This window comes from Mesorhizobium sp. M0598, assembly GCF_040320865.1.
In the GTDB taxonomy this organism is placed as follows: domain Bacteria; phylum Pseudomonadota; class Alphaproteobacteria; order Rhizobiales; family Rhizobiaceae; genus Mesorhizobium.
This window is the reverse complement of the sequence record NZ_JAMYQL010000020.1, coordinates 56,341-114,011: the sequence shown is the minus strand read 5'-3', so window position 1 is coordinate 114,011 and position 57,671 is coordinate 56,341. Positions and strand designations below refer to the sequence as shown.

The following is a 57,671-nucleotide window of genomic DNA, read 5'->3' as shown; positions in this document are numbered from 1 at the left end:
CGATGCACCAACGCCCCCTCGGATGCCTCCGTGATCGGGACGACGCCGCTGCTGCCCGAACTCATCCTGGCGTTTCTCGAAGTACCCGTGCGGAGGCCGGCATCGCCCGCGCCGAACGACTGGTCGCTGTCATTCTCGACCAGCTCCGGGCGAGCCCGGTCGCGCCGTTGTCTCTTCCCTCGCCGATATCCGAACGCCTCCGGGCCCTCGCCGAAGACATCCGGAACGACCCGGGTGCAGACTGGCCGCTCGATGAGATTGCGTCATGCGCCGCCATGTCCCCGCGCAGCCTCCAGCGTCACTTCCAGTCGGAGACTGGCATGAGTTTTCGCGCCTGGCGGCAGCAGGCGAAACTCCTCAAAGCGGTGGAGTGGCTCGCCGCCGGCCGAAGCGTCGGCGACATCGCCTTCATCGCGGTGTTTCGCGCGGCCTTCGGTGCCTCTCCTGGAAAGTATTTTCAAGAGCCATCTCCGGAAGCGTAACGCGCCGGACGCGCGGCGGCTTGTCGCTCATTCTCCAGCCTTATCACCTCAGCCGAAGATGAGATTGGCACCCGGTTTCAGTTTGCAATTATATGCGACTTTCGAAGCACATATCATGAACATCCGTTGGGCCTTAACTTGCTAACTCAACGTCGGCTTTGCGCCCCCTTTCAGACGCTGAGGCAAACTTTGCCGTCGCCCAGAAGCAGACGTTGCGACGGGGCAGCCCCGGCGGCCGCTTCGCCGGGACGGCGCCTTCTAGGCCGTCCGCCGTCTGTCGCCGGTTGCTGCCTACGACCGCGTTTGCATACGCGGCTTACCGACGAAATAGGCGTCTGCCGCGGTGCGGCGCTATGACGATGATGCTGGGATATGACCGCATGCGCGATCAGGCCCAGGCGTGAAAGGATAGGCCAGCACTGCCCGAGCGGCAGCAAGTAAGTGGGTAGGTGGCTGAAATCTTGCGGCGGGAAAGGAAGCGCCGGCGACGGATTTTTATCCGGCGCCGTCGGCTTCACTGTCAAGAAAGCAGCAGTATTCATTGTGGCCGCAGCCTTGATGGTTTTCGTCCCGGCAGGGTTGCGCCCTCAATCGCTGCCTGACTGGCGAAGCCCGGTGGCAGAGCGGCAAACTCAGGGATCAAGTTCTCCAATTTTGATGACACTAACCAACCCGTTGACGTAAGATCCGCGTTTCGGGAATCACGTTGTAATCTTTAGCGGAGTTTACTCTGGTCGATCTCAGACGCCCCTCGAAACAGCCTGCGAATGTTCGCACCCAGATAATCTTTGTGCATGGGATAACCGGGCATTTCGAGACGACCTGGCAGTCGAGTGGCAAATCAAAGGAATTCTGGCCGGACTGGCTTAATGACGACCTTCCGGAAGGCATTGCCATCTGGAGCCTCGGTTATCCGGCCCGCGGAACTGACTGGATGCCTGGCAATTCGCTTGCGCTCCCGGACAGGGCGCGCAATCTGCTGCAGTGTCTGCTTGCCGAACCCGACCTGCAACAGGGCAACATCGTGTTTGTCGCCCATAGCCTGGGTGGTCTTGTCGTTGAGCAGATCATACGTAGCGCCGATGGCCTGGCCAGACATCAGGAAGAGGTCGCTGCTCTGCTGAACCGTATTCGAGGAGTGGCATTCATTGGCACCCCTCACCGCGGATCAGGGATTGCATCAGCTATAAACCGATGGAGAATTCTCAAGTCATCGGCGGCCTTGCTTGGCCTTGGGAGGAATGACCCTCATCTGCGTGATCTTAATCTCTGGTTCCGCGAATTTAGTCACGGAGGACGGATAAAGGCCACTGTGCTTCAGGAGACAAAATCTCTGAAGGGGCTTCTTTTTATTGTAGGGCAGGACAGCTCTGATCCGGGACTGGAGCCTTCCGCTTCCGTAATTCCGATCGATGCCGACCATATTTCCATCGTGAAGCCAAAGGACCGCACCGCGGATACGTACATCCATCTACGGAAGTTTTTGTCTGGGGACTTCACGGCTCCGCAAACGGCGATCGTCCCGAAGAGCGAACTTGCCGATGTCAAAGCGGAGGCTGAAGCCACCCGGAAGACGGCTGACAGAATACTGGAAGCTGTAAGAAATGCCCCGCCCGCCCGACCGGTGGGAACGGTGAATGTCGTCGATGAAGCCGCCCGCAATTCGATCATGAGGCTGAGGCGACGGCGTTTTTTCGGGCGCTGCAACTCAAAAGATGACGTCCTCCTTTTGACGACTGAGCTTCTGACCGGCGATCTTTCTCTCGCATCTGCTCAGACGCGGTGCGCCGGCCTGAGCTGGTGTTCGCGGCTGCTTGTCGGAATGGTCCTCTCCACTGATCCGGAAGCATCATCAGCGAGGGACGAGCTGATCGGTGAAGCCCGTCGTATTCACAGCGAAGCTGCGCGGCTGGGCACCGAGGACGAACTGGTCATCGCTGAAGCGTTTCTGATCAAGGAAGAAGTGGGGGTGGCAGAAGCACTAGCAGTGCTGACCTCGTTGACTTCAGCCGCAGCACACACAGCCAGATTCCTGATCGCAACCAGAGGAAGCGATGGGGCGGCGGCGCTCAAGTGGATGGAAGCTGCCGGCATAAGCTTTGCCGATCTGGATGCCGACGGAAAGCTGCTTTTCATTGGCAGGAAGCTGGAAAACTCCGAGTGGGAAGCGGCACTCGATGCAGCTGGCGCTCTTAGGGAAGATGATTTCACACACACACCAATGCTGCTAATGCAGGCCGCAGCGTGTCACCTGCTTCAGGCTGTCACCGAACCATTCAGGGCTCACCTCGCTGAAAATCCGCCGTTTGACTGGGCAGACTTCCCGCTGGCGACCGTTGGCGAGGCGCCACAACACAGACGGAGTGCGCGAGAACTCTACCTCAAGGCAGAGAAGGCGGCGCGAGACCTAGGATGCCCGCCTACTGCCGAACATGCCCGCGAACGGTCGGTCTGGCTCGATCTACGCGATCCGGATCGTCATCAGGAAGGCAGAAAGGCCCTTCTGGAACTGCTGGCTTCGGAGCAGTCACTCCGGTACGTGCCAATGGCTCTTCAGTTTGGGATCGCGCTCGACCACAGCGCCATAGACCGGGAAATTGCCCGGCAGGAAGCTCTTGGGCTGGAGAATTCCTATGAGGTCGTCTTAGCCCGATTCTCACTGACGAGCGCGTCCGGAAGTGCGGGTGAAGTTGCCAGCTACATCCAGCAGAACCGTGAAAGGCTCAATAAGTATTTCAGCGCGGACTTCATGACGGGAATGGAGATTGAGGCGCTGGCGCGTTCTGATCAGCTGGCTGAGGCTCAATCAAGGCTTGAGGAATTCGCAAAAGGTGGTGCTGATGCGGAGATGGTCCGCAAGTTTTCCGCCTTAATCGAGGAAGTGCGGGGAGGCGATACAATCAGTGACAGGGAGGCACGTTACGAGCAGTCAAGGGCCATTGAAGACCTCGCTCCCCTGGTGGAGCTGCTTGACAGGAAGTCGGACTGGCAAAGACTGGCCGTCAGGTCTCTGGAACTCTTCGAACACACGCAGGGACTCCAGGAAGCGCTCCGGCATGTGAAAGCGCTGTCACGCCTGCAGGCAGATACCGAACTTCTTGGCTTTCTGGGCAGGTATCCCGAACTGCGGGACCAGTCGGATGACATTGCAGGTGCACAGGCATGGGCACTTTTTCGAAGCGGCGATCTTAAGGAAGCACAGGGAGAGCTCACCAGACTCCACGGTCGCCGCAACCATCCGAATGACCGGATTCTTCAGTTCAATATTCTGATTACGGGTGGACAGTGGGAAGCACTGGCAACGCTTCTCGACACAGAGTGGGCCGAGCGCGATGAAAGATCGGCAGCGGACCTGCTGCGTGCAGGGCAGCTCGCGGGCCGCTTCGCCCTGCCCCGGTCTCGGGAGTTTATCTGTGCCGCAGCGCAGAAAGGTAGCGACGATCCCGGCATCCTTATCGGCTGCTACGCAGCCGCCGTAAGTGGAGGCTGGGAGAACGATCCGGAGACCGCCGGCTGGCTGATGGCCGCCGCGTCACTGTCCGGTAAAGACGGACCGGTCAGAACCATGTCGCTGGAAGAAATCGTCAGCCGCAAACCTGACTGGGACGATCAGGAGTCCAGCGTCACGCGTCAATTCGTGTCAGGCGAGCTTCCGATGTTCGCTGTCACACAGCTTCTGCGTCGGCCACTCATCGCACTGACATTGTACACGGCGATGATGAACCTCGACCAACGGGATCCCCGTCAGCGGGGCATGATTTTCGGTTACAGCGGGGCAAGGACGAAACGCCCGGTGAGCCCCCGGTCGATCGCGATCGAGGTGACGGGTCTGTACACGCTCGGATTCCTCGGTCTGGCCGACAAGGCGCTGCGCAGCTTCGATCAGGTTTATATACCCCATTCGACCCTTACGTGGATGGCACAGGACGGTCAGGACGGGCCGTTCCATCAGCCCAGTCAGGTAGCAGATGCCAGACGTCTTCGTCAGCAGCTGAGCGAAGGCAAAATGATCAGGCTGGAGAAGACTACAGAGGCCGACCCTGTGCTCTCGAAAGAGGTCGGAGATGATCTTGCAACTCTCATCGCACACGCGGGCGTGACCGGGCCAGAAGCACCGTCACAGCAACTGGTTGTACGGCCGTATCCGGTTCATCGCCTGGGCTCACTGCTGAAGGAGCCTGCCGACCTGAGCGCTCACGCAGAACATCTCTGCGCGTGCGGCGACCTCGTCGAATTTCTCAAGAATAACGGCCGGCTTACCACCAGCCAAGCTGAGAAGGCATCGACTTACCTGGATGCTCACGAAAAGAGATGGCCGCATCAGGTCACCATCGAACCAGGTGCAACACTGTATCTCGATCCGCTGGCGGAAACCTATCTCTCTCTCCTGGAGCTTATACTACCGCTTCACGATGCGGGGTTCACTCTGATCCTGACCGACAGCGTCATCCGGGAGGCTGATGCACTCATCAGCCACGACAGCTATTCCACTGCCGTTATCGGGATACATGAAGAAATCCGCAAAGTTGTGGCCGCGGGTATTTCTGTTGGCAGGATCATCCTCGGACCGGTCATTGATGAAAGGGAAGATGATCCTTCGTCCGTGGGCGCTCACCCGACCGCGTCGATCCTGAGCATTCAGCCAGACGTTGACGCCTATGTGATCGACGACCGTTTCATCAACCAGCATATGCACGTTGAAAACAGAGGTACGTCGCGCCCGTTAATGACAACGCTTGATCTCCTCGACCTGATCGAAGAGGCGAACACAATCTCCGCGGCCGAAAAGCTTGAACTGCGAACGAAGCTTCGCCGCGGGGGTTACGCACTGATCCCGGTGGAGACGGACGAACTCAGGAAGGCTCTCGAAGGTACCACCGTGCGGGAGGGGGTTCTGACAGAAACAGCCGAACTCAAGGCGATCCGTGAAAGCGTGCTCCGGATCAAAATGAGCGACGCACTGCAGCTTCCGAAAGAGCATCCCTGGATTGAGGAGCTTCGCAAGAACGCCCAACTGCTTCTTGAAGAACAGTGGCGGGACGGTGTGCCCGACGACATTGCGAGGGCGCGCAGCGACTGGCTGCTTGATCTGGGCAATCTGAACGGATGGGATCACCGGCTGCCCGGCATTGACAGTGATGCAAAACGGGCGCAGCGCGACTTGGCTCAGGCGTGGGCGATTCTGGGAACAAGCATCCGGCATCGTGATGCCATGCAGCGTTTTCTTGCCTGGGCCGATGAGCGCGTCTTCCTGCCTGTCCGGGAGAGCGACCCGGCAGTTTTTGAAGGAATCATGGAGCGGGTCAAGGCGCTGATCATCGACATTTCCAGCGCGGAACCATCGGAGCCGCAGGAATGAAGCAGACGATACCCCAGGCAGTCATTGCGCGCGACGCGCTCGCCCAGTTCCCTGAAAGCATACGGGACGCAGCGTTCAGGAACACTGATTTTTTGCGGTCGATGGGACTGAGCATTTCATCAAGCGCGACCCTCGGTGAAGGCGGATCGTTTCCCATCCGGATTCTTTATGATGCGCTGGGCCGCGTCATTTCGGGATTGGGTCCGCAGCAGGTTACCGCAAAAGACGGGTCTGTTTGGACAGCGGTTTCCGGCACCTCAGAAGGTGAAGAAGGCATCAGGCTGTCATCCGGGGAACGCCAGCATCGCATTGCGGAACCCTGGTTCATTCACCCATCAGCCGAGATCCGACTGGCCGGTCTTGAGCGCCTCACAAGGGAAGCGAACGTTGCGGGGCCAGAAATGGAAACATGGAAGGCGAAACTCTCTCAGGGCCCACTCGACTACGGATTCATCCCGCAATTACAGGAGGAGATAGCACTTTTCCCTGTCAACAATGCTGAAGCATTGCAGCTGGGTGTGAGCCGTGGAGAATTTTCAAACTCGACACTCGTCCCGGAAGAGGCCCGGTATTATCACCGCCTTGCCGGTAATCCGGCAGGTTCTGCCAGCGCGCTCGAATATCTGCAGGGTGCCTGCAGACAGCACATCAGGAATCTGCTGAACTGGGACAGGATTCAGGGTCTGCATCTTTCCCTCCTGCTATCTTCGCATTCTCAAGTTGCGAAATGCATCGATCTGGAAGGTTTCGAAGCGACGGAACTCACCCAGGTGTATGAGTGGCTTTTAGCGCACGGCGACCGGCTTTCTCAGGTCGGCGGCTTCGAACTCGGGGTGCGGCACGTCGACCGGTTTCCCGGTATTGAACCACATCTTGCAGACATCGCAGTGCAGATTTCGCAGGATGATCCCAACAAGACATCAGGTCGCCTTTACGGGAGCGCTCATCTGTTTATTTTTGTTGAAGGTTCGCTCGCCAGAAGAGGCACCCTGCGCAGCTTCCCGCCGTTCTGGCGGCGGCAGGCAAGCTTTGCCCAGGCGTCCCTCATCGAAAGGCAGCTCGTTGCACACAATGTTCAGACTGAAGACATAGGCGAATGGCTGAACGCCGGGCGAGGTCAATATTTCTATCTTCAGACGATAACAGATATGCGCCGCGAACCCCGGTGGATACCTGATTTCATCGAGCCCCACCAGCTCAGGCATGAATTCGTCGGTCGGATTGTTGCTGCGGCACGTGAAAATGCCGAAAAGCTGCCGCCAGCCATTCGCGCCCTCATGCTGGACGGGGAGAAGCCACTCGCGGCCCATCTGACTTTTCCCCAATCCTACAATCCAGGCCCTATGGAGGGCGGTTCCTCAGCTCCAAAGGAACCGCCTGATGAGATTTTCGCCGAAATCCGGAAGAATCTCGAAGGTGCCGCTGGTGATGTTACGACTTTCGCAGCGTTGGTAAACTGCTCGCTTGTATTCACGATCGGTCCGGAACTGGTAGGTCTGGCGGCAAAGACCATCCGGGACCTCAGATACCTCCTCAACACGGGAAGGACGGAGTCGGTTTTCCCTGTCCTAAGCGGCTTGGCGATGGTCGCGGCAGCGACGCGTAGTCCGGAGCTTGCCCGGGAAGTACGCGTTCTGGTCAGGGCGGCCTTCAGACGTTCGCCAGATGTCATTGATGCAACCAATGCCATGCGGATTGGCCTCTTCGCTGCAGCAGCCCATGAAGGTCGGGATGAGTGGCAGGAGTTTGTCGGTGAGTGGATCACAGAAATAGCATTCAGCGAACTTTCGGATGATGATGCCCGGCAGGTGCTGTCGCATATTAGGACCCTGGTGCAGATTGAACCAGGTCTGGGATCGACGCTGAGCAAAGCGCAGGCTGCGCTGCAGGCCTTGCTTTCAAGGTAGATGAGCACACGACCCATTATTGGACCGTCTCTTTGCAGAAAGCGGCATAGTTTCGCCCCCTCATTCGCTACCCAAAATATTCAGACTGATCGGCTGAATGGCAGCTTTTTGGCAAAGGACGTTTGCATTGCAAATAGGCCAAATGGGGTTGAAGCCCGAAGGTCAGCTTTCTCAGTTACTCGGCCAGAACCAGACAGTCAGCAACCGGCCCCAAAGCTGCCAGGCGGGAACGCGCCTAATGTCAGACGTTCAGCCGACACACTGCTTGTCCTGAAACCGGTCATTGATTCAGGATCGCTTTGGCACCAAGCGGGAGGTCTGCAACAGGGACTTTCGTGCTGTTTGCAGGTGTCGCCGCGAACTAGCGATGTCGTCAGTAGAAGACATAGTTCGACGGTCTGTCGAGTGGCCATCGCCTTCGCGGTGCCGCCGCTGGAGTGGCTGCTGCCATGGGTGCGACCATGGAAGTGGCGTTCGGAGCGCAGGCACGGTGCCGATGGGGCGCAGTCCACCAATCGGACGTGGTGGCAAGCGCGATCAACCGCCAAAACCAACCACATGGGTCGCGACGCCCACACCACCTCCGGCTCCGCCCCATCCCGCGCAGACGATCTGCACAGCGTGTGGCGCGTGCGATCGGTCCAAGCCGGTTCGAACCGCCAGAAATCGCTTGCCTAGAAATAGCTGCGTGCTTTGATGCGAGCAGGGGGATTTCTAAGATGCCGTCGCTAGACTTCGAAGCCGAGAAGGCCACTTTCCGTGAATACTACAACGACAACGCCCAGCGTCTCGATCAGGCGAAGGAGGCGTTCCTGACCTTGCTCGGCTCGCTCCTCGCGCACGCTGAGCTAGACGTGGCGGGCGCGAGCGGACGCATCAAGGACCGCGAGGAATCGATCAAGAAGTTCATGCGGAAGTATCAGGGCGACCTGGAGGAGAGCGGCACGCCCTATGAGATCAAGGACCACATCACCGACCTGATCGGGCTTCGGCTCGTCTGTCTCTACGAGGACGAGATCGAGCCGATCGGCCAGCTCATCCGCGAGCACCTCGACGTAATCGACGTAACGGACAAGACGGCCGAGATCGAGGGCACCGAGAACGCGTTCGGCTACAAGGGGCTCCACCTCGACCTGCGGCTGGACGGGGTGCGTGCCGCGATGCCAGATTATGCTCTGTTCGCGCCATACAGCTTCGAGCTGCAGATACGCACCGTAGTCCAGGATTCCTGGAGCACGCTCGACCACAAGATCAAATACAAGAAGTCGATCCCCGCCGCGCTGAAGCGCCGCATCAACACCCTCGCTGCGCTGTTCGAGCTGGCCGATCGCGAATTCCGGCAGGTGCGCGAGGAGACCGAGCTTCAGATCGTGAAGGCGGAAGCCGAGCCGGACGCCGAAGCCGAGGCCCAGGAGATCGCGCAGGGGGTCGAGGCGCCGGGGCCTGCAGTCGATGCCGACATCGAGCGGGGACAATACGCGCCGCTGGATGCCTTTAGGCTTCTCCGCATCGCGCGCCACTTCTTCCCCGGTGTCGAATTTGAGGCCAAAAAGGTCGACGGTTTCACCGCCGACATCGTCGAGCGCGATCCCGGGATCAGCCGCGGGAAGTTCAACTTCTACCTGCGTTCGACGATAGGGCTCGTACGGCAATACAAGGCATGGTTCCTCGACAGCGGGCGCGGTGAGAAGTTCAACGCGTTCACCGAGATACGCCACGCGCTCTACGCGGCGAACCCGGCGGCCTTCGCGGGCATGCTGACCAATGTCGCGCGCGAGACCTTCGACGAATGGCGCGCGGACAATGCGAATCAGCAGGCCTAAACCGTCGCCAGCCGAATCGGCGTCGGCGATCGTGGTCACCGCGTCCAGCAGCACCTTCCCTCGACGAGCATCCCGCATTCGAGGATCGTCGACGTCGACCGCTTCAGCAGATTCGCCGATCCGACATAGGCTGCGACGCCGTCGGCCAGCACGATCTTCCCGTGGAAGGTTTCGTTGGCCAAGTTCGCGTCACCATAGTCGATGATCCGTGTCGCGCTGGCCTCGACACGCGGCCCTCCGGCCCCGCAGCTCAGAAGTTGGGACGCGTCGCGCAACACGAGCGGCGCTCGGCAGCCTTAGTCGCCTCGAACAGCTAGGCAGCCCATTCGGCGCCGACGCTATCGATAAATGGGATCATGATGCTGAACCGCTCGCGCGCGAGGCTGGCCAGATGCCTGAACGCGTCCGTGGTGCGCGTAAGCGAGACATACTCGCTGGCGACGTCGGCGGCGAGCGCATCGGCTCGGCGGCTAGGTTCCGGCGGCATGGTCACGACCAGCCTAGCAGTCGCCTTGGGCGAAAAGAGGATTTCGCCGCTCATCAGGCGAGCGAGGAATCGAAGAAGCCGATCAGGTTCGGGGCAGATTTCGGTTCCCACTCGGGTCCTTTTCCGCCCTTCAGCACGGCTCGCGACAGGAGCAGGTTCGATGCGATGCAGCTGACCTCCGACACCATCACGCAGGCCGGGCAGGCGCCGCCGCGGGCATCGCAAAGGCTGCCCGATCCGCACCGCAGCGTGCGCGGGTCCAGCGCGGGCTTCGGGAATGCCTCGGCGTCGGTAGATGACGAACGACAGGTCGGCGGGGAAGATGTGTTCGCCTATGCCGTCGCGATCGACGCCGGACGTGTCCGCGAGCGAGTGCATCATCTGGTGCGAGAGCGTGTGAAGCAGGAGATAGACGTATGCCGGCAGCGTGCAGGGGTAGCCGCCCATACCTTCCCTGTCCTTGAACACCTCCAGGAACGGTCCGAAGTCGTCGTAGCGCTCCAGATAGGCGCGACCGACATGGTCGCCTAGCACGTCGACGATCTGGTTTGCCGCCAGCCAGCGGAGCACCCGGTCCTCGTCGAGCTTGAAATATAGCGCCTCGTTAAGTTGCTGCGTGACGTATATCGGTCGCTTGTTGTCGGCGATCGGCAGTGGATCGAACGCCTTCAGCCGGACCGGCATTTCGACGCTGTTCCGTTGTGCTCGCGTTTGTAGATCGGCGTCGCCGACACCCGCGTGTAGCCGAAGCTGAACTCGCAGATCGGCAGGCCGCGGACCAGGACGAGCCGCTCGACGCCGATGTGGCGAAGCAGCGGGCCGACCGTATCCTGATACTTAGCCTTTCGCGCCGGATCGTTGACGACGTCCGTCAGGGTGATGTCGGGGTTCATGACGTCGACCGCCACGTTAACCTTCATCGCCTTCTCGATGTGCTCGCGCAAAAACGCGTCGTGCTGGATCGTCAGGCGGATGGGGTCGTAGCGGCGCGTCCAGTCCTCGCGTATTGCGATCGCCTGGAGGACGGCGGGGCTACCCAGCCGTCCTCGTTCTACGACCCCGTCGGCGAACCACGCCTCGCGTTGGTCGTGCGCGTTGTCGCGGTGCCGGCGCGCCGCCGCGGCCCGGCCACCTTCCTCGGCCTTCCTCGCCATGTCGAGATAGGTCTCATACTCGCGCCACTCGCCGGCGCGGGCGGGATCCGCCTCGACCCGGTCCCGGATCTCGTCGTCGGAAGGTTCGGAGAAGGGTATGTCGTGAATTTGGGCTAGGCGGGTGACAAGCGCGTCGCGGCGTGTCGGGGTCATCAGCTCGACGACGGCGCTGTCCTCGAAGACGATGAAGCTGGTCCGCTGGACGGAGCAGGTCGAGTTCGCCCGGTAGGAGACGGGTAGCATGTTGACCTCGATCCACTGGAACGTCCGGCCGCCGTCGTTCTGCTGGATCTGGAGGCGCGAAAGCACCTCGGGGTTGGCCTTCTTGAGCGGCCGGGTCTCACCGCAGCCCTCGCAGACGTATCGCCATTCCGAGAAGACGGGTGCGTCGTTGCGCAGCCTGAAGCTGGCGGAGCCGCAGGTGCACATGCGGATCTGGCGTGTGCCGCCGGTCTGGGGATCGAAGTTGTAGTTGAAGGGGCTGAGGGGTTCGATGTCGCCGGACCAGTGGACGTAGACGACATCGATCTGGGTCCAGCGTGCCTCGTGGCCATTGCACTTCCTCGGCAGCGGCTGCCGCGCCTGGTCGCCGACGCTTCCGAACTCGCGGGTGGATCCGCAGATGCCGCATCGGTAGAGCAGCGGATAGGGGACGTAGCCGACCTTGTCCGGGCTGGTCATCTGGAAATGGGTGCGCTCGACCCGCGCTTCGCCGGTCTTGGAATCGCGGAACGGCGTGTCGAGGACGAGTTCGGGTAGGGCGTCGGGTAGCGCCTTGATCGCGCGGTCACGCCAGTTCGTGACGGAATCGCGCAGGTTCTCGAAGATCAGCGCGATGGTTGTCGGCTTCAGGTCCTTCGCCTCGTTGGCCAGCGGGGCCGAGCGGCAGATCCCCTTGCCGCCCTCCCATGTCATGAGCACGCCGGGCGCGTAGGAGCCGGCGATCTGGACGCGCGATCGCGACATGGTCGGTGGCTCGAGCGGATCGGGTTCCGATCGGGCGGCGCCGAAGGCGGCGGGTCGTCGCGTCGAGGCGGTGCGCCAGTCTTTTCCCTTATCGTCAGCCATTGCTGCCCCCATCTGCATCCATTTCCGAGGAGCTGCCACGCTGCGTCCTGATGGCGCGCATCACCTTGGCCAGGTCGCGCCTGTCGACATCCGTCGTCTTCCCCTTCGCAAGGGGATCGCGCGCGGCGGCGACGATGTATCCTGCCTCGTCGACGTCGCGTAGCGATGTCATAGGTGGCTTGAACGCGGGCAGGTCCTTCCAATAGTCGCGCAGGCTCGAGATCGTTCCCCTGCTCGAGATGTCACGCGCGAAGTTCTCGACCTGCTTGTCGACGAGGCCGTGGTAGAATTCCTCGTAATGCGGCGCGCCGAGGTGCGCCGTACCCTTCCCGGCGAAACCGCTGGCGCGCAACATGAACTCGACCAGAGCCTTGGTGAAGGCGAGATGATCACGCTGCTCCATGGCGGCTAGCCGGTTGACTTGGTCCATGTGCGCGACCTCGAATTTGCGGGCATCGTCCTTCGCGATGAAGTCGCGCGCCTCTCTCAGCATCGCCCAGGCCTGCACATAAGACGCCATCGTCCGCTTGATCGCGTTCTCGGCCCAGCGCTCGACGGCAGGCGGCGCGATCATGCGCTCGAGGAAGCGGTGAAAGATGTCGTGGGTTTCGACGACATAGCGATCCCGTCGGTTCTGCGGCGTTGGCAGCAGCATGACGAAGCCGACGTGCGTGCGCCCGACGCGGCTCGACGTCTGGATGTATTCGGCGATGTCCGACGGAAGGCCGGCGAAAAACATGCTGTTGAAGCGGTCAACCCGCCGTGGCTGATGGCGGACGTCGCCACGATGTTGCGCACGGTCTGGGTGACGTCGGGATAATCGGTGCCGGCGAACGGCGACTCGGCGGCCTCCATCACCGCCTGGATGTCCTTCATGTCGATGCCGCCGGAGATCAGCCGGCTATCGAACGCGGCATGCGCCCGTTTGATGTGGCGATGCTCGTGTTCCACCGCCGCGCTCAGCGCGTCAATGATCTGGTCGCCGCCCTTCTTGTTGGTGACATAGGCGAGTGCGATCCGGTGGAGGTCGACGAGGGCCAAGATGTCGGCTTCGCGGCCCTCGGCCACGGCGCGGTCGATGGCGGCGAGATGCCAGTCGCCGGTCCTGCCTTGCGACACCGCGTCGCGGAGACCGGCAATAGTGTCTGCCCGGCGGGCATCGTCCAGCAAGCCATCCCACAGTGCGGTGATGATGCCGTGGAAAGCGGCGAGCACTCCAACCGTCGTTACCGTGTGCGTTGCGTCGTTGGTCATGAGCGACACGTACAGGCGCATCCACGGTGCGGTGGCCTCGGGCGCCTGAGCGAACGGCAGCGCGGCCGCGAGGCTTACGCCGTCCGGGTTTGCAGCAGGCGGCGCGGCCGGTTCGGCGAAGAAGGAATGGTAGAGATCGGGTCCGGGATAGGGGAAGCGGAGTGGGATGCGCTGATAGAGCGTCTCGAGTTGCCGCTCTGGCGCCGAGATGGTGGCGGTCGCCGCGATGACCTTGGGCATGCGTGCCGCGCCCCAGCCGGCGCCCGTCCATCGCCGTGCAACCTCCAGTTCGTCGCCGGCCATGTCGGCGATGTCCTCGAGGATGGTGTCTAACAGCGTGTCGAACAGGCCGCTGAAAGTGCCGAGGCTCTCCTCCAGCAGATGAGCCTCGTCGCTGGATGATCAGCGAGGGGGATGGGTCGCGGAATACGCGCTCCCCGTCCGAATAGGCGGGGAAGACGTTGGCGCAGTGGTCGGCCGCAGGGTCACGCTTCAGGTCGGCTTCGCTGCGTGGGTTGTCCAGGTTGCCGCGCTCGTCGATCCGGCGCGCGAGGCCGAACATGCCGAGCACCTTGCTGATGGTGCCGGTGTTCTGGCCGAGCATCGCCAGCTTATCGACGATACCGAGCACGATGGCCGGGGCGCGCGCGTAGATCGCGTCGTCGGTAAGCAGGAAGGGTAGTGGGTGGCGCCCGCCATGCTCGCGGTTCCAGTCGCACCGGTCGTTGAAGCACAGGATCGCTACGCGGCGGCCATAATTCCCGTCGCTCTCGTCGCGCCGAAGGCCGGTGGGCTCACCACAGATGGGGCAGTCCGGAATCTTGTTGTAGGCCTCGCGCGCCTCGACGTAGCGGCGGCCGCGATCGCGTTCCTGGCCGTCACCGGTCTCGCCGTCGAGGCCCTCGTCGTCGGGATGGTCGGGATCGGCGGCCAGCGGGATGTCTCCCCTGAAGTCGCGGTAGTGGTTCGGCGTGTTCTGGCTGCCAACCCAGAAGCCCATCTCGAACGGCCAGTTCCCGACGCCATGCCGCTTGCGGACCAGCTCGGCGCGCACGATCAGCTTCAGGAGCCGTTGCGCCTGTTGGAGCGTAAGGAGGCGCAAGGGGTAGCGGATCATCGCGGTGATGCCGCGGTCCTTCCCGCGCAGGCGGTCGAGGAACATCGCGAACAGCAGCGTGCCGTAGAACGCCTCCGACTTGCCGCCGCCCGTCAGGAAGTAGAGCAGGCTGATGCCGTCCTCGTCGAGAAGAAGGTCGTGGTGCTCTCGCCACTCGTCCACCCAGTCCCACCCAAGCCGGTTGCGTGCGTTGCGGGTCAGATCGAGGATCAGCAAGTCTGGGACACGCGTGATCGCGCGGAGGTCGACGCCGAGGCGCTCACCGGCGCGGACCGTGTAGAGGAAGAACGACGCCTTCGCTGGATCGTCGCCCTCGCCCGAGCGCCGCTGCTTGGCGATGTCGGTCTTGGTGCGAGTCCGCCACAGGAGAGTGCTGTTTGATGAGCGCTCGCCCCTCGGCGGCCCGTCGGCACGATCTCGGTCGAGTATCGGATGCTCGAACTCCGCGTAGTCTCGCCCGTCCGTGGCCCGGCCGGTTAGGTTTCTCACACGTGCGAGGACCTGATGGAAGTCCTTAGCCGCATCACTGGCTGCGTTGATGTAGCGCTTCAGGTGCTCGAAGTTGACTGCACCGAGTGCATGCCATCGGCATCGCTTTCATCGGCGACGAGGTGGCAGACACGCAAAGGACAATCGTGGAATTCAGCGGCGTGCCGCAACTCGGCAGGCTGCCGCACCTCGATCCGCTGACGAGCAAGACCCTGAGTGAGGCGATGGTTGCCGGATTCGACCTCGCCCTGATTGCGGGAGGCGAGTGATGTCGCAGTCTAAAGTCTGGCATCCGTTCACCCAGCATGCGCTCGAGCCGGCGATCCCTGAAATCGTCCGGACGGAAGGCGCCTACCTCCACAAGGCCGACGGCTCCCGCATCCTGGACGCCATTTCCTCCTGGTGGGTCGTCACCCACGGCCACCGCCATCCCCGCATCATGAAGGCCATCGAGACGACCGCGTCGAGCCTCGATCAGATCATCTTTGCGGGCTTCACGCACGAACCGGCCGAACGCCTGGCCAAGGCGCTTGTCGGTCTCGCTCCCTCCGGACTCGACTGGGTGTTCTATTCCGACAGCGGCTCGACCTCTGTCGAAGTCGCGCTGAAGATGGCGCTCGGCTATTTCCGCAACATCGGCGCGCCGCGCTCGCGCATCGTCGTCATGGAGCACAGCTATCATGGCGACACGATCGGCACGATGAGCGTCGGTGCTCGTGGCGTGTTCAACGCCGCCTACGGACCCTTGCTGTTCGAGGTCGACACCATTCCCTTCCCGGCCGCCGGCCGCGAGCAGGCAACGCTGGATAGATTCGAGGCCGTCAGCCGCGACCGGCGCGCCGCCGCGCTGATCGTCGAACCGCTCGTGCTTGGCGCCGGCGGCATGCGGATGTATCCGGCCTCGGTTCTGACCGGATTGAAGAAGATTGCCGAAGCCTCCGGCACGCTGCTGATTGCCGACGAGGTGATGACCGGCTGGGGCCGCACCGGGAGCATGTTCGCCTGCGAGCAGGCATCGGTTTCTCCAGATATCCTGTGCACCTCCAAAGGCTTAACTGGCGGCGTGATCCCGCTGGCGGCCACGCTTGCCACCGATGCGATCTTCCAGGCTCATTATTCGGCGGATCGCAAGAAGACGTTTTTCCACTCGAGTTCCTACATGGCCAATCCGATTGCCTGCGCGGCAGCACTCGCCAATGTCGAGATCTGGCGTGACGAGCCGGTGGCCAAGCGGATCGCGGCCTTGAGCGAGAGACAGGCCGCCGGCCTTCGGCGCTTTCGCGATAATGCCAACTTCACCGACAGCCGGGCGACCGGCACGATCCTGGCTCTCGACCTGCGCGCCGGCTCTGCCGGCTATCTGGCCGAGATCGGGCCTAAGCTGCGGGCATTTTTCCTCGAGCTCGGCCTGCTTGTGCGCCCGCTCGGCAATGTCCTTTATCTCCTGCCGCCCTATTGCGTCACCGGCGACGAGCTCGATCGGCTCCATGACGCGATCAAGGAGGCCGGCGAACGCTTTGGTTCGAGGCCATGAGCAGGTCGTCGCGCATTCTCGGGTTTGGCCATCATGCGCCCGCGCGAAGAGTGATGAATGCGGAGATCGAGAGCAATCTCGGCCTCGAACCCGGCTGGATCGAGCAGCGCACCGGAATTCGTTCGCGCTTCTGGGCAACGGACGAAGACACGCTGTCTGGCTTGGCCACGCATGCCGGCGACATGGCGCTGATGAGCGCCGGCATCGACCGCAGCGACGTCGGCCTGCTGTTGCTTGCCACCTCAACACCCGACCACCTACTGCCGCCAAGTGCGCCTCTGGTCGCGCACAAGCTCGGCCTTGGCCGCGCAGGCGCGGTCGACCTCGCTGGCGCCTGCGCCGGCTTCATCTATGCGCTGATGTTCGCGGATGGATTCACCCGCCTGCACGGCAAACCAGCACTGGTCATCGCCGCCAACATCCTCAGCCGCCGCATCAATCCAGCCGAGCGCGCAAGCTCGGTCCTTTTCGCCGATGCCGCGGGCGCCCTGGTGATTGGTCCCGGCGAGGAGCCCGATCAAGGCATTCTCGGCGCTTCGGTGGATTCGGACGGTTCGCGCTACGCGCTGATCCAGATCCCGGCGGGCGGAAGCAGCACGCCATTCCATCGCGACCTTGACATCGGACAGACCCGGATGACGATGACCGACGGCCGCGAAGTGTTCGCCAAGGCTGTCGAGATGATGACTGCCTGCTCGCAGGACGCACTCGCCGCGGCCGGGATACGGCCGCAGGACATCGGTCGGTTTGTGCCGCATCAGGCCAATGCCCGCATTTTGATGCGGTCGGGAGGAGCCTCGGCATTGCTGATGGTGCGGTCGTCAAGACGATCGCCGACTACGGCAATTCCTCCGCCGCGACCATCCCGCTCTCCCTGTCGCTGGCCCATCAGATGCAGCCTTTCCGACAGGGCGAAAAGATTCTGCTTGCGGCGGCGGGCGCAGGCCTTAGCGGCGGTGCGCTCGTGGTCGGAATTTAGTGAAGGGAGCAAGACCGGTCGTGCAATTTAGCCAAACTATCGGCTGCGCGAGTCCGCTTCAACAGGTCGCTCAAAATATTGGCTTAGCCGTCGATCCAAGGATACTTCATTGTGGCAGAAAGTGCCGCTAGTATTGCCAACTGACTTCACGAAACGGGGGGCGACATGCGAGCAACACAGTCAAGCGGCGGTCTGAAAGTCAATGCCATCGCCGGGACCTACGTGGTGACGTTCGGTCTCGATCTCCCGCAGGACCAGTGCGACAACTTGATGGGATTTTCGTTCCATCGACGGGATCACAATGAGGATGAGGCCTACTTCCTCGAGGCGATGAAATGCTTCGCCGAGACCGATCCCGGGTTTCCTGCTGGCGCGCAGTACCCGACGAACGAACAACCGATCCAGAGCTTTCAATGGGCGGATTACTCCGCCAAACCTGGCTATCGCTACACCTATACGATTACGGCCCTCAAAGGATCGCCCACCGCTCTTGCGCCACACGCTGCCGTTGCGATCGAGGTCGAGACCGAGAGCCCCGAAGGCGGCGACCACGATGTTTACTTCAATCGCGGCGTTGCCGCCTCGCAGGCGTATGTCGCACGCTTCGGCAATCGTCTGCCCAAAGATGTCCAGAACAATCAGGGCTGGATCTGGCTATCGCGCGGCCTCTACGAGGCGATGGAAGCCTTCGTCAACGATGCCCAGCCGGGCACGCATTCCCTGCGCATCGCATCCTACGAATTCCACTACCTGCCCTTTCTCAAGGTCGTGAGGGCTGCCATCGAACGCGGCGTCGATGTGGAAGTGATCTATGACGGCCGCGAGGCAAAGCCCGGCGACGCGAACCGGGCGGCGGTGATCGAGGTCGACGCGGCCGGCGGCGCCTTGCTCGGCGACCACTGCAAGCAGCGCAAGTCGAATCCCTCCTACATCTCGCACAACAAATTCATCGTGAAACTCGAGAACGGACAACCCAAATCTGTCTGGACCGGCGGCACCAATTTCTCGGACGGCGGCATCTTCGGTCATTCCAACGTCGCTCACGTCGTCGAGGATCCCGACGTCGCGCAACTCTATCTCGACTATTGGAGCGCACTACACGACGATCCAACGAACGCCGACCTCGCGCCAGTGACCGAGGAGCTCACGCCGCTGCCTGCCATGCCGCCGCCGACGGGAACCAGTGTCGTGTTCAGCCCACGCTCGAATCTCGATGCGTTGCACTGGTACGCCGAACTCGCCATGACCGCCCAGGAAGGCCTCTTCATGACCTTCGCCTTCGGCATGCACGACCTGTTCAAGGATGTGTACCGCACGAGCCCGGCGCCATTTCGCCTCGCGTTGCTTGAGAAAGCAACGCGCCCGCTCAAGACGGGCAGCCCAGAACGCATCTCCGAGGAGCAAGCGATCCAGGACCTGCGCAACATGCCGGAAAACACCTTCGCGATCGGTTCGCTCATCGCGACCAACAAGATCGACGGATGGGTGAAGGAGACCCTGAGCGGTCTCAACAGTAACGTGAAATACGTGCACAACAAATTCATGATCATCGACCCGATGTCGGACAATCCCGTGGTCGTTGGCGGCTCCGCCAATTTCAGCGACGCGTCGACCAACCAAAACGACGAGAACATGATCATCGTCGTTGGCAACAAGCGGGTGGCCGACATCTATCTCGGCGAATTCATGCGTCTCTACAGTCACCATGCGTTTCGCGAGTCCCTGAAGTGGCGGGAGGCGGACGACCCACCCAAGCCGCTCCGGACAGATGATTGGTGGTCGGACTATTTCGGCGACACCGAGCGCTCCGCCCGTCGCCAGTTCTTCGCGCGCCAACTCTCGGAGTGACCATGACCGCCTGACAGCGACTACCACCGTTGCGGCATTCGTCCTCGCCGCGTCTCGGGGCGATGTTTTGTAGAACTGCCAAGCGACCAAACCATCTGGGCGAGCTACGTTTCCGCAAATTCCAAGGGGGTAATCATGAACAAAGTTCTGTCCGCTCTTCTAGTCGCGATCTCAACACTCGCCGTTCCCGCATCTGCTGCTGAGCTCAAACTCGGCAACTGGAACGTGCAGACGCTTCTCTATGCGGGCGACCCAGTAACGGTGTTCCCTGGCGACTACATACGGCAGCCGCAGGACTATGCCGACTTGAAGGCTTGGCGAGACAAAGTCGGAGCCTCGGTCTTTTTTCTCCAAGAGGTGAGCAGCCCCGCGGCGATCAATGAGGTGTTCCCGGTTAGCGATGGATGGGCTCATTGCATCAGCGGCCAGTTTGCCGCCAATGAAGGACTGGCGACACCGGGTCCGATATGCACCAGGGCAGGTGATACACCGGTAAAGCCCGCTGCGTCTGAACGTCACCAGTATACAGCGGTAGCCTGGAGGGTCGATGCCGGGATCACGGCGACGGCTGCTGACCTACCGCAGCTCAATGTCAAATCGGACGATGGCGGGATCATCCGGGACGTGCGCTGGGGTCTGGACGTTACAGTAACGGCAGGCGCGACGTCGGTGCGGGCGCTCGTGGTCCATATGAAGTCGGGGTGCTTCGACGACCTGATTGACTTCAGGCTGTTCATGGTTGACCCGTCAACCACCCCACCCACCAAGAACGCTTGCGACACGCTTGGTCGACAGATGTTCCCGCTGCGAGCTTGGGTCGAAGCGCGACAGAACGCCGGCGATGCCTGGATGGTGGTCGGCGACTTCAATCGGCGCCTCGATGCCGGCGCCGGCCGCTTCCAGGACGAGGTCTGGCAGGCCGTCTCTGGATACTCGCCGGCCGTTGATATGCATGACCGCGACAACCGTCCGGACATTGCGCTGTTCCGCGCGCCCTACAAGAAGGCGTCGCTCTGCTGGGCAGACACGTCCAACCCTTATCCGACCTCGCTTCCGACCGCCGACGACTACAACATGCTGCCGATAGAGTTCTTCGTGTTCGGGGCCAAGGTCCGTGATCTCGCCGTGGCCAACTCGGACGGGCAGGTTCCCTGGACACCTTCGGTTGCTGCAGACCATCAGCGGCTGTCGGACCATTGCCCGAGCACCCTTTCGATCACCGGCCAATGAGGTTCGTTGCCGTTGCCGCGCTGAGAGCAATGGCGATCCGAGCCTGGGAAGCCGGAAGGCGTAGGCTCGTCAAAGTCTGGGAAGAGCTCCCCAGTTGGGGTCGGATCACGGTCTTGTCCTCGGCCCTAGGCATGCGCGCGCGGCCGACGGATGGCGGCAGCGGTAAGCGGCTCAGCGTACGGGGCGAGTTGCGGACGGTTGATGCGGGAACGAATAGTGAGCGGCTGTCAAGGGGCTTGGCCGGAGAACCTGGGCGATCCCGCATCCCTGGCCAAGCTATATTTACTCGAACTAATGAAGTTTGGGACACACTGCTTCAGATGAGCTATTTCTCCGCGTAGCGCGTATTTTGCTGGCTCAGGCAAGCGCGCAAGGGGGGAATTGTTGGCCTTATCGCCGCTTGAGCTAATATCTGCCCATCCATGGGATCGTGCCGTCTTCACGACATACGCGTTGAGCCTGTCCTTCTTCGAGGCTGTGCTGCTCGACGCTCTCGTGCGCGGCGGTGGCCGGGAGGCGGTCATCCTTGCCGATGTCGAGGGAGTCAGGGCAGCGCTCAGCGAGCAAGGAGCACGGCGCGTGGGGCGGGACTACGAGCTCGAACCGATCTCGGTCGACACGGGCGTTTTCCATTCCAAGCTTTCCGCCTTGGTCGCCGACGACGAATGCCACCTGTTGGTTGGATCAGGGAACCTGACCTTCAACGGGTGGGGCGGGAACCTCGAGGTCGTCGAGCATCTGCATCCGGGCTTCGCGGCCGACGCGATCGATGACGCTGCGGGCTTCTTCGAATTGCTGACTCTCGCCGACAACATCCGCCACGGCGCCGCCCATCATTGCGAGCTTGTCGCCAACGATCTTCGGAAGTCGACGCTCGGACGGTCCCACAACGGGGACATCCGCCTCTTCCACAGCCTGGACGGGGCGATATCGGACAAAATCGCCGATGCCGTCGAGGTCCTTGGCGGAGCGACAAGGATGGTTGCGGCGGCACCGTTCTGGGATAGCGGGAAAGCGATCGGCCGCCTTTGTGAAACCGTCGGCCTTGATCATGTTTTCATTCATGCACACAGCGGCGGCACGGTCCAGGGAAAGATCGGTTCAAACTGGCCATCCGAGACCACCGTCGAAGTACGCGCGATCGAACTCGACGTGCTCAAGGAAGAAAAGCCACGCAAGCTCCACGCGAAGGCTTTCGAAATAATATGTAGACGCGGCCGGCTGCTTGTTTCCGGCAGCCCCAACGCCTCGACCGCCGCCTTGGGCGCGGGACGCAACGTCGAAGCCTGCATAGCCCGGATTCAACGGGATCGCATGGTTGGCTGGACATATGTTCCCTCGTCGCCGCCTCAGCTGATCAACGCGGGCGACGAGGCTGACGACGGAAGCGAACCGATCGGCATCCTGCGCGCGGTGCTCGAAGGCGACCACATCTCCGGCCAAGTGCTTTCGCCCGCAATGACGGGGGCGGCCTCGGTCTTCCAGATCACCACTGAAGGGCCTCGCAAGCTAGACGACGTCGACCTTGCAGCCGACGGTTCGTTCACCGCCAGCGCGCCAGACTTGGAGGTTCAGTCATGGAAGGGCCGACGGCTGGTGGTGCGCGTCGAAGCTGCCGATGGATCGGTCGCTGAAGGCTTCGTTTCGCTTGCCGCGTTCACGGAGATGACACGGGGTGCCGGACCGCTCGGACCACGCCTGCTGGCTATCCTGGCGGGGACTGAGACGCCTGCTGACGTTGCAGCCATGATGAGTTGGTTCCACGAGGACCCCCGCAGAATGACGCAGACCGCAATGCCGATCGGCGGCGGCGGCGCCGGAGTGCGCGCGTCGCCGGAGGATCAGACGGTCGCGGTTTCTGACCTGCGCCTCGTTCGCGCCTCGGTGCCGGGAACGGACCGGCCGAGTGCTGGCGGAGCTGGCTGGGTCCGCTTTATGGGATATGTCTTCGCCGCGCTGCGGGAGAAACGCGGGCCTCTGGAACAAGTCGGGGCAGTACGAAATGCCGACAGCGAAGACGAAGGCGACGCCATCACGGAAGAGGTCCAGGCCGTCGATCGGGCCGTGGACCATTCATTGGCCGTGTTCGAGCAGTTCCTCGACAAGATGCTTTCTCCTGGATTGGTCGAGCTTCATGCTTTCCAGGCATTGGACCTGACGCAGTACATCTGCGAACGGCTGCAGCCGGACCCGCAACGGGCAAAGGGGTGGCTCCAGCGGCTGCTCGACGGCTTGATCAGGATTGAAGTTCCCGATGACAGGCGCGAACTGGTTTCTGCAGTCGTCCTTACTCTCCTCGGGACGCGGATCGACGAGAACGACCTGCGCGCCGCCCGATCGAGGCTCGTTGGGATCGGAACTGATCTGCAAGGCGACTGCCCGTTGCCCGAACTCGCGCGCGGCTTTCATTCCGTGCTGAATCAGAATGCGACTTTCCCCGAGCTTTGGGACCGGGTGCGCGGAATCCGCACTTATCGGGAGCAGGCCAGATCCTACCTCGACGCTCTCGCGGCGGGACATCCCGCAGACGGATATGGGGAGCTCGCCCTCGCTGCAAAGGACGAGTTCGCCATCATGACCGACGCGTTCAAGTCCGAGCGGTCGAGAAAGAAGATCGAAGTCATGAAGCAATGGTCGGAGGCATGCCCGAAATGCCATCGCACGCTGCCGAAGATCGAGGTAGGCAAATTGCGCTCGACAGCGGTGGCGACAGCCAGGAACTGCTGCGGTCACGTCCTGATCTGGCCGGAGAAGGTTGAAAATGGCTGAAGCTTCCCTTGCCGAATTGGCATCGGCCGCCAGCGCAGCCGAAGGTCCCGTCTTCGTACCTCCGACCACCCCCAGACTGGGCGGCGTCGATCCTTTGGGGCTGCGCCAGACCAACTTCGACCTGATGGACCAGATTCTCCCGGGCCTGAACAATGTCGCCCGTCACATCCGGCCCTTCGTAATCGTCGCCTGGGCATGGCGCCGAGCGCGCTACCTCGCGGAGAAGGAGGATGCCGGAAAGATCAAGGTCGATCTTCTGATGGATTTCGTGGACCGCGTCGAAGTGATCTACGCGTGGTCCCAGTTCCTTCTGGACCCCAACGCGGATTTGCCTGGCCGTCAGGTTCTTGGGCCGCTCGTGCGTGAAACTCACTTCGAGTTCGGTGGTCCGGCATGGAAGAAGCGCCGGGATGAACGGCGCTATTCCACGGCATTCACGGCTGCCGTGAACTACGGCCCCGGGCTGAAGTCGCTCGGCTGGGTCGACAGGCACCCTGTCCATGCTGAAATACTGGTGCCAACGGCTGCTGCCGAGCGTGCGCTTGACGCGTTCGAGGCACTGATTGCGGACAGGCTCGATCATCCCGCCTTCAGTACTCTCGGCAGCGTGAGCGTCAGTTCGGACGAGGTTCTGGGCTGGGCCGCAGCATGGTCGTTCGGGACGGTCACCGACGCCGAGAAGGAAGCAGCCGCTGACATGCTGTTCGGGACGTTGGCACCCATGCACAGAAGACTGGGAGGCAGTCTCATGCTGGAAGCGGTCGCCAATGCTTCTACTGCTGACGTCGGGCTCGTCCGTAGTACGATGGCCGGAGCGCCTTCAGGCTTCACTCCGCCGACCGTTCTGGAAGAAACCGCGGCGAGATGGCGGAAACTCCAGGTCCGCCAACTGTTCCGCCTGACCTTGGAAACGCTCTTCAGCTGGATCCTGCGGCAGCTCGACGACGGGTCAAAGACCACCGAGGAGCTTGTCACAGCGTTTCTCGACGAAGCCGGAATCGCCCCTGAGCAGCGGACTGCGGGAACGTGGCTGGAAGCCGGTCACCTTTTCGAAGTCGGCCCGACCGACTTGATGGATCGCATGGCCGAGGTTCTGGCCGACGGTTCACGCGCCGGGTTCCCCGCCGCCATCGTCGACGGGTTGGCTTTCTCCATAGCCAACGCGCCGGACGCCGGAGAGCATTTCGACCGACGAGACCGACTGCCGCTGTTCCGTGCCAAGCATGAAGCGGCCGCCTGGGAGAGCGCTCCAGCGAGGGAGTTCGCTCGCCATGTGCTTGAAACTTGGGTGCTGGCTCAGTACGTGTATTGGTCAGTCGGACGGGGACTGGCGGATGCGCGGGCGCGCGGCAGGTTCATCCTCCGTCTGAAGGTCGTGATGGATGAGGGCGGCTGGACATTGGCGCCGGGAGTGTCAAGCGCCTTCACGCCCCGGCCGACCCCTGATAGGCTTCAGACGGCTCTCAGCTTGGCAACCGAATGCGGCCTGCTGTGAACCGATCATCTGACAACCCGGGGTCGGAACAAGAACTGTTCCCAGCGACACGCTAAGATCGGACAGAGCATGAACGTCATGCAGCGTGGCGTAGCCGAACCGGAAGTCTGAGCGACCGGAAGCCTTCGGGCATCTGATGTTCTGCATCCCAGGTGTAGATGCCTGTCTGATTGATGTGCTCCCAGCTCAGCGGCGAGATGTGCTTGAGCAGGAGATCCGGAATTTCGCGACGCATTTTGCGCAAGTGGGTGACGGCCCGTTCGATAGACAGTGTTCCAGTGGACGATCGCGCTGACGACAAGATTGAGGCCCGATGCGCGGAATGGGGACTGTCAGGAATTCTGTGCGCGAGGCCGGTCTCGTCATTGGCTGACGAACCTCTCGCCGAAGACAACGGCGAACTGGGTCTTGGCCTCGAACCATTCGCGCGGCGGTCGTTTCCATTCCTCAGCCGCATGGTTCAGGACCAGATATAGCAGTTTCATCGCCGCGTCGTCACTCGGGAAGTGTCCGCGGGTGCGGACGGCGCGGCGCAGCTTGGAGTTCAACGCCTCAATTGCATTCGTAACCGGTATGATCATGACGGTGCCATCCGATCCCCGCTGGAGATGAGCGATTTTCGGCGTATGGTGCGACCATCCGGGACAGGGGCACCGGGAGCACGCCAAGTGCGGGCAGGCCGATGTATTCGATGAGCTGCGAGCTCGCGTTAGTAGCTGGCCGCCCCTGCGACCTGCCCGGTTGCGCCGAGAGCGCGGATCCGTAGGTGTCGCGTCGCCCGCCGGCTCCCGATTGTTGAGGAGAGGGAGCCGATGAGACGTGTGATTGGAATGGACATCCACCGCACCTTTGCGGAGGTGGTGGTTTGGGAAGACGGCCGGCTGCGCCATCACGGACGGGTCGACATGACCCGCTCGGGACTGGAAGGGTTCGGCCGCAGTTTGCGACGGACTGATGAGGTTGTCGTCGAGGCTACGGGCAACGCCATGGCGGTGGTGCGGGTTCTGTCGCCCTATGTCGGCCGGGTGATTGTCGCCAACCCGATGCAGGTGAAGGCGATCGCTCATGCCAGGATCAAGACCGACAAGATCGATGCCGGCGTTCTGGCGCAGCTCCATGCCAGCGGCTTTCTGCCGGAGGTCTGGGTACCTGACGAGCGGACCGAGCGGCTTCGCCGCCTCGTCGCGCGGCGCAACCAGGTAGTTCGGCATCGCACGCGCGTGAAGAACGAGGTGCATGGCATCCTGCAGGCGCACCTAGTGCCGAAGTGCCCGCATGCCGATCTGTTCAACAATCGCGGTCGCGCCTGGCTCGAGCGGCAGGTGCTTCCCGACGACGAGCGGGCCGCCATCGCTCGCCACATCCGCGAGATTGACCGCCTGGCCGAGGATCTGGCCGACCTCGATCGCGACATCGCCCGGGAAGCGATTGATGATGTGCAAGTCCGGCGGCTTCAGACGATCACCGGCGTCAATGCCATCGTCGCGAGCGGTATCATCGCCGCCGTCGGCGATATCCGGCGGTTTCGCGAACCGCAGAAGCTGGTGAGCTACTTCGGCCTCAATCCGCGTGTGCGCCAATCCGGTCTTGGCTTGGCGCAATATGGCCGGATCAGCAAACATGGTCGTTCCCATGCCCGCGCCATGCTGGTCGAGGCCGCCTGGGCGACGGCGAGGGCGCCCGGACCGCTCAGGGCCTTCTTCCTACGCATCCGTAACAAGCGCGGCCATCAGGTCGCAGCCGTGGCACTCGCCCGCAAGCTCGCCGTGTTGATCTGGCATCTGCTGACAAAGGAGCAGGACTACTTCTGGGCTCGCCCGGCGCTGGTGGCGGCAAAGCAGAGGCAGCTCGCTCTCAAGGCCGGCGCGCCGGGCGAGCGCGGTGTCGGTCGCCGCGGTTCGGCTTACGCCTACAACGTGAAGGAGTTGCGAAACAGCGAGAAAGCCGCGGCCGAGAATGCCGAACGTGCCTACGAGCTAATGGTTCGGCATTGGCGGTCACGAGGGCCGAAGCGGCGCACGGACGCCACAAACGAGGAACGACTATAACGGCTGCGTGGCGGCACTCTCATCCTCTCGCACCACTCTTTGCCACGTGGTCGTCCGTGCCGGACAAATATAGCACAAGGAAATGTGGCGGCACGACCGACGCCCTCGGTCCGCTCCAGAATGGCGCCGTGCTCGACGCCGTCAAGGCGTGGCCTGGAAACCTCGCAGCCGGCCGTGGCGCCATCGCACCGGCCAGCCTTGACTGCGTCTCGACACGCTCGCGTGGGAAATCCTGTGGGCCGGGACGAAGAAACAGGCTCACCTGAGCCGAACAAAGAAACGCAACAGGAATCGAAAAAGTCGAAATCAGGGTTGTCGATGTCATCCGTCGTGTAGATGATCCGGCGCACGCTTTCTGGGAAGGCGAAGAACGGCACGACGTGCTGCCAGTTGCGCCGCCAGCTCTGAGTGATCGCGGGATATCGCTGGCCCCAGTAGCCGGCCTCGAATTCCTCCAGGGCCTTCATGCCGGCTTCGGCGTCCTTGGCCCGGTAGATCGCACGCAGCGCCGGCACGACGGGCTTGCGATCCTTCCACGACACGAACTCCAGGGAATGGCGGATCAGGTGCACGATGCAGGTTTGAACCACGGTTTGGGGGAAGACGGCGTTGATCGCCTCGGGAAAGCCCTTTAGGCCATCGACGACGGCGATCAAGACGTCGGCGACGCCACGACTCTTCAACTCGTTCATGACGCGCAGCCAGAACTTGGCGCCCTCGGTCTGCTCGATCCAGATGCCGAGGATCTCCTTCGTGCCATCCGGCAGGATGCCGAGCGCGATGTAGACGGCCTTGTTCCTGACGAAGCCCTCGTCCCTGATCTTGACCCGGATGGCATCGAAGAAGACGAGCGGATAGACCACATCCAGCGGGCGATTCTGCCACTCTGCCACTTCCTCCAGGACAGCGTCGGTGACGGCCGAGATCAGGTCCGGCGACACGTCTATGCCGTAGAGCTCCTCCAGGTGGCCGCGGATCTCGCGCACCGTCATGCCGCGCGCATACATGGAGATGATCTTCTCGTCGAAGTCTGGGAAGCGGCGCTGATATTTGGCGATCAGCTTCGGATCGAAGGTTCCGGCACGGTCGCGCGGGATCGTCAGCGTCATCTTCGATGTGCCCGTCAGCACCGATTTCCGCGAATGGCCATTGCGGCGATTGGCGTTGCCGTCGGCCTGCTCCTCATCGAGGTGCTCGTCCAGTTCGGCGTTCAGAATCCGCTCCGAAAGCGCCTTCTTCAGATCGTCGAGCAGCCCGTCTCTGGCGAAAACCTCATTCGGATCGCGACCCGCAAGCAGTTGGTCCAGAAGTTCCTTCTCAATAGCCATGTGATGATTCTCTCCTTTCCATCATCATGGCCTCGCGCACAGAATTCCTGACAGTCCCGCGGAATGCCTGACTTTCGAACGACCGGTCGCGGAGTTCGCCACGCTCGTGGAAGAAGACGGCGCGCTTCAGCTTATGCGCCGCCTCACCGGAACCCTATCAACGACCGACCGCTGCATGACTATCATGCCGAAGTCGACTACGCCTTCGGGGGCAAGCCTGCGTTCGGTAGCAACAGTTGCGGTTCTTCCGCGCCAAACGACGATGCCGGGACAACGTCACTTGCACTCACTTACGACAACGGCACAGATAAGGACAGCAATGAGACCCGTGAGCAGCTAAAGATGGCTCTTACCTACCAACACTAGCCTGGATGTCGCCTGCGGATGGACAGGAGCGAGGTCCGAGGGTCCCCCCGCCTGTTCATTCGATCAGCCTCGACTGCAGGATAACAGCCAAGAACACCCGGTAGTAGCCTGCTATGAGTTTCCACTTGTCAAGCCGATTGACGGTGCGGCGGGCATTCTTGGCGTCATCCCCACCGTTACGCGGCAAGTAGTGGCCGATGCCCTTGCCCCTGTGTGGCGGTTTGCTGCCATTCCAACGTCCATCGATCAGACCGAGGATCAGAATGCGTGCGCTGATGTTCGGATTGAGCATCATGTCCGGATTCGCGACACGCAGCGCTACAGGGAGCCAGCCTCTGCCGTCGAGTTCCTTCTCGGCTTGCATCACACCTTCCGGCTTCGGCGTGCGCTCGACTGCGTTCGCCGCATCTTCCGAGCACCCGGCCTCACGCATCACGCCGAGATGTCTGCCTTCGACAGCCGCGACAGGAAGGCAGCCTCCGGCGTCCACCACAGGCGCATGTCCAGTCCCATCGCCACGGCCATCCGGTCGGCATGGGTGACCCGTTCAGGCCAGCTTCATCGACCTCGTCACCCTTGCGGATCAGAACGCAGAAGGCGTCAATGTCCTCCACGGTAAGCACCTGTGGATTCTTCACGCTGACTTCGGGTAATCGGGTAATGGCTGTCGTGTCACTGCTTTCTAACTGATGCTGGTTGATGGAAGAGAGACGCTGCCCGCGCGGAATGGCCGACGGTCGTGGAGCCCGACCGGCGCAGGCCGAGCCTGACGTCTATAGTCTATAGTTGGGCCTGATTTTCTCTTCGCAATGTATGGCCACTGCCAAGGCTGGAGCCGCGTCGAAACGGGAAACCTCCTGCAGGAGTTTGTATTCTCGAGCGTCGAGATGGCGAAGCATCCCGGCTATCCAAGTACCAGTTGCATTGACGCACGGCAATCGTAAGACCCTGCAAGACTAACTGGCGGCGTTGTCGTTAGGATCAGGCGGAAACCGCTCTGGTAGGTCGGCACATTCGGCGCGCGGATCATTGTCGGCCATTGGTCTGAGCCTTATCCGCATCTTCGGTCGGGGCGCTGCGCCAGCGGGCGTTTTCGAACCTCCCTCGTGGTATGTCCGGGGTCGGTCGAACGTATGGTCTGGGTTGGCTCGGGTCTCTTCGGCCATCGCCTGTGAGAGCTTCTCCAACTCGTCCGTGTAGTTGCGATAGAAGTCGCGGGCTGCCGCAGGAGCGGGATAGCCCAGCTTCTCTTCAGCACTCCCCTGGATCATCTGGTCGAGCAGTGACTCACCGCGATCGGCAGCGGCCTTGTCGGATCTTCGCCTCGATGTGGCGAAGCGCCGGGAAATGTCTTCAAATGCCGCCATGACATTGCGGAACCGAACCCACCGGTGGTTGGCAAAAAACTGAACATTTTCTTCGCCGCTCTCAGGATCGCGCTTTGCTTCCGGATCAAAACGCGCGGCAATCAGAAGTCCTGCGGCACGGCCTCTCAGATCCAGGTCGCTCAAGACCTTGGCGTCCATATCAAGATTCAGGCCGCCCTCGTCTTCGCGCAAGGCAATATTCACAATGCGATCGCGTATCCCTGGCGCCATAAGCATCTGGTTGTCGCTCCATTCAGGACGGCTCTTCGCCGAACGCCGTTCATCGCGCGGCTGCGCGATTGCCTTGCCGGCCGGATGCTCATGGGATTGGTCTTCCTGCGATCCATCGGCCGCGACGGTCGGCGCTCCGACACCATAGTCGATGAGATTCAGACAAAAGGTTGGCCTTGAGGGAATGGGGCTATCGAAGAAATGGATCGGGAAGTTCGACGTCAGTCCGCCGTCGGAAAACCAGATCGCACGCAGCGGAATTTTTCCATCGGCTGCTTTCCCCTTTTCAAAATCTGGGGTGAGTAGAGGAACAGCGGACAAGAGGATAGGGAAGCTCAGGGACAATCTGGCAGCGAAGACGAGCGGCAGGTCCTGCGGAAGCGGAAGCCTTATCCAGCCTTCCCGTTGCTCATTCCGCTCTTCATAGGCGCCCGCCTTGGCTTCCATCCATTCCACGATTTTGGTCGGAAAGTATCGGCGCAAGGTGGCGATATCCAGATAGATGGGTGACGGTGATTCAAGGAACGGCAGCTGGACAGTGCGATTGCGGCTGATGTCGCTGGCGATCATCGCAAGCTCGATGGAGCGCGGTGCCGTCGGGTCAATCCCGCCCGCCTTTGCTCCGGTCGCGGGCGGGGCGTTCCACAAGTCCCCGAATGTCAGCGGCGCCTCGTCCACGCTTCGCCCCGCTGCAGACTGCACGATGCGGTGCATCCACGGCGTAAGGCCTTCGAATGCGGCGATGGCTGGACCGCTCGCGAATGACGGTGCGGATCTACCCGTGCATATTCCATAGCCATTGGCGCGCCACAGCGGCAGCCAGCTTCGTGTCAAGACAATGGTGAGCATTGCCAGCCAGACGACTAGCAAAAGACACAGACCAGCAACCACGCTGATCAGAGTGAGAATGACCTGACCGCGCACGAGTGCCTCAATGACCAACGCGAGGCCTGCCAGTGTCGCAACAGTTACCCCGACCGTGAGCGGCCAGGCAGATAAGGAGGCCGTGAGTATGCCTGTGATCTTTCCTCTGAAATTGCGGGCGCTCATCAACGGCGTGACCAAGGCGAGCAATGGTTTTGTCGACGCCTCGGGTGTGAACAAATGAAAAAGCCGCGAATGCCCGTCCGGCGCGACGTCACCGAGACTTTTTGGCATCGCCGCGATCTCGTCAAATGCCCTCGAATTACTTCCGGTCCGTCGTCCGTACTCCGCGGCAGCGGTAACCGCCGCGGCAATTGCACCAACGGAGGTGCCCCCGATCGACCGGAATGAGTATCTGCGGGCGATCATCGCCACCGCACCTGGGTAGATAACGCCGCTGGTCACACCGCCGGCCATGACAATGTCGCATGGCAGCAATGGAGCCGACACGGGGTTCTGATCCTGCTGCCCTTCTTGTTCCCCCACCGGACCTCTCTCCTCCCCAGGCGACTAATGGCAATCCCAAGCGGTACCGAAGACGGCATCGACAACGTCACGGCAAATCGTCGACGAGCGCAGGGCTAACCGCGACGCTCCGACCAAACCTGCCGCAGGAAATCTCCTAACCTGCAATCTGCAAGGCCCCGCCCGCACCGGTCCGCATATTTGTCTCAGGCCTCACCAAACGCCGCTGGCGAAACCCGCCATCGCCAAATAAGCGATCGAAGCAATGACTGCCACCAACGAAGGGCTGGCCTTTGAAAGCGCTTCGACAAGATCTTTGAGCACAACAAAGAAGCTTGTCACGTTAGGGATTGCGTCAGCTGTCTGGGCAGCACCATTGGCAGATTTGAATTGTGCGATGACCTGGGCTGCGGCCGTGACCAAATACAATACAAATGAGGCGATTGAGAGCCACAGCGCCCACTCAGCGATCGTATCTTTCATGATTAGACTCCCTAGCGAGCGAAAATCTTGACGGATGGTTCAGGCGTGGCAGCCGGCGGGGCCTCGAAAGGATCAGTCGGAAAGGCAAATTTTGGAACATCAGTCGTAAGATCAACCATGCTAGGGTACTTTGCCCGCACCCAAACGCGGAACTTCTCGATGCCCTTTGCCACCTGCAGCGAGTAATCGAGGGGCTGCGTGCCCTGGACCGAGGACGCAGTCCCAAGGTTCATAAAATAGCGCCCGAGGGCTTCGTCGTCGGACGTGTTGCTCGGGGGAGCCGGTAGAAGCATTTGAGCGTTTCGCTCGGCAAGACTTCCTTTCGGGACTGCTCGCCCCCAATCGAGCGCCTGCCCGTGGCAGGCGATGCAAGATGATCTCGGATTGTCCACCGGCCCATTTAGCCGACCGAACAGGCCCAGATTGTGCCGTGGCAAAGGAAAAAACTTCTCAGCCACAGCAGCATTGACCCATGACTCTGCCACGGCCTTGCCCTGCTGCTCATATTGAAATGCCGTCAGCGTGGGATCATTGCCCCATGTCAGACCGACGGGTACTAGCCGCTCAAAGGGCGTGTTGCCGGGAGTGCCGGCGTCATACATGAACGTACCGAAAAACCAACCGGCACCTCCCGGAATGCGGCTGTCCTTTACCGCAACGTCGACTTGAAGCAGCCGCAGCGTGGCCACTTCGCCCGCATCGCCTATTGCTGCATCCCACTCCAAAGAGCCAGCGAGATAGGGCACTTCGGAAGGTGTCGCCTGAGTGAAGAGCACCTTGATCGCATAGCTGCCATCGGGAAACGCAAAACTCTTTGTTTTCGGGAAAGCGGGATCCTGCCAGACCTCAGCCAGCCTGCGGCATGCAGCCGAATTGTATAGGCCTATGGCCCAGTTTTGCCGCCACTCCCCTTGCAACGCATGAAGCTCGTGCGAACGTGAGCGACGCTCTGCGGTCATGCCTCGCAGACGCTCGCGCACGTCCTGAAACCATGGGGCGTGACACCAGGCGTTGGATGGATCATCCTCGATGCGCCAGTCGATATTCTGATTGTCCTTGATACCGTAATCCAGCAGTGCCTTCACATAAGCAGAGGGATCCTTGAGCGGATCGATGGCCTGCCAGGGATATTTCTGCTGCGGCTGCTGTGACAGAGACGGAAGCTTGACGACAAATTCTCGCTTCTTTGCGCCCCCTTGCAAGGGCCTCGTGCTCGAGCATTCGATCTTGATGCTTGCGGCCTTGCTGAATGGGGTTCCTTCCGGCACGGCGCAAGGTTGACTGTCGGCGAGCTGAGCAGGACTGGCGGACAGGAAGACCGCGAGAAACATGCTCACAAGAGAAATGAAGAGTGCACGGTTTGCCATCACTGCCGTCCCCCAGATCAACTCAACGATTATTCTTCGCCACGAGGTCAATCGCGGCAATGTAATCATCGATGTCGCTGTCCGCGAAACCCTCATGCAATTCAAGCGATATTCCGGTCGCTACGGCTTCCTCGGCTCCCGGTAAGGACACTGATTTATAGTCATACTGGCGCCCCGACACGACTTCTGCTGGCCACACCCCCGGGAAGAATGACTTTTGCAGAAAGTAATAGCTCCGATAGATCGGCTCGCGCACATATGCCGCCCTGGCGGGGATTCCCTCTTTCGCGAGGGCTCTCAAAAACTGGTCGCGGGTGCAGGTGATGATCCGCGGGTCGATCCGCAAAAGATAGAAGAAGTAGCTGCACTCGGCATCAGCCGGTTTTCTCTGCGGAATCACACCGCGGATTTTGGATAACTCGCGGTCCAGGCGATCACCCAACTCTCGGCGCCTGCGAACAATGCCGTCCAGTTTCGGAAGCTGAGTCGCTGCCATCGCACCGTCGAGCTCGCTCATGCGGTAGTTCGGTGCGAGCGCCTGCAGCCGGATATTCCTGCCGTAGCGATCATAAAATTTGTCGGCGTAGTTATGACAGAGATAGTAGTCATGGTCGGTGCCGGTTAACACGAAACCGCCCTCACCAGACGTGATGTGTTTTTGATCATTCAGACTGAAGCATCCGAAATGTCCAAATAGCCCGACGGATTTACTCTTGTAGGTCGCGCCCAACGCCTGAGCGCAGTCCTCTATGAGGGCCAACCCCCTGCGTGCGCATATCGCTGCGATGTCGTCGATTTCCATGGGACAACCCGTCAAATGGACGGCGACTACGCCGCGTGTCCGATCAGTAATCGCAGCGGTGATATGCTCCGGTCGAGGCATGGCAGTGTTGGGATCGACATCCGCGAACACCGGGATGAGGTTCTGGTACAGGATGGCGTTGATCGTGCCTATATCGGTGATCGGTGTGGTGATCACCTCAGAACCAGGCGGCATTCTGGAAGCTGCGACGGCCACATGGAGACTGGCGGTTCCCGACGAGGTGGCGACGGCACTATGGGCACCGAACCTCTTCGCATAAGCTTCCATCGCAGTCGCGACGATCGACGTTTCATTTGCTTTCGGCCAGTACCAAAGGCTGTTCTTGTCAAGCGCTGCTGTCAGCGCAGCCAGTTCTTCGGCACCAAAGCGATCCGGACGCGGCGGCAGTTCCTTTGTTCTCACAGGCACGGAGATTTCTCCTAGTTGAACGTGATTGAACCACTCATTGGATAGAGCGGTCTCAAGAAAAAAGACAGTGGGGTGGGCGTCGCCTGTTCTGGTGATTTGGCGAATTCACGATGATTTCACGGAGCATCGGAGGAGGCACTATTGAGCGCGGTATTTAGTGTAGCGGGCTGCTGCCTCAGGGCGTTATGTGACAGGGACAGTACTTTCCTGACAAGCGCGTTGGGCAACCACTAGAACTCCAGCAGATCGCCCACCCGAACAGTGGCCTTCTTCTCTATCGCCCCCATGAGGGGCAGTCGCCGAAGCGTGTTCACTGGATACGTCGGATCAAGGAGGGCTGCCGGCGTAAAGCCCGGTTCCTGCTGCCGCAGGGCGTTCACCGACTTCCTCAGCTGCGGCGTCTCCTCGTTGCGAAGATTCAATGCAACCTCATAGCGCCGCGTTGAGACAAAATCCGGACGGAACCGAAGCGCCGTTTTCGCGTGCAAAAGCGCCTGGTCGTAGTCAGCCAGGGCAGCAGCGGCCATGCAGGCAAAATGCTCGAAATAAAACTGAAAAGGGCTGTGTTTGGTGAGCTCCAACGAGCGCCGGGCTGTCTGGTAGCCTTCTTCGACCATACCATTGGTGGTCAAAGCGTTGGAGAGCAGCGCCCACCCTAGAGGATCCGTCGGGTCACGTTCGACACCGCCCTGAGCCATCAGCAGAGAGGCACGCAGATTGCCTTGATGAACATATTCAATCTGGGAACTGATCGTCTGAACGGAAGCATCATCCGGGGAGTGGCGTAGCGCCTCCACCGCAAGTTCGGTGATCGGCGCGGCGTTGTCCAAAAATGACATCGAGCGGTGCTGAAAAAATGCGGCGTTGCGCAGGAAGGCACGCCACACCAAGTACCGGCCGCGCGGCTCGATCTCAAACGCACGCCTGAACAGGCGATCGGCATCGATCAAGCTTCCCTTATCCAGGCGGAAGAACAAACTTCTCGCCTGACGCGCCAGGACGAATGCGCAAGCATCCGCTCCATCAATCGATGCGGCCTCGGCGAAAGCATTGCAAACGTGCTCGACTGTGTTCAACGCAAGCCTGTCGAGATCGACAGAGTCATGCATCGCGCCAATAGCGCCGGGCACGCTCGCATTTTCAGACCACAGCTTTCGTCCGTTGTGAATCTCGCAAGAGAGGAAAACCCCGTCACTGAGCGCAACGGAAAGCACGCGGATCAAGAGCATCGCCTGCGGCTGCCCCCCTGGTGTGCTTACATCATCAACGTCATCAGCGCCGCTCGCAGTCATGATCTCCAGATTATCGATCTGCCGCAGCGCGCTCAGAATCCGGTTCTGCAGCAATCGTGCGCCAACATCAGCCGCCGGGGCTCCTCGCGCATCGCTTCGCAGCAATACTATGCACCTGCGCCTTGGCGCGGTTCTTCTTTGACTAACCCATCTCTGGAGAACCTGGCTGCGTATATCACGGATGGCCTGCTCGAATTCGCGGTCGTGTATGTCTACGTCTTCGAAAGCTTTGACCGCGCCTCCGATCTGGCTTTCCGCAGGAGCCTCGTACACAACAGTGAAGCCCGCCTGATTCAAAGTTACCGCATGCCTTGAGGCGACCAGCAACTGCCTGTGCGGACCAAGCGCTCTGCGTATTTCGGTGAGAGCTGCCCGCAAGCTGCCTGACGCTTGCTCGGGTGCGCGGTCGCTCCAAAGTCGCTCCTGCAGCCAGGTCCGCGTGCGCGTGTGACCGGGTGCGACGGCTAAAAACACAATCACTCCCCTCGCCTTGCTGCCGAGCGGCGCAAAATCATGACCCTCCGTATCGGTGAGGGTTAGCCTGCCAAGAACATTCAGCTTTAGCATGTCGCCCATGAAAGTAACTTGTGTCCTATTACATTAGCGTAGTTTCATGTGCCTCGCTATCCACCGGGAGGAGTAAACTTTCCAGTCGCGCTGGCGGCGCTCGTGGAGAACCAAAATCCACTCTGTTGAAGGAGCGTAATCTTTTCGGCGAGCATTTCTTGGACGGTCAATGCGAACAAAGCACAATGGCAAGTGCTCGTTCCTTAGGTAGCCCAGTTGATTTCACGGTGTTTTCACGGTCGGGATTTTTTTCCTGATCTAGGATCATAGGCATCTTGTTGGAGCCATCTGCAAACCGCAGGCGAAGAGCTCCGGCGATCAAGATGCTTGTCAAAGGAGGATGCTGTGGATACTCGAGCACCGAAAACAGAAGTCAGGTCAAATCCCCGCGCACGCAGGGCAGACGGCGCCGCATCTGCCAATCCACTCGGCATCATTGTTGACTTGTTGCCGCCAGGATTTCCGACGCGACCAGGAACGCGGATCCGGCCGACCACCCTGACCATTCACAACACAGACAATCCTGGCCCCGGCGCCGATGCTGCGGCACATAACCGCTACATTCGTAGCCCCGACGCGGTTGCCCGCCGGGTGTCATGGCATTTCACCGTGGACGACAAGGACGTCTACCAGCATCTTCCCGTGAACGAGAGTGGCTGGCACGCGCATGCCGCCGCCAATGCATCCAGCATTGGCATCGAGATCTGCATGCATCGAGGCATGGATGAAATGTCCGCGTACGATCGCGCGGCGCGGCTTTGCGTTTTCCTGGCCATGCAACTCGGCATCACCGTACCCGATGGCCTACGTCAGCATCATGATTGGACAGGCAAGAACTGCCCCAGCGTCCTACGTGGGCGACCCCACGGCTGGCAGGCATTTCTCGAGCGTGTCGGCTTCTATGCCAAGCGAGGCCGAGCCATGGCTGAAGTCCGCTTCACGGCTGCGCCGAAGTCGGCGCCCGCGACCAGAACGATGGAGATTGATGGCGCCGACTCAATCCTCGCATCCATCGCACAGCATTTCTCAGCCCATGCCGATGCAGGGCCAACAGCGATGCAAGCGCGGCCGATACCAAGCGCAGACCCGATCGCTTTCGCTGCATCGACCGCAACCACCGCCTATTGGCCTGTCGTGACCCGCCATCCTCGCGCCTTGGAAGTCAACACGCTTCTTGTCGGCGGAGGCGCTTCCGGTGCCAATGCCTCTCGACGCTTCCTTGCTTATCGAAACGGCGGCACACGTTTTCACTGCGCGATCGATCTTTATTGCTCGGAAGGGGACCCGGTCGTTGCGTTGGAAGACGGCCGGATCGTCAACTTCTATCACTTCTACCAGAACACCTACGCCCTCCTGATCCAGCACGATGGGTACGTGGTGAACTATGGTGAAGTCGCGCCCAACTCTCTCGCATCGCTTGGCCTTCGCGTCGGCGATCGGGTCAGTGCCGGCCAGAGGATCGGCACTGTCGGCCGACTGAACATGCTGCATTTTGAAACCTATGCGAGCGGCACGACCAGGAATTACTCCTGGCCCAAGGCCAACCCCCGCCCGAGCCGGCTGCGAAATCCCAGTCAGCTTCTCCTTGACGTTGCTGCGTCCGCCATACGTCTCGACGCAGATCAGGTCGTGACCCCCCTGAAGTTTTCACCATCAAGCGGCGTCCAGACAGTCAGCGTTCCTCCAATTGATTTCGCGCCGACGGCGATACCGCCAATGGATGAGAAAGGTTGGCATTCGTTCGGCATAGGAACGAGGGAGTGGCGATACGACGAGCGCGGCCTTGCCACCCGCGAAAACGGCACGGTCAAGCAGCAACGCTGGGAGGAGAGCCTCGATACGATGCGCAAGATCATGGAACATATGGGTTCCGAACTGCTTGTCGCGAGCGACAAGCACGGAATTCCACCCGCGCTCCTTCTGATGACGGTCGCCACGGAGACCCACATCTACAAGGCGCACAAATTCACCGGCCCGAAGACGTTCCGGTGGGAAGCGCATGTGAAGAATGGTGACGTCAATCCACCGACTCTTGGCGACTACTCGGCAGGTCCGATGCAATCGCTGGGCACGACGGCGCGCTGGGTCATTCGTTCGAAGGGATCGCAGTTCGGGCTGGACTACGACCCGTTTGCGGTTGCGCCAGTTTATCCGGCCAAGCCCGAGCCCAGGCCAGCTGATCATCCGTTGTATGAGTTCGCAACCAACCTTGATCTTGGTGCCGCAGAGATCCGCATGCGGCTCGGCGCGAGCGGCTTCGATCCAATCTTCGTAGCCGCAGCGTTCAACGCGGGCGGACTGTACAACAGCGCTCACAGCCGATGGGGTTTGCGCGCCTACGACGATCATCTCGATCGGGCGGCCAAATGGTATGGCGACGCCTGCGCATATTTGATTGAAAGCGGCATCGTCTAGCCGACGGATCGTGTGGTTGCGATCGCCGAAGACACTCGGCTCGAGCTGAAGCCACCAACTTGGCGGCCGCGATCACAAGACCACGATTTTCGACAACCTGATGTCCTGCGAAGCGCATTGCAGGTCGGATGCGTCCCCGATCCTGTTTCGCGAATGGCGTGACCGGACGCTCATCAAGAGGAGAAGCGAAATGGCAAAAAAAACAGTTGGGTCCGGTGTGTCCGCTCAGGCCACACCTGGACCGAATCTTAGTAGCAGCATAGACGAGTTGCTTCTGGCTGCGACCGCACGTGGTGACGGCACGTTGCGGACAGGACGCTATGTCGTCACCTTTAAGGAAGGCGCCGGCAGCCCGACTGACAACCTCACGTCACTCGGCTTGCGGACCGCAGACGCGCGCGATTTTGCCGATCAGTCTCTCGAGATCGCGGATGTTGGCGATGCACACGCCATCGTCTTGCCTGAAATTGGCGTCGCGGTGGTTTCCGATCTTGGCATGCAGACTGCTGGACTTAGCATTGAAGCCGAAGCCGCCTCAGACAGCGCCATACAAACCATCGAGGACGAGTACTTCGTCTTCGCACAGCAGGAAACCTCGGACTACCTACGCGGGTTCCTCAAGGCGACCGAAGCGATTATCGCTGGGCTGGAGCTCGACCAGATGCGGAAAGAAGAGCTCGACTTCGAGGCCGAGGTCGCTGGTGCCACGTGGGGGCTGGTTGCATGCCGCGTCCCCCAAAGTTCGCGCTCTGGCGCTGGTGTGAAGGTCGCCGTGCTCGATACCGGTATGGATCTCGGGCATCCGGACTTCGCCGGTCGGCCGATCGTGACCAGCAGTTTTGTCGGGCAACCAGTCCAGGACTTGCATAGTCATGGCACACACTGCATCGGTACGGCTTGCGGACCGAAAGCTCCCGCAGGCTCCATCCCTCGCTATGGCATTGCGCATTCTGCTTCAATCTTTGTCGGCAAAGTCCTCAGCAACTCGGGCAACGGCAGCAGTGCGAGCGTGCTGGCCGGGATGAACTGGGCGATTGCCAATGGATGCGCTGTGATATCCATGTCGCTTGGTTCGCAATCGCCAGTCCAGGCGGCCTATACGGCCGCGGGCCAAGCGGCGCTCAACCGCGGCTGCCTTATTATCGCAGCTGCAGGAAACGCGAGCTCAAACACCGGGGCCCCCGCCAACTCACCCACCATCATGTCTGTGGGCTCCCTCGATCAGACTCTTGTCCCTTCGAACTTCTCGAATTTTGGCAAAATGGAGATTGCGGCGCCGGGGCGCGACGTGTTCTCATCTGTGCCGCGGCCCACGCGTTACGGGACGAAGAGCGGCACCAGCATGGCAACGCCCCACGTCGCGGGCTGCGCGGCACTTTGGGCACAAACGAGTCCGAGCCTTCGAGGGCAAGCGCTGTGGAACCGGATGTTGCAGGCGGCAAGGCCGCTTCCGTTCCCGCAGGCTAAGGTCGGCCGAGGGCTTGTCCAAGCGCCGGCGTAGAGGCCGCGGCATGCACCCGACAGGAGATAGTCATGGCAGAGAAACGAAAGTGGATTGTAACCTCGTCGGGTGCACGCCCTCTTGAGCACTTGAAGACAGACCTGCTCCAACTCGGGTTTCAGGTCGAAAATACCATGGATGAGATCGGCGTGATCGCCGGCACCGCCGAGGCTGCGGTTGCCGGCAAGGTACGGCGCGTTAAAGGAGTTGCGGACGTTTCCCCGGATCAAGACGTCGACATTGGTCCACCTGACTCAGATAAGGCTTGGTAACGGGCTTCGCTGACCAGGAGCAAAGAAGGAGGCGAACCATCGTCTTCTTCAATTGCGGATCCGTCCAGTCTGAAATTTCAGCAACTCATGTTCGTCTGTGACGATACAGGAGGAGTAACGCCATGCTAAGATTATTCGTTGCCACAGTAGTCTCGTTCATTGTTTCGATCGCGCAGGCTGCAGATCTCACCGTTGCGACGTTCAACACCGAGTCCGATACTGATACGCAACCGGCAAAGGTCGCTATCTCGATCGGAGAGATCGGCGCGTTTGACATCCTGGCCTTGCAGGAGGTTGAGAGCGCGCAAGCGCTGAAGGCATACGCTGAGGCGGCGGCCGCCCAAGGCGGGAGATGGCGCTATATCGTTAGCGAAAGTGGAGTCAATTCAGACCGCGAATCGGATTTCCTTGGCATAGTGTACCGGACAGACAAATTCCGTCAGCTCAAGACCACGGAAATACACTTCATACGGTCACGGCCGGACGGCTCGGTCTATGGTGAACCAGACTGGTCTTTGCGCGGCGCGCTCTTGCTTCGGCTCCAAGACATTGCGACGGGGGCAGAGTTCCAAATTGCCACCGTTCACCTCAAATGTTGCAATGAACCAGGAGTGCGTGCCCACCAAGCTGCGCTGCTCGCCGTGGAAATTGTTCACGACAGCGAAATTCCGACAATCCTGCTTGGCGATACCAATATCCCGATCGAGCCAGGTAAGGAGGGTCCTGAAGGATCGCACGCAGACGCGTTCAACAATCTGACTTCAGGCGCCAACCTTGTGTGGGTCAAACCACACAATCCAATCAAGACACAATGCGACCCTTCCTTCAACTCAATGCTCGATCAAGTGTATGCGCCTACCTCCCTCGCCAAAGGGGCAACGGCGGAGATCAAATTTCCCGACGCATCATACTGTGACAAGGACGCCCAAGGCTTCTCCGACCATCGACCGATCGTGGCAGTGTTCCCCAACGCGCTCCAGGGAGCAGGGCCAACCCTGACCGCTGGCGCACTTGTGTCGGAGGCTGCCGCCGAACAGAAAGAGTATCTGGCACAGAAAGCCGAGCGGCCGGGCGACTTTGTCGGCCACTGAGCCACTGACGTCGTGCCGAACCGTAGAGGCGAACATGAATCCGTCGCTGGAGTGTAACGGTGGTGCAGGTACCATTCAGCTGCGGCAGCACTCGACGTGTTCTTGGCCGCCTCGGGGCCGGTGCGCTGCGAATTCGTCAGTTGCGATCGCTACGGCCGCTTTGTTGGCGACTGCCGACGCGGATGGGCGTCAGCGTCGCCAGGTGGATGGTCGAGCACGGCCAAGCGCTCGACTGGCCCGCTACAGTCACGGTGCCTATGCAGGGCAGTAGGCGAAGGCCGAGGCGGCGAAGGTCGGACTGTGGGTCGTGCCGTTTCAGGCGCCATGGATTGGCGCGCTGGACATGGAGACAATGTGCGACCGGAAGGGAGCCAACCGCTCGGCATCATCGGCCGTCGACAGGTGGCGCAAAGCTATACCTGCCAGCCACGCCGAACCTGTTCCCAGATCATCTCGTGCGACGAAGGCAACTGGAACCTGCAGAACTGCTCATGGGGCAGGAAGCTCGACCGCGACAAGGACGGCATTCCGTGTGAAAACTTGTGCTAGGGGGGAATCATGTCGATTGTTAAGGCTGGTGTTCTGAAAAAAGCAGCTCTAGGGCTGTTGGGACTGGTCGCCGCTATCGTGGCTGGGTGCAGTTCGATCGACTATCAGAAGCTCACCACAGGGCGGCTATCTGGCAGCCTCTTCGTCATGTGGGTTGGCGAGGGCAACGGTTCGGGCGACGGAAATTTCCTGTTCGTGCCCGACCCACGGGATCCGTTGATTTTCCATCGCGCATATCCGTCTTCTCCGGGAAGCACGATCCAGCCAGGTCTCATGTACACGGACGGCGGTTCGATCCCGAAGATCGCCCAAGTCTTCAAGGGTCTGTCGCCTTGGGGCTACGCGCCCGCCTACATGATCCACGATTGGGTATTCATCGCTCACCACTGCATAGTAGATGGCAGCACCGAAAACAGATTCGACCAGGTTCGCGGAATCGAATTCGACGATTCAGCAGCAATTCTTGGTGAAGCGATCAAGGCATTGATCAAAGCACGGCAGGTGGCTCCCGACGACGTAGCGCCAGGTGCCATAACTTCTGCCGTCGGAAGCGTGGTTGCGAAGAACCTTTGGGATGAGAAAGGAGCGTGCAAGTCGCTGCAGGTCAGCAGGAAGGACATCGCTGCCGCGGAAGCTGCCATTCCAGGGTCGACCACCAAGGAGCAGAATTTGAGAAGCTTCCGGATTCCGGAGACGATCGGACCTGAGGTTGTCCCGGCAAAGCCCGCCAAGATCGTGGCTCGCGTGACATTCTGAGTGGTACTCCGCCGAAGGGGTTCCGCGGTCTGAGTAATTGGTTGTGGGACTATGATGAGACTGGGTCGGCGAGCCGCAGTTTCGGCCGCGGTACCCTTGGCGCCCGCAACCCTCATGCACGACATCGCAGCAGGCGCTAACCGAAAACCCGAGTGCTATCAGCACCCGGCCCTTGTGCAGGATACCTTCCGCTCCTCTTGGCTATGCTTGTCAACTGTCTTACTGAAATTCCGGGAGCCCTGGAGTATGCATGGCAAACTCGTGCTCTCGCACGATATCCCAACACTCCAGTTTCTTCGCCCATTCTGACACAATCCGCTGGCCTGCACTGGCCCGCAGCACGTCGTTTACCTGTTTTGCCCATTCGGCAATCAAGTTGGCGAAGGCATCGGAGATGCCCTGCTGCTGCCAGACAGTGGCGGTCGAAATGCGTTTGCCCAGCCGGTGGGCGATGAGCGAAACCGTGTACGAGGTGATGTTGGCCTGGAATCCTTGAAAAGCCGGGCGGATGAGTTTTTCCGCGCGCCGAAAGATGATGGCCTGCGCCATCAGATTCTTGAATTCTGCAAGATCCGGCACCGCTCCCCCAGCCAGGACCTCCTCATTGAATATCTGGAAGTTTTTCTGACTTCCCAGACTTACGAGATGCGGTTGGTGGCTCCAGGCATGAACAAATTTTGCAAGGTCCGTCTTTGTAACCTTCCTCGCGGGGGGCATCGAATTCTTGAGATCGCGCAGCCGTGCTGGTGTTTTCCCTTCACGCGCGAGCATGACATTGTAGCTGCCAGTCGCTCGCTCATAGAACCAGCGTCCCACGCCGTCGGGGCAGTATGTCGATGCTGACAACCGTTCCATCTCGACGTGGAAGGGTTTGTTGGCGGACAGATCCGAAACCCTGACCTGATTTTGACTATTGGCATATCGCGAGATATCCGAGATGAGAGCTTCCTCCGACGCCTCATCGCTCGATCTGAGAACGATAATTTTCGCCGGTACCCGAACGTTGGATAAATCGATTTCCGGGAATTTCCGCTTCGTGAAATAGATGGATGCCGTCGTCTGGCCTCCATTCACGATCTGCATGCCCCGAAGCCAGGCGATTCCGGTGCCGCCCTCTTTCGAAGTGCCGATGTTCAGTTCGTCCGCCACCACCACGATGCCGTTGTTGTAGGCAAGAAAGCGGTCAGGCGCCGTGCGCAGAGTATCCCGAATTCCCTTGTTGATCTTGCCAGTCTGACTGAGGAAAGAGCGAACGTTGGCTTCAAGCAGCCTCGAACCCCACTTTTCATAAAGAGTTCTTAGCATCGCTCCAGGAAATGCCGCGAGGGCGTAGTCATACTCGCCCGAGCGTCCAGGTACATAGACGCAGGGGATAGGGCTGCCGAAGGTCTCCTGGAAGTTGACGAGCAGTTCGTCCCGCGGCTTTCCCTCGGACAGGTGGCGATAGAGCCGTTCGATGTCCATTACCTCAAGAAGAACCGATTTCCCCCCGATCTCCCGCGGCTTGTAGCTTTTGGACTTCGCCACCCCGTCAGTCAGCACATAAACACGTACCTGGTCGAGCGCCTCATAGCAGTCGCGGATCGTGAGGATCAGATCGTAGGCATCGTCCGAAGGATCAATTTTCGAGGCCAGTTTTCCAGATACTGTGTTTTCCAGGAAGCGGATGCACTGTTGCGCAGCGGCCGTAATATCAGCCTCCGGCACTGAGGTGAGCTCCCGAGCATCAAGATAGAGGCTCACGAACAGGTCAAGCTGATCGGTGTCGTCCGAGATAGCGTATCCACTCAATTTTAGGATCGCGCTGCCGAGCCTGCGTTCGATATGAAGAACCTGCGGTTCGTTCGTAATCCCAAATTCTGCCATGTGCTGCATGACGATTTCAGAGAACAGAGAAACCGGGTGAGGAAATGGGCCTGGCTGGCCCGTACGCTCGGCCGCCTCACGCCTCACGTCACCTTGCGTCTGTTGCAGGAATTCTTCCAAGGTCATAACGGCACCAGCCCTCCAAGCACCAGAAACAATTCATCCATCTCGATTGTCGTGGCATCCACCAAGTCAAGATCCAGTTCGTATTTGGCGGCTCGTACGGCGAGTGGTGCGGCGCTCCTTGACAACCGTGGGAAATCCTCATCGATCATGAAAACTCGTTCGTCGACAGCGACGAAGCCGCGCACGTACTCCGCCTCATAGGCGTCCTCATAGCCGGCGAGCAGCAGATTTCTTTCAAATGCCACGCGCCCCTCGTCTCCAATGCTCTCTCTGACGTTTTGAACGAGAGCGGGCAGCGTGCATCCGCCGTCCTGCACCGAGAACCTGAGGGCCGCGAGAAAAATGGTTCGGCCGCTCACGTCGTCAAGCTGCTCCAGGGAACTGATCCGGGCGGGGAAGCCGTTCGGCGAGACTGTGGCCTTCACCTCTATGTCCTGCGTTTCGCCCATGAAATCACGAAGACCGTTCGCCGGCCCTTTCCAGTAGTCCAGGACCTCCCGCGGCGATCGACCAGCATGGAGCATACGTTGAACTACAGTCAGCTCTCCAAAAAGACCGAGTTCTTCCTCATCAGAAAGTCGACGGTCCCTCGGCCGCTCCATAAACTGCTGCCAGCTCCGGATGCGGGACAGGAACTGATAATACGCCCGCACTTCATCTGCCTTTGACCCGGTATCTACCACGGCAAGGATATCGGCCGCCATCAGCGTGAACATCTCCAGACTGGCTGTCGGCTTCCTCACGACGCCGAGCCAGATTTCGTGTGCTCCGCTCGAGGCTTCCCCGACCCGGGTGACGGAAAAGCCGCGTCCCTGGGGAAGATCGGAAGCTCCCGTCGGGGCAATGTTAAAACCGACAAGCAGGGCTTCCCCGCCATCCGGGAAACGTACCCCCGCACGACATCGGCGCTCACCAATCGAAATTGTTCGCCATCCGTTGCTCGGTTCACCCCCGCTCAGCGAGCGCCACGCTGACAGCAGTTCTTCATGCTCATTCAGCAGAGCCATATTGCTGCTCCCACGCCACGTTGTTGACGCTGTAGGGCACTTTCGCGCCCAATTCGCTGGTGGGAAAGCTCACTGCCATCCCAATCACAGGGGTGGTGGTGCCTTTTAGACCGCCAAGATCACTTTCAGCCGGGTCTATTGGGTAGAGGAGCAAGAGCCCGTGCCCCCGTCCGGCCGAAACATCCGAACCGCCGGTTCCTCGCGCCAATCGCACTGCGGGCCCGTTCGGTTCGTCCGGCTCCGATGCTCTGCGCCCTGGATCGCGATGCCACGCCGCCTTGGTAAGGGCCAACGCTCGGGTCCACTCTGCCTCGGTCAGATCAACCGACTCATCCCGTGGAGAAAGTAGTCGGCCGATGCGATAGTCTTCGTCCGACCCTGATCCCTTGTCTGCAGTTCGTTTTACCTGCATGAGGCCTGGAACGGGATCGAAATTCTTGCCGTTGCCACCGAAGACCGCGACCGTCCAAGTCCGAAGCTCGCCTCCTCTTGTAAGTGACTCCACAAATGCCGCAATGAGATTGCTCCGGGCCTTAAGTGCACTTTCGCTGGTGGTGTACCCCTGAAGAAAATCAAGGACAGGTTCAAAGCCCACCCCTTCCCAAATGCGCCCCTGCCACCTGTGAGGCCTGTCACCTCGAGCCCGTTCGATGCCCGTCGGGTCATCAGGCTGGCCAAGCTTGGTGATAAGGTCCGTGGCCGCCTTGTAGTTTTGCTGGATTTTCCTCGGATCAGTGCTGAACGCAACAGTTTCGATCAGTTGTCCGCTGAACGACAACATCAATGTTCGGGCAGCTCGCATCTTCATTCGCGACGTAACCATCAGGACTGGATGTGACTGGACCTTCAAGCCGAAGTCGCGTGGCGTGCCGCCGCTTGCTGCCATCATCTCGAATTCTTCGCGCAATTCTTCCGAAGCATCTGCGATGTGTCCAAACCACTCCGAAAGTTCTCTCGTGCAGTAGAGCCGGCACAGGTCGATATAGCCGGGCCGGTAGCCGAACCAGCGGCCCATCTGCATGAGCGTGTCGTACATTTTCGAAGACCGAAGGAAATAGCTGACGGACAATCCTTCGAGGGTGAGGCCTCGCGAGAGTTTGTCTCCGCCTACCGCAATGACCTTAAGTCCCGGACCTTTGGTATCTGCGTAGTCCAGAACATCCTTGGCTGTGCCGTTGATCTTCCGTACCTCGATGTCGGCAACAGCGTCGGCGAAGACCGCTTTCACAGCCGACCACGGCGCAGATACAGGAACTTCAAGATCGGGATCGGAATCACTGATACCCGCCGTCGTCTGGACGAAGTCAGCCTCGTATAGCAGGCGCAACCGTTGCAGGATTTCTTCATCGTCAAGGCCACGAACCAACCGTTGACGCTGCGCCTTAAGGTAACCTTCGACCTGATTGAAAACGTGCCCCTGAACGGCAGTGAATCTGGTGACGTGAACGAGCATGGAGCTGTGTTGATCGTCCTGGCCGCGCAGATGCCGGATGGCACAGATGAGCATGAAGGAATCTATCGCCTGCCTCAGCGAACCCGGAAGTTCCAGGCGGCCTCCGACGGTCGGAAGATAGCCGCTCTTGTGCTTGGAGGGCATCCACCCTGCCGTGTCGTCGTCTGTCGAGCCGTCTTCGATATATCGGACGACAGGAAGGCCGCCGATTCGACCGTTTTCCAATGGCCGTCCGAACAGACGTGCGGGACCTACATAATTGCTGGCGGCGCCAAGGTTGATAATGAAGGACGCTGGGAAGAGATCTGGACCCTCATCGACGGTCTGCCCCCGCTCATGAATAAAAATGTTCGCGAACGGCGTCGCTGTGTAACCGACATATGCTGCCTTCGAAAACCTGACGAGCAGTTTTCTGATAAGAGAATTGATGGCTTTAGGCTGGTGGTCTTCGTTCGGCTGGCCATCTTCGTCGATGATGTCCGCACCTGTGTCGACGGACGCATGATCCGCCTCATCGTCAATCAGAAGAAGTGGCAGGTTCGTGACCACCCTTCGACCAGTAGTGGGGTCTTCGTAGTCTGCGACGTGGTTCTTGACCCATTTGTTCAGCTTCTCGAGGACACTTTTGTTCTTCTTGACGACAAACAGCCAAGGACGCTTTTCCGGGCTAATACCAAGTTTATTCGCCACAGACGCGTTGAAGTCGCCGTTGTTCGAACGATTGGTGACGTAGTTGGGTCGTATTGAGGGATCGGCGTCGAGCTCACCCACGCCGATGGTGCGTATCGATTCCGGATCTGGATGGGTTTCATAGCCGAGGAAACCCTCGTCGAGGCGCATTTGTGTTTGCGACCGCAGATTGTTGTGAACCCCGGCGAGGACGATGATAATTTTGTATCCAGCATCGGCCGCCTTGCAGATGAGCCCCGTGTAGTTGCCCGTCTTGCCCGACTGGACATGGCCCACGACCATTCCGCGCCGGTCCCAGTTGCCTGCTCTGAGCGGGTCTTCGAGAAGCGCAAGGATGTCATCGGTGACTTCGTCGAGCCCGTCGACGACGCTCGTCGCCATCTTCCGCTCTAGATACTCTCTGTATCGCTGCCAGTATCGCCACTGTAACTTTCGCTGGGCACTTAACCAGGCTTCATGACCGGCATCGCTTTTGAGCGTGCTGTTGTCTCCCATCCACATACTGAAGCGTCGGATCAGCTCGGCTTGTACCACCTCCCGGTCAATGGCCCTGACCCAGGCGGCATTCAGCATCAGCACCCTGTCTATCGTCGCGCTGATAAACGCGGGGGTAACAGCGGACTTCTCTTCATCGGCAATCAGCTCCTGGGCGAATTTAATCACCTTCTGCTCAATCGCGGCGTCTGCCATTTAGCTCTCCTCCGTCAGCGCTGCGACGAGTTCAGGGAATTGATCGAACGGTTCCGTGCGCAAAAGGCCGGCTCGGGCAAGCTCCGGGGACATCCCTTTTCGTTTTATCATCGAGTTGAAAAGGGTTTGAGCCACCGACCGTACCTCCGCCGTCGGCTCGCCACCGAACCCGGTCCTTGGCGTCTCTTTACTCTCGGCCGTGTCCAGCCATATCCGCTGAACCGGAACGGTCTCCTCGATGACCCTCAGCATGGCAATAACGTCCTTGCGCATTGTACCACCGGCCGCTTCCGCCGCCGCCAGCACCGCGCTGACCGCGGGATGACCGTGACCTATTCGATAGCGGACCCCTGATCGCGCTTTCGTAGTTTCCCACAATTGGCTCACCGGCTCACGACGATCGCCACCGGAGGGCTTGCCGCGGAAAGCGAAAACGCTTCGAGCCCTTTCCCGGGCATCTTCTGCGATATGGGCCAGCTTGGTTCTGACCCCAGGAGGCGGCTGGGCTGTCGACTTTCGGATGTCGATCTTCCAGTCCCCATCTGCCGAATTCGGAAGATCGAGCTGTATCCGAGCGAGACGGTAAGGCTCCTCGCGCGTCCAGTGGCGCCCCTTGCCTAGGCCGAGCCAGCCACCAGACAAGAGGAGCCGGGAGTTGCGGTAGACGAAGAAGCCTTGATGGGCGTTCCAGCCTTCCGGTCCCGCAGCGGCCTCGTATTGAGATGCCTTCAAATGATCACGGTGGGGCAATACGAATGCCTGAACCAAGGCCTCGTTGACGCCTCTGTCCAGCGGTGTCCTGGGGGACGACCATGTAGCGGATAGTCCAGCCAGATAGGGATCCCATGCTGAGACCACACGCTTGTTTATTGTGATCGCCAGACGTCGCTGTGAAATAAATCGGTGGAAGACCATCCCGAGGTGCATTTCCACCCGGTCAAGCAGATCGAGCAGGTCCTGAGCGCTGCCACCGCGAGGCATCATGCGATCGAGCAGCTCCCAAATTACAAGAGTGCCGGCCTCCACACTGTCAAGTTTTTCCAGTAGCTGTTCCGACTGCGAATCCAATCCCTCTAGCAGATGCCAGCCCCCGTCCTTGCTGTTGAGAAGGAAGTCGAGATCCCAGCGCAGCACACTGACTCGTCCGTCCTTCTTGGAAGCGACTGTGAGGCGTCTGCCCTGTGAGAATGACGCGGTTTTAAGACCGAGTCCAAACCGTCCCAGGTCATCTGCGTGTCTATAGTCGAGCGGGCTCTTTTCGCCGAGGCGCATGGCTCGCTCCAGCGATGCGTCGTCCATGCCGGAACCGTCGTCGAGGATTGTGACACTGCCGACCCCATCGCTCCAGAGGACATCCACCCGCACGGTCCGCGCACCTGCTGAAACACTGTTGTCGATGACGTCAGCAATTGCGGTACCCGGTGTATAGCCAAGTCCTCGCAGAGCTTCGACAAGAGCTGTCGCGCGCGGCGGCGCGGAGCGCGTTTTGCTACTGGTCATGGAGCTTTCCAAGCAATCGTTTTGACCTCGAAGGGTGTGATAGTTTGCGCAACGCCTTCGCTTCGATCTGCCTGATTCGCTCGCGTGTAACATCGAACGTCTCTCCAACCTCCTCGAGGGTGCATTCGTCTGCACTGCCCAGTCCAAATCGCAGTCGAATTACTCTCTCCTCGCGCGGATGAAGATCCAGGAGAAGCGTCGCAAGTTCCTGACGAAACATCGTCTCCCACAGCGCTTTCTCTGGTGAGGGTTCCGCATCCACCAGTTCCCGAGCTTTGCCAGCTCCCAGCCGTTCGACATTGTCTCCTGCAGCGGGCATCAGCTGCCCCACGTTCAGTTCCTGTCGGGCAAGAGCCTCGTCGGACATCTCCATTCGATCGGCGAGCTCCCGCCCGCCTGGTGAAGTAAGTTCGATCTGAAGCGCTGCACGCTGACGCAGCAGCTTCCTTGATCGCTCCTGCACGTGGACGGGCAACCTGATCGTACGGCCCAGGTCAGCGATGGCACGCGTTATGGACTGCCTGATCCACCAAATGGCATAAGTTGCCAGTTTCGCGCCGCGGGAAGGATCGAACTTCTGCACCGCGCGGATCAGACCGATGTTCCCCTCCTGGACCAGGTCCAGATAGTCCATGCCTCTGTTTTGGTAGCGTTTCGCAAACCAGGTAACCAGACTGAGATTGGTCTCGACGAGTTGGTCGAATCGGCGCGAAAGCTCCTCGAGGATAGGCCCGATCTCTTCCGCTCTGGGGGCGCCGTTAGCAACCGCCAGCCGGGTGCCGGTTTCGAGTACTTTCAACGGCAGCCGCAAAGCGGTCAGTCGCTCCGTGCCGACCATCTCTGACATGTCTGCGAAGATGCTGGCCAGATGCTCCTCGACCGCCGTATCGACAGAGGGCAGCCGGACGGGGGGTGCGCGATCGTCCTCATATTCCAGGTCATTGTCTCCATCGTCTTCAGGTACGATGGTCGTTTCTTCAGCAGGAACGAAAGTGGCGCCCGCTGCCGCCAAGTAGTCCAGACCCCCCGGCATTGCAGCGAACGCCGACGCCGCGCGACGCCGGAGCTCTTCGGACCTGGCCCACAAGATCGGCTGAATGCCTGCGGCGCCCTCACGCAGGGCCTGCACTTTGGTCAAATAATCGGCTTCGGCATCCCGCCCCAAGAGCACTTCGAGCAGCTCGGCTGCTTCGCCAAACATCTCCCCATCCTGGACCGGCGACGATGCCGCAGGCGCCTCCGCGACCATCAGATCCTCGAAACGAGAGGCCTGCATTTCGATGCCGAGGTCAGACATGATGAATCGCAGCGGCGTCGCATAGGCTGCACTTGCCTTGACCGATCGCAGCGTCTCCCGAACGCGCCGAACCGACAGTCTTCCAGTGTACTGACCCTCAGACAGCATCGCCTGAAGCGCGTGTGGCAGGACGTCGGTTTCATCGACAAGTGTACGCGGCAGCGCAGCAGCTACGGATGACCAGTCCGAAGAATCTATGCTCGCAGCGGCCTTGGAAAAGGCGTCGTGTGCGGCTTCGGCGGCGACAACGCGGAACCGATCCTCGGCAGGGGTTACCGACTCGCGTTCCGCTTCCCAGCCTTCCACTTCCACTGCATCATCGGGTTCCCAGTCTCCTGCGACGCCGGTTGGCCAGGTCTCCTCGACGGACGAGGAAAGCTCAACAGGAACAGGAACAGGAACAGGAACAGGAACAGGAACAGGAACAGTGTCGTCAGTCACGTCGGGGAAGTCAACAAAACCCCATTGCTGGGCGTAGTCATTGACAGTGCGTCCGCTGCTGTCCGGGGTGGTGGGGTCCGCGCCGTGCTTCAGCAGCATTTCACAAATATCCTGCCTGCCGCGCGAAGCTGCGAGCAGAAGGGCAGACGCGCCGGAATTGTCCCGTGCATTGACATCCGCACCTCGTTCGAGATGCGATCTGACCGTCTCGACCCTTCCGGAAGCGATCGCCAGCCTGAACAGCGGCGACATCATCTCCGACGACATCACGAGTCGTCCGTCATCCGACGGTAGACATCCTGCATCCCAAGTTCCCCCACGCATCAAAATCATGATGCAGCAATTTACTACAAACGACGTTCAAATATTGTGTAAAACCGGACCTTTCAGCCCTTTCTATCCGATTATCAATCTCGGTTCTATTGCTGAAGCTTCCGCTGCGGAAGTCCTTGGCGAACGGGTTGACCTCGCCCAGCCTATCCATCTGGCAAACTCGTTTTTCTCATTCCATCACCATTGTCGTGGATCAGGATTCGTGATGCCGATTCCGCCATCAAATATTGATCAAGATGTTGCCGGACTGTACGGGAATGCTGTCCTCGTTGATGTGTGTGCCTATACCGGTGCCAGGCATTGCCGAACGTCGCCGAAGGTCTGAAACCACTTGGCAGCACCTGGGGACTGGCGGATCGTGTTCAGTCGGCATGACTCAGCCTACGCTCGTTTGCCTCGTTGCTCGCGACAGCCTGACGGGCATTGAGGATCGTCCACAGTGCCTCTCCGATCCATCGCGCGAGCAGTGGCGGCACGGCATTTCCAACCTGGACATACTGCTCTGTCCGATTGCCCGTGAAGAGATAATTGTCGGGAAATGTCTGCAGACGCGCCGCCTCGCGGACCGAGAGGCTGCGGCACTGGAGCGGATCCGGATGGATGAAGTAATGCCCATCCTTCGAAATATGGCTCGTGACTGTAGTCGACGGACCGGTCCACAACTGCACTCGAAACCGATCAGCAAACTTTCCAGTATTCCAGTTCTCATGATTGGGTGCGAGTTCGTCGGGAAAATCCGCCGCCTTGGGCGACCGCCCCGCAACCTCGGCAAACACAGCGGCAAAGAAGTATCTGGCGAGATCGCTCGCCATATGGCCGCGAGAACCGTGATTCGGGAGCGTGGAAAGCCGGTCATCGACAAGCCATTTCCGAAGGTCGGTGGGACAGTCGGGGGAAATCCCATCGCCACTTGCCTCGCGCCTCGGCAGGACGTTCATTCCCCGAAATTCAGCCAGATACTCCTTGGCCCGAGCCTCGAACGCGAGCTGAAGTTCGTCGGAAAGATCGGTGTCCATGCCGGCGACAAAGTTCATTGCGGTCTCAACGACCTTTCTCCATTCCTCGGCGCCATCGACGCCGCGGCTGAGCCCGCTGCGCAGTTTCGGCATGCCGCCAAGCACATGGCCGACGGTAGCCTTGAGACTGTGGCGAACCATCAGATCGGCAAGCGAAGAGTTTGGGAGACCTTTGGCGAGGTCTGCGCGAAGCCCCACGACAATCACGCGGTGCCGGGCCTGCGGAACGCCGAAGTCTTCGGCACGGACGATGAAATCCGACGCGCGCGGCACGAAGCCTGTCAGATCGAGCTGGCGGCGCGACCGAGGGTCAAGCGCGATGAGACGATACCGAGTTGCGCCCCGACGTTCGCCCCGAAGATCGTGCAGCACCTGGTCGAAGATCCGATTCTCTCCATCGATTGAGGACGAGAGCATGCCCTTGACATTCTCCATGACGAAGGCGGCGGGCTTCAGACGATCCAGGATCCGAATGTATTCCCTGTAGAGGAAGTGCTTCTCGTCCTTGCTGGCATCATAGTCCTTGATGCCCTGATTTCGAGCGCGACCGACAAGCGAGTAGGCTTGGCAAGGCGGCCCGCCAATCAGGATGGTATTGCCGTCGCTTTCAGCGTGGATTGCATCGAGACGAGCGTTCAAGCGCCTTTCCGGGTCCTCCTTGCCGAGTTCCAACTGCCAGGCCTCTTCGGCGGCCGTCGCCCATTCGTCAGGATATTCGATTGACCAGTCCGGCTCCTCGCCTCTCCCATTGATGTAGGCATAGTATCGGTCCGGCAAAGTGCCGCCGAATTGCCGGAGGAAGCTTCTCAGCCGTAGCGTCGAATAGGCGGCCGCTTCCTTCTCTATGGATAGCGCGATTCGAAAAGCTCGCCCGCCATCTCCCGCAGGAACATTCGAAAATCCTTCGGCCAGGCCTCCTGGACCTGCAAAGATGTCGACAACGGAATATGCTGGCAAGAATCGTGTGCTTTCAGTGTTATAGCAAATGTTGCGATGAATATCAGGTCCAGGCGGAAATGACAGGCTTCGATCCATGACCGACGTGGTGGATCCTCCCACCCGCTCTCGCATGATGGCGGGGATCAGGGGCAAGGATACGAAGCCCGAGATCGCGCTCCGGCGGAGGCTGCATGCCGTTGGCCTTCGCTTTCGGTTACATGCAGCCAAGCTCCCTGGAAAGCCGGATGTCGTACTGCCTTCGCGACAAGCTGCAATCTTTGTTCATGGCTGTTTCTGGCATCGTCACGAGGGATGCCACTGGTGTAGTACGCCGGCGTCTAACGCCGAGTTCTGGGCAGCCAAGTTCCAGCGGAATAGGGCACGTGATGCCGAGGTGCGGGATGCCTTGCACGCCGCTGGCTGGCGGGTTGCTGTCGTCTGGGAATGTGGCTTGCGCGCAACGAGCCTCGGTGAGACGGTTGAACGGTTGCTTGCGTGGGCGGATGCGGGAGGCGGCGACTTCGAAAGTGCTGTTGTCAGACCCCGTGCCAGCATCGACGCGGCCCGATGTCGTTTTTGACGAATTGCGTTACATATCCTGGGTGCATATTCGTTATTCACCCAGGATATGTAACAGCGGCCATGTTACAAAACCTGGGTTGAAATTCACTTTACACCCAGGATATGTAACGCGACCATGACCTCACCGCCGACTCAACGCGAACGCCTACGCGCACTCCTCGACGCTCATCCGATCGTGCGCGCGTATGAACTGCGCAGGGCCGGCGTTTCCGCCCCGACGATCTCGCGCGCAGTCCACGACGGGGAACTGACAAGAATATCCCGCGGCCTCTATCGGCGTGCGGACGGCGAGGTCGAGACGGAGCAGCAGCTCGCCGAAGCAACAAAGCTTGTGCCGAAGGGTGTCATCGCCATGAGTTCGGCGCTCGCCTTTCACGGACTTACCGACCAGATGCCCCGGGAAATATGGGTCGCCATCAGCGTCAAGGACTGGGCACCGTCACCGCCCTACCCACCGATCCGCATCATCGAATTCAGCGAAAAGTACATGCAGCAGGGAATCGAGTACCATCGGATTTCGGGCGTCAATGTCCCCGTCTTTTCCGTGCCGAAGACACTGGCCGATGTCTTCCGCAGCAAGCTCGTCGACCGCTCGGTTGCCATTGAGTCGCTGCGCGCGGCGCTCGAGCAGCGCAAGGCGACTCCGGCCGCCATCGCCGAGGCGGCGATGGCGGGCGGTGCCTGGAAGAAGATGCGCGCATATCTCGAGGCGCTGACGTCCAATGGCTAGCGAAGGTGGCAACCGGGCAGCGTCGATCAAGCAGCGGCTTCTGAACCTAGCTCGGAGGGACGGTCGGGTTTATGAGGTCGTACTGGTGCGATATGCGCTCGAACGACTACTCTATCGTCTGTCGATCTCGGCGCAGCGGGATCGGTTCATCCTCAAGGGAGGAATGCTCGTCACGCTCTGGCTCGAGGGCGGAAATCGCGAAACCCGCGATGCCGACTTCCTCGGTTTCGGCGATGCAGATCAGGAACGTCTGAGAACCGACTTTGCCGAGATCATGGCAATCAATGTGGACGACGACGGGCTCATCTTCGACATCCAAGAACTCAGGGCAACAATCATCCGCGAGGACGTGGCATATAATGGAGTTCGCCTGCGGACGACAGCCCTTCTTGAGCGGACTCGAATCCCGGTTACGATAGACATAGGCTTTGGCGATATTCTCTCTACCCCAGCGCCGACTCTGGCATATCCGTCTTTGCTGGGCATGGAAACGCCGAGCATCCGAACCTACCCGCCCGCGGCAGTCATCGCCGAGAAATTCCAAGCCATGGTCGCGCTTGGCGTCATTAACGGACGCATGAAGGACTACTTCGACCTCTGGGCGATTCCTCAGGCCTTGACCATCCCGGATGCAGAGCTGGATGCGGCCATCAGCGCAACGTTCAAGCGAAGAGGGACGTCGATTCCAACCGATCTGCCTCCGGGTCTTTCGGAGGCTTTCCTGCGCGATGCAAGCAAGCAGGCACAGTGGCGGGCTTACACGCGGTCGATCCAGCTGGAAGGCGTCACGCTGGATGAAGTCGTCGCCGAGATCTGGAAGCTCGTGGGACCATCCTGCGCTCGATTGTCCGCGCAACGCCACTAGAAGCGGAGTGTTCCCGGTCGCATCGCATGGGTCGCAACATGGACGAGGATCGTGCTCAGCAGCTGCTCGCGCAGGCGCAGCGTCGCGGGAGGCCAATGCTGGAGCTCCTCGGACATGATGGTTATGACGAAGCGCGCATGTATCAGAAGACTGACGGGCTCGTCGTAGCCTGCGAGTTCGAACTTCTCTTCGCAGAGTTGGATTGCAATGCTGCGCTTCTTGTCTGTTGACAGGGCCCCCGACGGAACAAGCATTCCGAGCAGAAGAGGTATCGGACCGGCCTGCCCTTGCGCCTGGTCACAATTTGCACCTCCGCGCAGCACGATCAGCTGACCCTCCAGGCGTCGAGTCTGCTTCAGCTTGAATTCCTGATCACGAAGATGCGCCGTCGTGAAGCCGAATCTCGCAGTCATTGCAGGATCAGTCAGCCTGACCTCATCAAGTGGAATGATCGCACCCCAGTCGTTCCGACTGACGGCTTCACCAGGAGGAACAGCAAGATGCAACATCCTGTTCATCCGCGCCTTCTGGGGAGCTGTGAGTGTCGGCCCAGGCTGGAAGGTGACAGCCTGTTCCCACAGCGCGTTTCCGTGCGGGTCCTGCGGCCGGTTCAGGATCCGATCACTCAGCAGGGGAGATAGCGCTGCGGCGACAGCACCCTTCCGGTCGTTCGGAGCATTTGTGGCGCCCGCAGCTGCAACAGCCAGGAGGCTGAGAATTCGATCGAGCGCCCCCGGATATGTTCCGACACGTCGCTGATCGTCGGGAATGAGGTCGCCGAGCAAGGCCAGCGTTTCGTTCGCCGCAGCGAGAACATCGCGCTCCCAGCTGAGCAGCGCCTGCAGCTGAGGCATTGATGTCACCTGTTCACGGATGGCTTGGCGAAGG

At 60.3% G+C, this 57,671-nt stretch carries 40 protein-coding genes and 7 pseudogenes (1 of these 47 running past the window's edge); 24 read left to right on the top strand and 23 right to left on the bottom strand.

From position 1 onward, the window contains the following. Positions 1–21: 21 nt before the first annotated feature. The 4 genes and pseudogenes from NKI59_RS22825 to NKI59_RS22810 form a co-directional block, all read left to right on the top strand. A pseudogene (locus NKI59_RS22825) lies at positions 22–482 on the top strand (helix-turn-helix transcriptional regulator); the annotation flags it as partial. Between the two features lie 790 nt (positions 483–1,272). Further along, positions 1,273–5,841 carry an HTH domain-containing protein gene (locus NKI59_RS22820; RefSeq protein WP_352707060.1) on the top strand — a complete coding sequence of 1,523 codons (4,569 nt, stop codon included), beginning with the start codon at positions 1,273–1,275 and terminating at the stop codon, positions 5,839–5,841. Then, positions 5,838–7,748 (top strand): hypothetical protein, encoded by a 1,911-nt coding sequence (locus NKI59_RS22815; protein ID WP_352707058.1) that lies wholly within the window; start codon positions 5,838–5,840, stop codon positions 7,746–7,748. Before NKI59_RS22820 ends, NKI59_RS22815 begins: the two co-directional genes overlap by 4 nt. A gap of 623 nt (positions 7,749–8,371) precedes the next feature. Then, positions 8,372–9,571, top strand: a complete 1,200-nt coding sequence (locus NKI59_RS22810) for a GTP pyrophosphokinase (protein ID WP_352707055.1) — start codon at positions 8,372–8,374, stop codon at positions 9,569–9,571. 35 nt (positions 9,572–9,606) lie between these two features. Here NKI59_RS22810 and NKI59_RS22805 read toward each other — a convergent pair whose 3' ends face one another. The 5 genes from NKI59_RS22805 to NKI59_RS22785 all read right to left on the bottom strand — a co-directional run bounded on the left by NKI59_RS22805 (position 9,607) and on the right by NKI59_RS22785 (position 13,837). Further along, positions 9,607–9,753 carry a phospholipase D-like domain-containing protein gene (locus tag NKI59_RS22805; RefSeq protein WP_352707053.1) on the bottom strand — a complete coding sequence of 49 codons (147 nt, stop codon included), beginning with the start codon at positions 9,751–9,753 and terminating at the stop codon, positions 9,607–9,609. 131 nt (positions 9,754–9,884) lie between these two features. Then, positions 9,885–10,742 carry a hypothetical protein gene (locus NKI59_RS22800; RefSeq protein ID WP_352707051.1) on the bottom strand — a complete coding sequence of 286 codons (858 nt, stop codon included), beginning with the start codon at positions 10,740–10,742 and terminating at the stop codon, positions 9,885–9,887. Continuing rightward, positions 10,727–12,280 carry a DUF8724 domain-containing protein gene (locus tag NKI59_RS22795; RefSeq protein ID WP_352707049.1) on the bottom strand — a complete coding sequence of 518 codons (1,554 nt, stop codon included), beginning with the start codon at positions 12,278–12,280 and terminating at the stop codon, positions 10,727–10,729. Before NKI59_RS22795 ends, NKI59_RS22800 begins: the two co-directional genes overlap by 16 nt. Then, a complete protein-coding gene (locus tag NKI59_RS22790; protein ID WP_352707046.1) occupies positions 12,273–12,935 on the bottom strand; it encodes a hypothetical protein in 663 nt (220 codons plus the stop codon). The genes NKI59_RS22795 and NKI59_RS22790 overlap by 8 nt, the downstream gene beginning before the upstream one ends. Then, on the bottom strand, positions 12,851–13,837 hold the full coding sequence (locus NKI59_RS22785; protein ID WP_352707044.1) for a hypothetical protein: 987 nt from the start codon (positions 13,835–13,837) through the stop codon (positions 12,851–12,853). The genes NKI59_RS22790 and NKI59_RS22785 overlap by 85 nt, the downstream gene beginning before the upstream one ends. A 166-nt stretch (positions 13,838–14,003) precedes the next feature. On the opposite strand from NKI59_RS22785, the gene NKI59_RS22780 reads away from it, so the two are divergent. The 5 genes and pseudogenes from NKI59_RS22780 (at position 14,004) to bioZ (ending at position 17,653) form a co-directional block, all read left to right on the top strand. Further along, positions 14,004–14,216 (top strand): hypothetical protein, encoded by a 213-nt coding sequence (locus tag NKI59_RS22780; RefSeq protein WP_352707041.1) that lies wholly within the window; start codon positions 14,004–14,006, stop codon positions 14,214–14,216. 3 nt (positions 14,217–14,219) lie between these two features. Beyond that, a complete protein-coding gene (locus NKI59_RS22775; protein WP_352707039.1) occupies positions 14,220–15,032 on the top strand; it encodes a hypothetical protein in 813 nt (270 codons plus the stop codon). 203 nt (positions 15,033–15,235) lie between these two features. Then, positions 15,236–15,409 (top strand): annotated as a pseudogene (locus tag NKI59_RS22770) (dethiobiotin synthase); the annotation flags it as partial. Next, positions 15,409–16,674 (top strand): adenosylmethionine--8-amino-7-oxononanoate transaminase, encoded by a 1,266-nt coding sequence (locus NKI59_RS22765; protein WP_352707036.1) that lies wholly within the window; start codon positions 15,409–15,411, stop codon positions 16,672–16,674. The pseudogene NKI59_RS22770 and the gene NKI59_RS22765, both read left to right, overlap by 1 nt. Beyond that, a pseudogene (bioZ, locus tag NKI59_RS22760) lies at positions 16,671–17,653 on the top strand (3-oxopimeloyl-[acyl-carrier-protein] synthase BioZ). Before NKI59_RS22765 ends, bioZ begins: the two are co-directional and overlap by 4 nt. Before the next feature lie 180 nt (positions 17,654–17,833). On the opposite strand, the gene NKI59_RS22755 reads toward bioZ, so the two are convergent. Continuing rightward, a complete protein-coding gene (locus NKI59_RS22755; RefSeq protein WP_352707033.1) occupies positions 17,834–18,205 on the bottom strand; it encodes a hypothetical protein in 372 nt (123 codons plus the stop codon). A 126-nt stretch (positions 18,206–18,331) separates the two neighbouring features. On the opposite strand from NKI59_RS22755, the gene NKI59_RS22750 reads away from it, so the two are divergent. The 4 genes from NKI59_RS22750 to NKI59_RS22735 all read left to right on the top strand — a co-directional run bounded on the left by NKI59_RS22750 (position 18,332) and on the right by NKI59_RS22735 (position 24,995). Beyond that, a complete protein-coding gene (locus NKI59_RS22750) occupies positions 18,332–19,501 on the top strand; it encodes a phospholipase D-like domain-containing protein (protein ID WP_352707031.1) in 1,170 nt (389 codons plus the stop codon). Positions 19,502–19,636: 135 nt separating this feature from the next. After that, the gene (locus NKI59_RS22745; RefSeq protein ID WP_352707029.1) at positions 19,637–20,731 is read left to right on the top strand and encodes an endonuclease/exonuclease/phosphatase family protein; all 1,095 of its coding nucleotides are present in this window, start codon (positions 19,637–19,639) and stop codon (positions 20,729–20,731) included. A gap of 453 nt (positions 20,732–21,184) precedes the next feature. Then, a complete protein-coding gene (locus NKI59_RS22740) occupies positions 21,185–23,500 on the top strand; it encodes a phospholipase D-like domain-containing protein (protein WP_352707026.1) in 2,316 nt (771 codons plus the stop codon). Beyond that, positions 23,493–24,995, top strand: coding sequence for a septum formation inhibitor-activating ATPase (locus NKI59_RS22735; RefSeq protein ID WP_352707024.1), 1,503 nt, complete (start codon positions 23,493–23,495; stop codon positions 24,993–24,995). The genes NKI59_RS22740 and NKI59_RS22735 overlap by 8 nt, the downstream gene beginning before the upstream one ends. Positions 24,996–25,071: 76 nt before the next feature. Here the strand turns inward: NKI59_RS22735 and NKI59_RS35150 are convergent. Both NKI59_RS35150 and NKI59_RS22725 read right to left on the bottom strand, forming a co-directional pair. Next, a pseudogene (locus NKI59_RS35150) lies at positions 25,072–25,318 on the bottom strand (Tn3 family transposase); the annotation flags it as partial. Positions 25,319–25,357: 39 nt separating this feature from the next. Further along, positions 25,358–25,573: pseudogene (locus tag NKI59_RS22725) on the bottom strand (transposase); the annotation flags it as partial. Between the two features lie 252 nt (positions 25,574–25,825). Here NKI59_RS22725 and NKI59_RS22720 point away from each other — a divergent pair. Further along, positions 25,826–27,043 carry an IS110 family RNA-guided transposase gene (locus tag NKI59_RS22720; protein ID WP_352707073.1) on the top strand — a complete coding sequence of 406 codons (1,218 nt, stop codon included), beginning with the start codon at positions 25,826–25,828 and terminating at the stop codon, positions 27,041–27,043. 314 nt (positions 27,044–27,357) lie between these two features. Here NKI59_RS22720 and NKI59_RS22715 read toward each other — a convergent pair. The 8 genes and pseudogenes from NKI59_RS22715 to NKI59_RS22680 all read right to left on the bottom strand — a co-directional run. Further along, positions 27,358–28,371: pseudogene (locus tag NKI59_RS22715) on the bottom strand (IS256 family transposase); the annotation flags it as partial. A 22-nt stretch (positions 28,372–28,393) separates the two neighbouring features. Continuing rightward, positions 28,394–28,519 (bottom strand): annotated as a pseudogene (locus NKI59_RS22710) (Tn3 family transposase); the annotation flags it as partial. 273 nt (positions 28,520–28,792) lie between these two features. Beyond that, positions 28,793–29,173, bottom strand: a complete 381-nt coding sequence (locus NKI59_RS22705) for a hypothetical protein (protein ID WP_352707020.1) — start codon at positions 29,171–29,173, stop codon at positions 28,793–28,795. A 520-nt stretch (positions 29,174–29,693) separates the two neighbouring features. Further along, complete coding sequence (locus NKI59_RS22700; protein ID WP_352707017.1) at positions 29,694–31,745, bottom strand: patatin-like phospholipase domain-containing protein; 2,052 nt, start codon at positions 31,743–31,745, stop codon at positions 29,694–29,696. Between the two features lie 192 nt (positions 31,746–31,937). Then, positions 31,938–32,207, bottom strand: a complete 270-nt coding sequence (locus tag NKI59_RS22695; protein ID WP_352707014.1) for a hypothetical protein — start codon at positions 32,205–32,207, stop codon at positions 31,938–31,940. An 11-nt stretch (positions 32,208–32,218) separates the two neighbouring features. Then, positions 32,219–33,574 carry a hypothetical protein gene (locus tag NKI59_RS22690; RefSeq protein WP_352707012.1) on the bottom strand — a complete coding sequence of 452 codons (1,356 nt, stop codon included), beginning with the start codon at positions 33,572–33,574 and terminating at the stop codon, positions 32,219–32,221. Between the two features lie 22 nt (positions 33,575–33,596). After that, complete coding sequence (locus NKI59_RS22685; protein WP_352707009.1) at positions 33,597–34,805, bottom strand: DegT/DnrJ/EryC1/StrS family aminotransferase; 1,209 nt, start codon at positions 34,803–34,805, stop codon at positions 33,597–33,599. 230 nt (positions 34,806–35,035) lie between these two features. Next, entirely contained in the window at positions 35,036–36,673 is a 1,638-nt protein-coding gene (locus NKI59_RS22680; protein WP_352707007.1) for a hypothetical protein, read from the bottom strand. A gap of 336 nt (positions 36,674–37,009) precedes the next feature. On the opposite strand from NKI59_RS22680, the gene NKI59_RS22675 reads away from it, so the two are divergent. From NKI59_RS22675 to NKI59_RS22650, 6 genes are all read left to right on the top strand, one after another. Then, positions 37,010–39,079, top strand: a complete 2,070-nt coding sequence (locus tag NKI59_RS22675; RefSeq protein WP_352707004.1) for an N-acetylmuramoyl-L-alanine amidase — start codon at positions 37,010–37,012, stop codon at positions 39,077–39,079. Between the two features lie 190 nt (positions 39,080–39,269). After that, positions 39,270–40,580 carry a S8 family serine peptidase gene (locus NKI59_RS22670; RefSeq protein ID WP_352707002.1) on the top strand — a complete coding sequence of 437 codons (1,311 nt, stop codon included), beginning with the start codon at positions 39,270–39,272 and terminating at the stop codon, positions 40,578–40,580. Between the two features lie 32 nt (positions 40,581–40,612). Continuing rightward, positions 40,613–40,852 carry a hypothetical protein gene (locus NKI59_RS22665; protein ID WP_352642696.1) on the top strand — a complete coding sequence of 80 codons (240 nt, stop codon included), beginning with the start codon at positions 40,613–40,615 and terminating at the stop codon, positions 40,850–40,852. Between the two features lie 122 nt (positions 40,853–40,974). Continuing rightward, positions 40,975–41,943 carry an endonuclease/exonuclease/phosphatase family protein gene (locus NKI59_RS22660; RefSeq protein ID WP_352707000.1) on the top strand — a complete coding sequence of 323 codons (969 nt, stop codon included), beginning with the start codon at positions 40,975–40,977 and terminating at the stop codon, positions 41,941–41,943. Positions 41,944–42,267: 324 nt separating this feature from the next. Continuing rightward, positions 42,268–42,492, top strand: a complete 225-nt coding sequence (locus NKI59_RS22655) for an excalibur calcium-binding domain-containing protein (protein WP_352706998.1) — start codon at positions 42,268–42,270, stop codon at positions 42,490–42,492. A 9-nt stretch (positions 42,493–42,501) separates the two neighbouring features. Then, positions 42,502–43,248: a hypothetical protein gene (locus NKI59_RS22650; protein ID WP_352706995.1), complete on the top strand. Its 747-nt coding sequence runs from the start codon at positions 42,502–42,504 to the stop codon at positions 43,246–43,248. Positions 43,249–43,467: 219 nt separating this feature from the next. Here NKI59_RS22650 and NKI59_RS22645 read toward each other — a convergent pair whose 3' ends face one another. From NKI59_RS22645 to NKI59_RS22625, 5 genes are read right to left on the bottom strand one after another with little or no spacing between them, the layout of a single operon-like run. Next, on the bottom strand, positions 43,468–45,240 hold the full coding sequence (locus NKI59_RS22645; RefSeq protein WP_352706993.1) for an AIPR family protein: 1,773 nt from the start codon (positions 45,238–45,240) through the stop codon (positions 43,468–43,470). Continuing rightward, entirely contained in the window at positions 45,237–46,247 is a 1,011-nt protein-coding gene (locus tag NKI59_RS22640) for a PD-(D/E)XK motif protein (protein ID WP_352706990.1), read from the bottom strand. Before NKI59_RS22640 ends, NKI59_RS22645 begins: the two co-directional genes overlap by 4 nt. Then, a complete protein-coding gene (locus tag NKI59_RS22635) occupies positions 46,231–49,080 on the bottom strand; it encodes a Z1 domain-containing protein (protein ID WP_352706988.1) in 2,850 nt (949 codons plus the stop codon). Before NKI59_RS22635 ends, NKI59_RS22640 begins: the two co-directional genes overlap by 17 nt. Next, a complete protein-coding gene (locus NKI59_RS22630) occupies positions 49,081–50,580 on the bottom strand; it encodes an ATP-binding protein (RefSeq protein WP_352706986.1) in 1,500 nt (499 codons plus the stop codon). Continuing rightward, entirely contained in the window at positions 50,570–52,585 is a 2,016-nt protein-coding gene (locus NKI59_RS22625) for a sigma-70 family RNA polymerase sigma factor (protein ID WP_352706984.1), read from the bottom strand. The genes NKI59_RS22630 and NKI59_RS22625 overlap by 11 nt, the downstream gene beginning before the upstream one ends. 64 nt (positions 52,586–52,649) lie before the next feature. Between NKI59_RS22625 and NKI59_RS22620 the strand changes: the two genes are divergently transcribed. Then, a complete protein-coding gene (locus tag NKI59_RS22620; protein ID WP_352706981.1) occupies positions 52,650–52,976 on the top strand; it encodes a hypothetical protein in 327 nt (108 codons plus the stop codon). 37 nt (positions 52,977–53,013) lie between these two features. Here the strand turns inward: NKI59_RS22620 and NKI59_RS22615 are convergent, their stop codons facing one another. Beyond that, a complete protein-coding gene (locus NKI59_RS22615) occupies positions 53,014–54,339 on the bottom strand; it encodes a DNA cytosine methyltransferase (protein WP_352706979.1) in 1,326 nt (441 codons plus the stop codon). 361 nt (positions 54,340–54,700) lie between these two features. On the opposite strand from NKI59_RS22615, the gene NKI59_RS22610 reads away from it, so the two are divergent. From NKI59_RS22610 to NKI59_RS22600, 3 genes are all read left to right on the top strand, one after another. Further along, positions 54,701–55,186, top strand: coding sequence for a very short patch repair endonuclease (locus NKI59_RS22610; protein WP_352706977.1), 486 nt, complete (start codon positions 54,701–54,703; stop codon positions 55,184–55,186). 117 nt (positions 55,187–55,303) lie between these two features. Next, complete coding sequence (locus NKI59_RS22605; RefSeq protein ID WP_352706975.1) at positions 55,304–55,918, top strand: type IV toxin-antitoxin system AbiEi family antitoxin domain-containing protein; 615 nt, start codon at positions 55,304–55,306, stop codon at positions 55,916–55,918. Continuing rightward, complete coding sequence (locus NKI59_RS22600; RefSeq protein WP_352706973.1) at positions 55,911–56,783, top strand: nucleotidyl transferase AbiEii/AbiGii toxin family protein; 873 nt, start codon at positions 55,911–55,913, stop codon at positions 56,781–56,783. Before NKI59_RS22605 ends, NKI59_RS22600 begins: the two co-directional genes overlap by 8 nt. Here the strand turns inward: NKI59_RS22600 and NKI59_RS22595 are convergent. Then, positions 56,780–57,671, bottom strand: the 3' portion of a protein-coding gene (locus NKI59_RS22595) for a hypothetical protein (protein ID WP_352706970.1). It continues 413 nt past the right edge of the window; the window shows 892 of its 1,305 coding nt (coding positions 414–1,305); its start codon lies off the right edge, out of view — the gene reads right to left on this strand; it ends in the stop codon at positions 56,780–56,782. The genes NKI59_RS22600 and NKI59_RS22595 overlap by 4 nt on opposite strands.

Coding starts and splice junctions, on each gene's coding strand:
- NKI59_RS22815 (WP_352707058.1), top strand. CDS start 5,838: ATGAAGCAGACGATACCCCAGGCAGTCATTGCGCGCGACGCGCTCGCC.
- NKI59_RS22800 (WP_352707051.1), bottom strand. CDS start 10,742: ATGCCGGTCCGGCTGAAGGCGTTCGATCCACTGCCGATCGCCGACAAC.
- NKI59_RS22795 (WP_352707049.1), bottom strand. CDS start 12,280: ATGGCTGACGATAAGGGAAAAGACTGGCGCACCGCCTCGACGCGACGA.
- NKI59_RS22790 (WP_352707046.1), bottom strand. CDS start 12,935: ATGCTGCTGCCAACGCCGCAGAACCGACGGGATCGCTATGTCGTCGAA.
- NKI59_RS22785 (WP_352707044.1), bottom strand. CDS start 13,837: ATGGCCGGCGACGAACTGGAGGTTGCACGGCGATGGACGGGCGCCGGC.
- NKI59_RS22765 (WP_352707036.1), top strand. CDS start 15,409: ATGTCGCAGTCTAAAGTCTGGCATCCGTTCACCCAGCATGCGCTCGAG.
- NKI59_RS22750 (WP_352707031.1), top strand. CDS start 18,332: ATGGAAGCCTTCGTCAACGATGCCCAGCCGGGCACGCATTCCCTGCGC.
- NKI59_RS22745 (WP_352707029.1), top strand. CDS start 19,637: ATGAACAAAGTTCTGTCCGCTCTTCTAGTCGCGATCTCAACACTCGCC.
- NKI59_RS22735 (WP_352707024.1), top strand. CDS start 23,493: ATGGCTGAAGCTTCCCTTGCCGAATTGGCATCGGCCGCCAGCGCAGCC.
- NKI59_RS22720 (WP_352707073.1), top strand. CDS start 25,826: ATGGACATCCACCGCACCTTTGCGGAGGTGGTGGTTTGGGAAGACGGC.
- NKI59_RS22695 (WP_352707014.1), bottom strand. CDS start 32,207: ATGAAAGATACGATCGCTGAGTGGGCGCTGTGGCTCTCAATCGCCTCA.
- NKI59_RS22690 (WP_352707012.1), bottom strand. CDS start 33,574: ATGGCAAACCGTGCACTCTTCATTTCTCTTGTGAGCATGTTTCTCGCG.
- NKI59_RS22680 (WP_352707007.1), bottom strand. CDS start 36,673: ATGGGCGACATGCTAAAGCTGAATGTTCTTGGCAGGCTAACCCTCACC.
- NKI59_RS22670 (WP_352707002.1), top strand. CDS start 39,270: ATGGCAAAAAAAACAGTTGGGTCCGGTGTGTCCGCTCAGGCCACACCT.
- NKI59_RS22665 (WP_352642696.1), top strand. CDS start 40,613: ATGGCAGAGAAACGAAAGTGGATTGTAACCTCGTCGGGTGCACGCCCT.
- NKI59_RS22660 (WP_352707000.1), top strand. CDS start 40,975: ATGCTAAGATTATTCGTTGCCACAGTAGTCTCGTTCATTGTTTCGATC.
- NKI59_RS22655 (WP_352706998.1), top strand. CDS start 42,268: ATGGATTGGCGCGCTGGACATGGAGACAATGTGCGACCGGAAGGGAGC.
- NKI59_RS22650 (WP_352706995.1), top strand. CDS start 42,502: ATGTCGATTGTTAAGGCTGGTGTTCTGAAAAAAGCAGCTCTAGGGCTG.
- NKI59_RS22645 (WP_352706993.1), bottom strand. CDS start 45,240: ATGACCTTGGAAGAATTCCTGCAACAGACGCAAGGTGACGTGAGGCGT.
- NKI59_RS22640 (WP_352706990.1), bottom strand. CDS start 46,247: ATGGCTCTGCTGAATGAGCATGAAGAACTGCTGTCAGCGTGGCGCTCG.
- NKI59_RS22635 (WP_352706988.1), bottom strand. CDS start 49,080: ATGGCAGACGCCGCGATTGAGCAGAAGGTGATTAAATTCGCCCAGGAG.
- NKI59_RS22630 (WP_352706986.1), bottom strand. CDS start 50,580: ATGACCAGTAGCAAAACGCGCTCCGCGCCGCCGCGCGCGACAGCTCTT.
- NKI59_RS22625 (WP_352706984.1), bottom strand. CDS start 52,585: ATGTCGTCGGAGATGATGTCGCCGCTGTTCAGGCTGGCGATCGCTTCC.
- NKI59_RS22620 (WP_352706981.1), top strand. CDS start 52,650: ATGATGCAGCAATTTACTACAAACGACGTTCAAATATTGTGTAAAACC.
- NKI59_RS22610 (WP_352706977.1), top strand. CDS start 54,701: ATGACCGACGTGGTGGATCCTCCCACCCGCTCTCGCATGATGGCGGGG.
- NKI59_RS22605 (WP_352706975.1), top strand. CDS start 55,304: ATGACCTCACCGCCGACTCAACGCGAACGCCTACGCGCACTCCTCGAC.
- NKI59_RS22600 (WP_352706973.1), top strand. CDS start 55,911: ATGGCTAGCGAAGGTGGCAACCGGGCAGCGTCGATCAAGCAGCGGCTT.